General features: G+C 53.5%; 59 protein-coding genes and 2 pseudogenes (2 of these 61 running past the window's edge). 27 read left to right on the forward strand and 34 right to left on the reverse strand.

The window, feature by feature from the left end; translation table 11 throughout:
• The 4 genes from SGR01S_RS06915 to dusC form a co-directional block, all read left to right on the forward strand.
• On the forward strand, positions 1-469 hold the 3' portion of the coding sequence (locus SGR01S_RS06915) for an IclR family transcriptional regulator (protein ID WP_037421459.1). The gene continues 311 nt to the left of window position 1, outside the view; only the last 469 of its 780 coding nucleotides appear in the window; its start codon lies beyond the left edge, outside the window; the stop codon is at positions 467-469.
• A 12-nt stretch (positions 470-481) separates the two neighbouring features.
• Positions 482-931: a universal stress protein gene (locus SGR01S_RS06920; protein WP_061806928.1), complete on the forward strand. Its 450-nt coding sequence runs from the start codon at positions 482-484 to the stop codon at positions 929-931.
• Positions 932-956: 25 nt separating this feature from the next.
• Positions 957-1,916, forward strand: coding sequence for a D-2-hydroxyacid dehydrogenase family protein (locus SGR01S_RS06925; RefSeq protein ID WP_061806929.1), 960 nt, complete (start codon positions 957-959; stop codon positions 1,914-1,916).
• Between the two features lie 192 nt (positions 1,917-2,108).
• Complete coding sequence (dusC, locus tag SGR01S_RS06930; protein WP_061806930.1) at positions 2,109-3,038, forward strand: tRNA dihydrouridine(16) synthase DusC; 930 nt, start codon at positions 2,109-2,111, stop codon at positions 3,036-3,038.
• Between the two features lie 41 nt (positions 3,039-3,079).
• Here dusC and SGR01S_RS06935 read toward each other — a convergent pair whose 3' ends face one another.
• The 3 genes from SGR01S_RS06935 to SGR01S_RS06945 form a co-directional block, all read right to left on the reverse strand.
• Positions 3,080-3,766 (reverse strand): type 1 glutamine amidotransferase domain-containing protein, encoded by a 687-nt coding sequence (locus SGR01S_RS06935; RefSeq protein ID WP_037421465.1) that lies wholly within the window; start codon positions 3,764-3,766, stop codon positions 3,080-3,082.
• Positions 3,767-3,824: 58 nt separating this feature from the next.
• Complete coding sequence (locus SGR01S_RS06940) at positions 3,825-4,586, reverse strand: arylamine N-acetyltransferase family protein (protein ID WP_061806931.1); 762 nt, start codon at positions 4,584-4,586, stop codon at positions 3,825-3,827.
• 75 nt (positions 4,587-4,661) lie between these two features.
• A complete protein-coding gene (locus tag SGR01S_RS06945) occupies positions 4,662-5,600 on the reverse strand; it encodes a LysR substrate-binding domain-containing protein (protein WP_061806932.1) in 939 nt (312 codons plus the stop codon).
• Between the two features lie 81 nt (positions 5,601-5,681).
• On the opposite strand from SGR01S_RS06945, the gene SGR01S_RS06950 reads away from it, so the two are divergent.
• Positions 5,682-6,542 (forward strand): EamA family transporter, encoded by an 861-nt coding sequence (locus tag SGR01S_RS06950; RefSeq protein WP_235189171.1) that lies wholly within the window; start codon positions 5,682-5,684, stop codon positions 6,540-6,542.
• Between the two features lie 61 nt (positions 6,543-6,603).
• Here SGR01S_RS06950 and SGR01S_RS06955 read toward each other — a convergent pair.
• A pseudogene (locus SGR01S_RS06955) lies at positions 6,604-7,500 on the reverse strand (LysR substrate-binding domain-containing protein).
• A gap of 132 nt (positions 7,501-7,632) precedes the next feature.
• Here SGR01S_RS06955 and SGR01S_RS06960 point away from each other — a divergent pair.
• Entirely contained in the window at positions 7,633-8,217 is a 585-nt protein-coding gene (locus SGR01S_RS06960; RefSeq protein ID WP_061806933.1) for a hypothetical protein, read from the forward strand.
• Between the two features lie 180 nt (positions 8,218-8,397).
• On the opposite strand, the gene SGR01S_RS06965 is transcribed toward SGR01S_RS06960, so the two are convergent.
• Both SGR01S_RS06965 and SGR01S_RS06970 read right to left on the reverse strand, forming a co-directional pair.
• Entirely contained in the window at positions 8,398-10,218 is a 1,821-nt protein-coding gene (locus tag SGR01S_RS06965; protein WP_061806934.1) for a putative phage tail protein, read from the reverse strand.
• A 229-nt stretch (positions 10,219-10,447) separates the two neighbouring features.
• The gene (locus tag SGR01S_RS06970) at positions 10,448-11,740 is read right to left on the reverse strand and encodes an oligosaccharide flippase family protein (RefSeq protein WP_037421476.1); all 1,293 of its coding nucleotides are present in this window, start codon (positions 11,738-11,740) and stop codon (positions 10,448-10,450) included.
• Positions 11,741-11,895: 155 nt separating this feature from the next.
• On the opposite strand from SGR01S_RS06970, the gene SGR01S_RS06975 reads away from it, so the two are divergent.
• A complete protein-coding gene (locus SGR01S_RS06975; protein ID WP_037421479.1) occupies positions 11,896-12,750 on the forward strand; it encodes an ATP-grasp fold amidoligase family protein in 855 nt (284 codons plus the stop codon).
• Between the two features lie 15 nt (positions 12,751-12,765).
• On the opposite strand, the gene SGR01S_RS06980 is transcribed toward SGR01S_RS06975, so the two are convergent.
• On the reverse strand, positions 12,766-13,668 hold the full coding sequence (locus tag SGR01S_RS06980; protein ID WP_037421481.1) for a LysR substrate-binding domain-containing protein: 903 nt from the start codon (positions 13,666-13,668) through the stop codon (positions 12,766-12,768).
• 111 nt (positions 13,669-13,779) lie between these two features.
• On the opposite strand from SGR01S_RS06980, the gene SGR01S_RS06985 reads away from it, so the two are divergent.
• Positions 13,780-14,559: a HalD/BesD family halogenase gene (locus SGR01S_RS06985; protein WP_061806935.1), complete on the forward strand. Its 780-nt coding sequence runs from the start codon at positions 13,780-13,782 to the stop codon at positions 14,557-14,559.
• Positions 14,560-14,597: 38 nt separating this feature from the next.
• Here SGR01S_RS06985 and ansP read toward each other — a convergent pair whose 3' ends face one another.
• Positions 14,598-16,061, reverse strand: coding sequence for an L-asparagine permease (gene ansP, locus SGR01S_RS06990; protein WP_061806936.1), 1,464 nt, complete (start codon positions 16,059-16,061; stop codon positions 14,598-14,600).
• Between the two features lie 569 nt (positions 16,062-16,630).
• A complete protein-coding gene (locus SGR01S_RS06995) occupies positions 16,631-17,068 on the reverse strand; it encodes a PACE efflux transporter (protein ID WP_037421485.1) in 438 nt (145 codons plus the stop codon).
• A gap of 133 nt (positions 17,069-17,201) precedes the next feature.
• Between SGR01S_RS06995 and SGR01S_RS07000 the strand changes: the two genes are divergently transcribed.
• The gene (locus SGR01S_RS07000) at positions 17,202-18,095 is read left to right on the forward strand and encodes a LysR family transcriptional regulator (RefSeq protein WP_037421488.1); all 894 of its coding nucleotides are present in this window, start codon (positions 17,202-17,204) and stop codon (positions 18,093-18,095) included.
• A gap of 79 nt (positions 18,096-18,174) precedes the next feature.
• Complete coding sequence (locus SGR01S_RS07005) at positions 18,175-18,798, forward strand: LysE family translocator (protein WP_172479804.1); 624 nt, start codon at positions 18,175-18,177, stop codon at positions 18,796-18,798.
• A gap of 62 nt (positions 18,799-18,860) precedes the next feature.
• Here the strand turns inward: SGR01S_RS07005 and SGR01S_RS07010 are convergent, their stop codons facing one another.
• Both SGR01S_RS07010 and SGR01S_RS07015 read right to left on the reverse strand, forming a co-directional pair.
• Positions 18,861-19,424 (reverse strand): DedA family protein, encoded by a 564-nt coding sequence (locus tag SGR01S_RS07010; protein ID WP_037421494.1) that lies wholly within the window; start codon positions 19,422-19,424, stop codon positions 18,861-18,863.
• Positions 19,425-19,474: 50 nt separating this feature from the next.
• Positions 19,475-20,155 carry a DJ-1/PfpI family protein gene (locus SGR01S_RS07015; protein ID WP_061806937.1) on the reverse strand — a complete coding sequence of 227 codons (681 nt, stop codon included), beginning with the start codon at positions 20,153-20,155 and terminating at the stop codon, positions 19,475-19,477.
• 91 nt (positions 20,156-20,246) lie between these two features.
• Here SGR01S_RS07015 and SGR01S_RS07020 point away from each other — a divergent pair, with 91 nt between their 5' ends.
• The 3 genes from SGR01S_RS07020 (at position 20,247) to pbpG (ending at position 23,434) form a co-directional block, all read left to right on the forward strand.
• Positions 20,247-21,191: a GlxA family transcriptional regulator gene (locus tag SGR01S_RS07020; RefSeq protein ID WP_037421500.1), complete on the forward strand. Its 945-nt coding sequence runs from the start codon at positions 20,247-20,249 to the stop codon at positions 21,189-21,191.
• 47 nt (positions 21,192-21,238) lie between these two features.
• Positions 21,239-22,342: an adenosylhomocysteinase gene (locus SGR01S_RS07025; RefSeq protein WP_061806938.1), complete on the forward strand. Its 1,104-nt coding sequence runs from the start codon at positions 21,239-21,241 to the stop codon at positions 22,340-22,342.
• 162 nt (positions 22,343-22,504) lie between these two features.
• Positions 22,505-23,434 (forward strand): D-alanyl-D-alanine endopeptidase, encoded by a 930-nt coding sequence (gene pbpG / locus SGR01S_RS07030; protein WP_037421505.1) that lies wholly within the window; start codon positions 22,505-22,507, stop codon positions 23,432-23,434.
• Between the two features lie 36 nt (positions 23,435-23,470).
• Here pbpG and SGR01S_RS07035 read toward each other — a convergent pair whose 3' ends face one another.
• On the reverse strand, positions 23,471-23,926 hold the full coding sequence (locus tag SGR01S_RS07035; protein ID WP_061806939.1) for a GNAT family N-acetyltransferase: 456 nt from the start codon (positions 23,924-23,926) through the stop codon (positions 23,471-23,473).
• Between the two features lie 82 nt (positions 23,927-24,008).
• On the opposite strand from SGR01S_RS07035, the gene SGR01S_RS07040 reads away from it, so the two are divergent.
• Both SGR01S_RS07040 and SGR01S_RS07045 read left to right on the forward strand, forming a co-directional pair.
• Complete coding sequence (locus SGR01S_RS07040; protein WP_061806940.1) at positions 24,009-24,416, forward strand: VOC family protein; 408 nt, start codon at positions 24,009-24,011, stop codon at positions 24,414-24,416.
• Positions 24,417-24,552: 136 nt separating this feature from the next.
• Positions 24,553-25,473, forward strand: coding sequence for a DUF808 domain-containing protein (locus tag SGR01S_RS07045; RefSeq protein ID WP_037421515.1), 921 nt, complete (start codon positions 24,553-24,555; stop codon positions 25,471-25,473).
• A 31-nt stretch (positions 25,474-25,504) separates the two neighbouring features.
• Here SGR01S_RS07045 and SGR01S_RS24680 read toward each other — a convergent pair whose 3' ends face one another.
• From SGR01S_RS24680 to SGR01S_RS07055, 3 genes are all read right to left on the reverse strand, one after another.
• The gene (locus SGR01S_RS24680; protein WP_020825765.1) at positions 25,505-25,588 is read right to left on the reverse strand and encodes a small membrane protein YohP; all 84 of its coding nucleotides are present in this window, start codon (positions 25,586-25,588) and stop codon (positions 25,505-25,507) included.
• 102 nt (positions 25,589-25,690) lie between these two features.
• Entirely contained in the window at positions 25,691-26,230 is a 540-nt protein-coding gene (locus tag SGR01S_RS07050; protein WP_061806941.1) for a GNAT family N-acetyltransferase, read from the reverse strand.
• A gap of 108 nt (positions 26,231-26,338) precedes the next feature.
• Entirely contained in the window at positions 26,339-27,259 is a 921-nt protein-coding gene (locus tag SGR01S_RS07055; protein ID WP_061806942.1) for a DMT family transporter, read from the reverse strand.
• Between the two features lie 101 nt (positions 27,260-27,360).
• Between SGR01S_RS07055 and SGR01S_RS07060 the strand changes: the two genes are divergently transcribed.
• A complete protein-coding gene (locus SGR01S_RS07060) occupies positions 27,361-28,239 on the forward strand; it encodes a LysR family transcriptional regulator (RefSeq protein WP_061806943.1) in 879 nt (292 codons plus the stop codon).
• Between the two features lie 7 nt (positions 28,240-28,246).
• Here the strand turns inward: SGR01S_RS07060 and SGR01S_RS07065 are convergent, their stop codons facing one another.
• The 5 genes from SGR01S_RS07065 to SGR01S_RS07085 all read right to left on the reverse strand — a co-directional run bounded on the left by SGR01S_RS07065 (position 28,247) and on the right by SGR01S_RS07085 (position 32,308).
• Positions 28,247-29,272: a MerR family transcriptional regulator gene (locus SGR01S_RS07065; RefSeq protein ID WP_061806944.1), complete on the reverse strand. Its 1,026-nt coding sequence runs from the start codon at positions 29,270-29,272 to the stop codon at positions 28,247-28,249.
• 139 nt (positions 29,273-29,411) lie between these two features.
• Complete coding sequence (locus tag SGR01S_RS07070; RefSeq protein WP_037421527.1) at positions 29,412-30,224, reverse strand: MetQ/NlpA family lipoprotein; 813 nt, start codon at positions 30,222-30,224, stop codon at positions 29,412-29,414.
• Positions 30,225-30,357: 133 nt separating this feature from the next.
• The gene (locus tag SGR01S_RS07075) at positions 30,358-31,194 is read right to left on the reverse strand and encodes a DUF1460 domain-containing protein (RefSeq protein WP_061806945.1); all 837 of its coding nucleotides are present in this window, start codon (positions 31,192-31,194) and stop codon (positions 30,358-30,360) included.
• A gap of 104 nt (positions 31,195-31,298) precedes the next feature.
• A complete protein-coding gene (locus SGR01S_RS07080; protein WP_061806946.1) occupies positions 31,299-31,841 on the reverse strand; it encodes a GNAT family N-acetyltransferase in 543 nt (180 codons plus the stop codon).
• A complete protein-coding gene (locus SGR01S_RS07085) occupies positions 31,838-32,308 on the reverse strand; it encodes an acyltransferase (protein WP_061806947.1) in 471 nt (156 codons plus the stop codon). The genes SGR01S_RS07080 and SGR01S_RS07085 overlap by 4 nt, the downstream gene beginning before the upstream one ends.
• Positions 32,309-32,513: 205 nt before the next feature.
• Between SGR01S_RS07085 and SGR01S_RS07090 the strand changes: the two genes are divergently transcribed.
• Positions 32,514-33,104 carry a Yip1 family protein gene (locus SGR01S_RS07090; RefSeq protein ID WP_061806948.1) on the forward strand — a complete coding sequence of 197 codons (591 nt, stop codon included), beginning with the start codon at positions 32,514-32,516 and terminating at the stop codon, positions 33,102-33,104.
• A 54-nt stretch (positions 33,105-33,158) separates the two neighbouring features.
• Here SGR01S_RS07090 and SGR01S_RS07095 read toward each other — a convergent pair whose 3' ends face one another.
• From SGR01S_RS07095 to SGR01S_RS07110, 4 genes are all read right to left on the reverse strand, one after another.
• Positions 33,159-34,010, reverse strand: coding sequence for a DMT family transporter (locus SGR01S_RS07095; protein ID WP_061806949.1), 852 nt, complete (start codon positions 34,008-34,010; stop codon positions 33,159-33,161).
• Positions 34,011-34,396: 386 nt separating this feature from the next.
• The gene (gene dld / locus SGR01S_RS07100; RefSeq protein ID WP_061806950.1) at positions 34,397-36,115 is read right to left on the reverse strand and encodes a D-lactate dehydrogenase; all 1,719 of its coding nucleotides are present in this window, start codon (positions 36,113-36,115) and stop codon (positions 34,397-34,399) included.
• A gap of 134 nt (positions 36,116-36,249) precedes the next feature.
• Entirely contained in the window at positions 36,250-37,044 is a 795-nt protein-coding gene (map, locus tag SGR01S_RS07105) for a type I methionyl aminopeptidase (RefSeq protein ID WP_037421545.1), read from the reverse strand.
• The gene (locus SGR01S_RS07110) at positions 37,041-37,244 is read right to left on the reverse strand and encodes a ParD-like family protein (protein WP_037421548.1); all 204 of its coding nucleotides are present in this window, start codon (positions 37,242-37,244) and stop codon (positions 37,041-37,043) included. The genes map and SGR01S_RS07110 overlap by 4 nt, the downstream gene beginning before the upstream one ends.
• A 169-nt stretch (positions 37,245-37,413) precedes the next feature.
• On the opposite strand from SGR01S_RS07110, the gene ddlA reads away from it, so the two are divergent.
• The gene (gene ddlA, locus SGR01S_RS07115; RefSeq protein WP_037421552.1) at positions 37,414-38,517 is read left to right on the forward strand and encodes a D-alanine--D-alanine ligase; all 1,104 of its coding nucleotides are present in this window, start codon (positions 37,414-37,416) and stop codon (positions 38,515-38,517) included.
• A 167-nt stretch (positions 38,518-38,684) separates the two neighbouring features.
• Here ddlA and SGR01S_RS07120 read toward each other — a convergent pair whose 3' ends face one another.
• A complete protein-coding gene (locus SGR01S_RS07120) occupies positions 38,685-39,464 on the reverse strand; it encodes an ABC transporter substrate-binding protein (RefSeq protein WP_037421555.1) in 780 nt (259 codons plus the stop codon).
• 42 nt (positions 39,465-39,506) lie between these two features.
• Complete coding sequence (locus SGR01S_RS07125) at positions 39,507-40,661, reverse strand: pyridoxal phosphate-dependent aminotransferase (RefSeq protein WP_037421558.1); 1,155 nt, start codon at positions 40,659-40,661, stop codon at positions 39,507-39,509.
• Between the two features lie 222 nt (positions 40,662-40,883).
• Between SGR01S_RS07125 and SGR01S_RS07130 the strand changes: the two genes are divergently transcribed.
• From SGR01S_RS07130 to SGR01S_RS07155, 6 genes are all read left to right on the forward strand, one after another.
• Positions 40,884-41,813: a LysR substrate-binding domain-containing protein gene (locus SGR01S_RS07130; protein ID WP_061806951.1), complete on the forward strand. Its 930-nt coding sequence runs from the start codon at positions 40,884-40,886 to the stop codon at positions 41,811-41,813.
• Between the two features lie 114 nt (positions 41,814-41,927).
• On the forward strand, positions 41,928-44,225 hold the full coding sequence (gene bglX / locus SGR01S_RS07135) for a beta-glucosidase BglX (protein WP_061806952.1): 2,298 nt from the start codon (positions 41,928-41,930) through the stop codon (positions 44,223-44,225).
• A 209-nt stretch (positions 44,226-44,434) separates the two neighbouring features.
• On the forward strand, positions 44,435-45,484 hold the full coding sequence (locus SGR01S_RS07140) for an ABC transporter substrate-binding protein (RefSeq protein WP_061806953.1): 1,050 nt from the start codon (positions 44,435-44,437) through the stop codon (positions 45,482-45,484).
• Positions 45,481-46,479, forward strand: a complete 999-nt coding sequence (locus SGR01S_RS07145) for a FecCD family ABC transporter permease (protein WP_061806954.1) — start codon at positions 45,481-45,483, stop codon at positions 46,477-46,479. The genes SGR01S_RS07140 and SGR01S_RS07145 overlap by 4 nt, the downstream gene beginning before the upstream one ends.
• A complete protein-coding gene (locus SGR01S_RS07150; RefSeq protein ID WP_061806955.1) occupies positions 46,472-47,251 on the forward strand; it encodes an ABC transporter ATP-binding protein in 780 nt (259 codons plus the stop codon). Before SGR01S_RS07145 ends, SGR01S_RS07150 begins: the two co-directional genes overlap by 8 nt.
• Positions 47,244-47,975, forward strand: coding sequence for a substrate-binding domain-containing protein (locus SGR01S_RS07155; protein WP_061806956.1), 732 nt, complete (start codon positions 47,244-47,246; stop codon positions 47,973-47,975). Before SGR01S_RS07150 ends, SGR01S_RS07155 begins: the two co-directional genes overlap by 8 nt.
• Positions 47,976-48,005: 30 nt before the next feature.
• On the opposite strand, the gene SGR01S_RS07160 is transcribed toward SGR01S_RS07155, so the two are convergent.
• The 6 genes from SGR01S_RS07160 to lsrK all read right to left on the reverse strand — a co-directional run bounded on the left by SGR01S_RS07160 (position 48,006) and on the right by lsrK (position 53,654).
• Complete coding sequence (locus SGR01S_RS07160) at positions 48,006-48,302, reverse strand: hypothetical protein (RefSeq protein WP_037425109.1); 297 nt, start codon at positions 48,300-48,302, stop codon at positions 48,006-48,008.
• Positions 48,299-48,934 carry a division plane positioning ATPase MipZ gene (locus tag SGR01S_RS07165; RefSeq protein WP_037425112.1) on the reverse strand — a complete coding sequence of 212 codons (636 nt, stop codon included), beginning with the start codon at positions 48,932-48,934 and terminating at the stop codon, positions 48,299-48,301. The genes SGR01S_RS07160 and SGR01S_RS07165 overlap by 4 nt, the downstream gene beginning before the upstream one ends.
• 275 nt (positions 48,935-49,209) lie before the next feature.
• Positions 49,210-49,551, reverse strand: coding sequence for an HNH nuclease YajD (gene yajD, locus SGR01S_RS07170; RefSeq protein WP_037425115.1), 342 nt, complete (start codon positions 49,549-49,551; stop codon positions 49,210-49,212).
• 164 nt (positions 49,552-49,715) lie between these two features.
• Positions 49,716-50,609, reverse strand: coding sequence for a LysR family transcriptional regulator (locus SGR01S_RS07175; protein WP_061806957.1), 894 nt, complete (start codon positions 50,607-50,609; stop codon positions 49,716-49,718).
• Positions 50,610-50,668: 59 nt separating this feature from the next.
• Positions 50,669-51,853 (reverse strand): MFS transporter, encoded by a 1,185-nt coding sequence (locus tag SGR01S_RS07180; RefSeq protein WP_061806958.1) that lies wholly within the window; start codon positions 51,851-51,853, stop codon positions 50,669-50,671.
• A 235-nt stretch (positions 51,854-52,088) separates the two neighbouring features.
• Positions 52,089-53,654 carry an autoinducer-2 kinase gene (gene lsrK, locus SGR01S_RS07185; protein WP_061806959.1) on the reverse strand — a complete coding sequence of 522 codons (1,566 nt, stop codon included), beginning with the start codon at positions 53,652-53,654 and terminating at the stop codon, positions 52,089-52,091.
• A 187-nt stretch (positions 53,655-53,841) separates the two neighbouring features.
• Here lsrK and lsrG point away from each other — a divergent pair, with 187 nt between their 5' ends.
• Complete coding sequence (gene lsrG, locus SGR01S_RS07190) at positions 53,842-54,135, forward strand: (4S)-4-hydroxy-5-phosphonooxypentane-2,3-dione isomerase (RefSeq protein WP_061806960.1); 294 nt, start codon at positions 53,842-53,844, stop codon at positions 54,133-54,135.
• Between the two features lie 87 nt (positions 54,136-54,222).
• The gene (locus SGR01S_RS07195) at positions 54,223-54,816 is read left to right on the forward strand and encodes a LysE family translocator (RefSeq protein ID WP_061806961.1); all 594 of its coding nucleotides are present in this window, start codon (positions 54,223-54,225) and stop codon (positions 54,814-54,816) included.
• Here the strand turns inward: SGR01S_RS07195 and SGR01S_RS07200 are convergent.
• Entirely contained in the window at positions 54,813-55,625 is an 813-nt protein-coding gene (locus SGR01S_RS07200; protein ID WP_061806962.1) for an AraC family transcriptional regulator, read from the reverse strand. The genes SGR01S_RS07195 and SGR01S_RS07200 overlap by 4 nt on opposite strands.
• Positions 55,626-55,691: 66 nt before the next feature.
• On the opposite strand from SGR01S_RS07200, the pseudogene SGR01S_RS07205 reads away from it, so the two are divergent.
• A pseudogene (locus tag SGR01S_RS07205) lies at positions 55,692-55,909 on the forward strand (DUF7661 family protein).
• Between the two features lie 33 nt (positions 55,910-55,942).
• On the opposite strand, the gene SGR01S_RS07210 reads toward SGR01S_RS07205, so the two are convergent.
• Positions 55,943-56,087, reverse strand: partial view of a PA4780 family RIO1-like protein kinase gene (locus tag SGR01S_RS07210; RefSeq protein WP_037425137.1) — the final stretch only. Its footprint extends 704 nt past the window's final position; 145 of the gene's 849 nt are visible here — the last part of the coding sequence; its start codon lies beyond the right edge, outside the window; it ends in the stop codon at positions 55,943-55,945.

A 56,087-nucleotide genomic window follows, 5' to 3' on the forward strand; every position in this document is an offset into this window, starting at 1 on the left:
CGGCGAGACGGTTTCACTGGGACGCGCCAGTGGCCTACAGCTGGCGGTGGTGCACTATATTGTTGCGGATCGTGAGCTGCGGGTGGTGCCGCGTATCGGTATGAATCTACCGCTATACAGCACCTCCGGTGGACGTGCGCTGTTAGCGTTGAACAGTGATGATGCGGCTCGGGAATTGTTGGGAGAGGCCTATATGGCGGTGACCGACATGACGGTGCGTGATTTTCCGGCCCTGCTGGAACACCTAACCGAAATACGCCGCACCGGCCTGTCCTACGATCGGGAAGAAACTCTGGAAGGCGTCTCCACCATGGCGGTGGCTATTGACACCATTCTGGGGCGCTTCTCCATCAGTTTGTTAGTACCCAGCACGCGTTTGGCCAAGAATGAAGCTCGCTTCCGCGAGGAAATCCTTAAGTGTAAAGACGCGCTGATCGATGAGATTGGCAAGGTGGCGTCGCGAGATTAACCGGAGAAGGTAATGAAAACACTGTTGGTCGCGGTTGATAACTCCGCTAATGCGCGCAAAGTCATTTCGCTGGCTGCTGAACAGGCATTGGCTCAGCAGGCGGCAGTAGTGGTGCTGTGCTGCGTAGACCTTAGCTATTCCATTGCCGGACCGTATGAAGTTGAAGTGGGTGAAGATCCGGCGGATTTTGGTTGCGCGCTGGATGAACAACAGGCCGCTGCCGCTGTGGTACGCCAGGCGCTAACTGAACTGCAAGGCGTAGGCGTCAATGCGCGTGGGCGTGTGGTAGCCGGAGAGCCAGCAGAAACCATTGTTGCCCAGGCCAATGAGCTGAACGCGACGATGATTATTATGGGGCGCCGCCATCTTTCCCCCTTTAGACGACTGTTGAAAGGGTCGCATAGCGCCTTGGTGATTGAAAATGCCGATTGCCCGGTGTTGGTTGACGTGCGTGCCGACTGACTGCCTTTGAACCCCGGAGCCGAAGATGAAACTAAAATGTGCCATTCTTGATGATTATCAGCAGGTCGCGCTTAGCATGGCGGACTGGTCGACCATCGCTGATCGGGTTGAGGTGCTCGCAATCAGCCAACATTTTATCGACGAAGCGGAACTGGCGGTGCATCTACAGGACTGCGACATTCTGGTGATCATGCGCGAGCGCACGCCGATGACGGCAACGTTGTTGGCTCGCTTGCCCAAATTGAAACTATTGATCACCTCAGGTATGCGCAATGCCTCTATTGATCTGGCTGCTGCAACGCAGCGCGGGATTGTCGTCTGCGGTACCGACAGCGGTTCTGCTGCGCCGATGGAGCTGAGTTGGGCATTATTGCTTGGGTTGGCTAAACACCTGGTGCCGGAAAATTACGGTCTACAGCACAACGGGCCTTGGCAGCAGTCGCTCGGTGTGACGCTGCAAGGTAAAACGCTGGGTCTGCTGGGATTGGGTAAGATTGGTCGTCAAATGGCGGTGGTGGCGCAGGCTTTTGGCATGAAGGTACAGGCCTGGAGTCAAAACCTGACGGCAGAAAGGGCCGCTGAGGTTGGCGTTGCGTTGGCGGAATCAAAACAGGCGTTGTTTGCACAGAGCGATTTTATTTCCATTCACCTGGTGCTGAGTGACCGCAGTCGTGGGCTGGTTGGCCAACAAGAGCTGAAGGCAATGAAAAAAACCGCGTATCTGATTAATACCTCACGTGCAGCGATTGTCGATCGAACCGCGTTGATTGATGCGTTACAGCATGGGCAGATTGCTGGTGCCGGGCTGGACGTATTTGAGGTTGAACCTTTGCCGGCTGATGATATCTTCCGCCGATTGCCTAATGTGCTGGCGACGCCACATCTTGGCTATGTGGCTGACAGCAACTATCAAATCTATTTCCGCGAAGCGCTCGAAAACATCGAGGCCTTTATCGCCGGTGTGCCGCTGCGCCGATTGGGGTAGCGCGGTTTGAATCCCAAAATAATTGGAATTGCATCGCGTGGCAACTAAGCGCATCCCAGTGAGCGTACGGGGAGTACGTGATCGGGGTAAGTACAATGCAATTGCAAATATGCAGGGTATATTCCCCCGAGACGCTTGTCTGCCGCAGGCATTCACCCGTATCATTGCGCGTCTTTTTTAGCAGGGGTAATCATGCGCGTATTATTGGCTCCGATGGAGGGCGTTCTCGATTCTCTGGTGCGCGAGCTGCTCACCGAAGTAAACGACTACGATCTGTGCATCACCGAATTCCTGCGCGTGGTTGATCAACTGCTGCCTGCCAAGTCTTTTTACCGTTTGTGCCCTGAATTGCATCACGCCAGCCGCACACCGTCTGGCACTTTGGTGCGTATCCAATTGCTCGGCCAATACCCGCAGTGGCTAGCCGAAAATGCTGCGCGTGCGGTTGAACTGGGATCTTACGGTGTCGATCTTAACTGTGGTTGCCCGTCGAAATTAGTGAATGGCAGCGGTGGTGGGGCGACGCTGCTGAAAGATCCGGAGCTGATTTACCAGGGTGCTAAAGCCATGCGTGCAGCGGTGCCAGCCCATTTGCCGGTGACGGTAAAAATACGGTTGGGTTGGGATAGCGACAGCCGCAGCTTTGAAATTGCCGATGCGGTGCAGCAGGCCGGCGCCACTGAGCTGGCGGTACACGGCCGTACCAAAGAGGACGGTTACAAGGCGGAACGTATCAATTGGGCGGCGATTGGCGAGATCCGCCAGCGCCTGACTATTCCTGTGATCGCCAACGGCGAAATCTGGGACTACCAGAGTGCGCAAGACTGCCTGCAAACGACGGGCTGCGATGCGGTAATGCTTGGGCGTGGTGCGCTGAATGTGCCAAATTTGAGCCGGGTAGTGAAATACAATGAACCGCGCATGCCGTGGCCGCAGGTGGTGCTGTTACTGCAAAAATATGTTCATCTGGAAAAGCAGGGCGATACCGGTTTGTACCACGTGGCGCGCATCAAACAATGGCTGGGGTATTTGCGTAAAGAATATGGCGAAGCGACTGAGCTGTTCAGCGAGATCCGTGCGCTCACCAATTCGAAGGACATTGCGCGAGTTATCTGCCGTTAAAGACGAAACAGGGGAGCGGTGCTCCCCCATTGAGCTAACAGTTATTTTCCTGCCAGCAACCTAAGCACTTCATCCGCCACTGCAGCACCCGATGCCGGGTTTTGCCCCGTGGCGACCCGTTGGTCGCTCAAAGCAAATTCGGCCCAGGGTTCAGCCGCTTTTTGGTAAATCGCCCCGCGTTTTTTCAGCTCAGTTTCGGTCAAATAGGGTACTAGTTTGTCCAGCTCGGCCAGTTTTTCCTCTTCATTGCTGAAGCCGGTGACCTTTTTGCCGCTAATCAGATAGTCGCCGTTGGCCAGTTTGATATTTAACAAACCAATAGCCCCGTGGCACACGGAAGAAACCACACCACCGCTTTCATAAATCGACTGGCTAAGGGTTTGCAATGCGGGGTTATCCAGGAAGTCCCAGATAACGCCGTGACCACCGGCATAGTAGATCGCACCATAGTCGGCGGCGTTGACCTGAGACGGTTTCAATGTGGCCCCGAGCCGGTTCATAAACGATTTATTCTGATACCACTCCCAGTCCGTGGCATCGGCCATCGCGAGACTGTGAGGATCTATCGGGGTGTAACCGCCTAACGGGCTGACGTACTCAACCTCATAGCCCGCCGCTTCAACTTTCTTGACGAAGTGCACCGCCTCACCGAGCCATAGGCCGGTGGCGCGATCGATACTGGGGTATTTTGCAATACTGGTGAGTACTACCAGGATCTTCTTTTTCATCATGCTTCCTCTCGGTTGACTGCTTCCATCGGGCTAAAGTATAGCCAACCTCCGCGCATTAACCGTCCAGATCGATCGCAAAATAGTGCATTAGTGCTTCACGGCGTTCTTCTTCCGAATGCAGCGTCGATTCCCGACGGTGGTGATCCTCAGTGATAATCAATTTGTTCTCGCTGATGGTCACCCGGCCGTTTTCCGTGGCGTGGGAGCACACCAATTTCTGGGTAAAATGCGATAGCGGTGAAGTGCTGTGGTAATGGCACATGTCGGAAAATTCGTTGAGCTGGCGTTTTTTCAGACTGAAACGATAGAGTGTTTTGGCGTGAGAACGCTGATCGCCGTTGCGGCGCTCCAGAAAGTAAATCTCGCCTTCTTGTTCCAAATGAAAGGTACCGGTGCTTTGTGGCTGTTGCTCGGCAGTCGTGATCTTTAGCGGGGTCAGAAAAGAATCACCAAACCCCACGTCCACCAGATAGGGTTGATCCAGCTCTACCAGTAGCGCCATGTGGTCGAACGGTGGGCCAAAGCTGCCGTCACGGGCGCGGATCTCGCCGGAAATAAAATGCACGCTAAAGCCAATGTCCTGTAACAACAAAGCAAATAGTCGGTTTAGCTCATAGCAAAAGCCGCCACGATTGTGTTCGACAATTTTACTGAACAGCGCCGCTTCTTCCAGATGAATGCCCTGGTGATAAATAATGCTCAGGTTCTCAAAGGGAACGTTCAGCATATGACCACGGTGTAATTGTTGCAGCGTCAGAAGATCAGGTTTGGGGATGCCTGCGAATCCAATATGTTGCAGGTAGCGTTGTCTGTCCACAGCGTGTCTCACGGCAGAAAAATTGAACATAAAATAGTTGGGTTTGGCAAAGTTGTGAGGGCAATAAGTGCTATGTCAGAACGCTGGGGGTTTGCCCGCCGCCTGCAGCAACAGATTTACCCAGCGACGGGTGGTGGTGCTAACGAACGCGCTGTCTGCCCAGCAAAGGCGGTACTGGTAGGCTGCAGGCAATTGCCGGCCCTCATTAAACACCCGAACCAACTTGCCAGCGGCAAGGGCATCCTGCGCGACGGCCAGGCTACCGAGCACAATGCCATTGCCTTCAATTGCTTCTTGCAGCGCATGGCCGACGCTATTGAACGTGAGAATACCGCGTGGTGCCGCAGCACCGTCACCAAAGGCCGCGAACCAGTCTTGCCAACTGGCGACACCCAACCCTTGAGCATCTTTCCACGGCGAGTGTATCAACTGCGATTGTGCAACATCGGTAGGGGTTGCGAGTTCAGGGTGTGCAGTGAGAAATGCTGGGCTTGCCAGTGGCGCGAAGGCATCGGCGAGTAGCTCGCGGGAGTGCGGCGGTGGGGTGCGCGTTGGACTGTAGCGAATGGCGATATCCGCTTCGCCATTGGCCATATCGCGCAGACTTTCATTGGCATCCAACACCAGAGAAACATCAGGATCGGCGCGGCGCAATGCCGGTAGGCGCACTGCCAGCCAGTGGCTGGCAATACCCAGCGTGCAGGTCAGTTTCAGTGTTTGCTGTTGTTCTGGCCGGACGCGATCGCTGGCTTTTTGTAGCAGCGTCAGAGCGCGGGTAACGTCGATCGCTAGCCGTTTTCCCGTCTCATTGAGTGCTACTGCGTTGCCTTTACGGTGAAATAATTCAACACCCAGCTCGTTCTCCAGATGGCGTATCTGGCGACTGACCGCACCCAGTGTCACGTTCAACTCTTCTGCCGCCTCGGTAAAACTGGCGCAGCGCGCCGCAACCTCGAATGTATGCAAGGCTTTCAGCGATGGCAGACGTGGTTGAGCGTTCAGCTTGAGTTTCATTCAACCATATTGCCAATCTATCGATGTTCCACAAGTGATTTTTTGCATACTTTTGAGGCAAAGATTCGGGAGGAATAAGATGTGGACATACTGATGGGGCTGGCTGCCGCGCTGTGCTGGGGCGGCACGGATTTTTTGGTTGGAATTAACGCCAGATCGGTGGGGGTGCGCAGGGCTGTATTTTTTTCTCAAGCGATCGGGTTTGTGATCTTTACTGCGTTGTTGCTGGCCTCAACGTCATCTGTCTTTGCGGCTCCCGGTCTCGTTTGGGGCTTGGCATTACTGGCCGCTGGCTTGATGGTGAGTGGTTCGTTAGCCTTGTCACAGGCCTTTGCCATCGGCAAGGCCGCGATGGTTGCTCCGTTGGTCACCAGCTACGGTGCGGTTACCACGTTGTTGTCATGGCTCAGTGGAGAGCCGCTTAATGTGCTAACGCTGGCAGGGCTGGCGATATGCCTGCTGGGCGTGATGCTGACGGCGATAAGCCCAGGGCGTCAGTTGGGTCACACGTCATCATCTTTACCGGCAATCGTCTTCGCGTTGCTCGCCGCATGCTGTTACGGCACGGGGTTCTGGTTGCAAGGGAAATACACGCTGCCAGTATTGGGCCCCAGCGTTAGCCTGTGGCTCGGCTATAGCGTAGGGCTGACGGTTCTGTTGACGCTAACAACTCAACGGCGCGCGCTGGTGGCGTGCCCACGTTGGCGGCAGACTGGGTTACTGCTGGCCGCCAGTTTGCTCAACCTGGGCGGTTTTAGTGCGTTTTCCGTGGGGGCCAGCGGCGGGTCAGTGGCCGTGGTCACTGTGCTTAGTACCCTGTCAGGCGGAATTGCCGCGCTTCTAGGCACATTGCTGTTACGGGAACGGCTTTCTGCCCTACAGTGGTTGGGTGTATTGACGGTACTGGTTGGTGCTGTGGTTCTGCATCTGAAATCAGCGTAGCGGGTAAACTAATAGACGCCTTTTCCTGATGTGAAGCCTATAGAAATGTGCACCGCCACGTTTACTCCCCTTCGGGCTGCATATTTTTCAGCATCCATTCACGTAACGAAACGACATCGGGACGATCGGCCATATCTTCCCGAGTCACCAAATAATAATTCGCACCAGGCAAAGAGAAATCAAAAGGTGCAACCAGCATTCTTCGCTTTATCAAATCTTCTGCCAGTAACTTACTGGCAATAACGACACCCTGGCCTGCTACTGCCGCCTGCAGTGCATGGGTTTCGTCACTGAAATACAGTCCTCTGGACACATTTAAGCTTTCCGGCCCGTAACGTTGTTGCCAGTGTTTCCAGTCAGGACGTTCTGCAGGAACATGCCGATGTTCGACGTGAAACAACGTTGTGTCATGTAAGTCACTCAGCGTCTTCAAGGCCAGTGTGGGGCTGGCCACCACAATAAACTGATCTTCATAGAGCAACGTGCTGTGTAAGTCCGTTTCGGCGGTTTCACGATAACGTATTGCTACGTCGACGGTTCGCTGTGTTAAGTCGACCCTTTTCACACTGGTATGCAGGTGTAAATCAATCTCAGGAAATTGCGCCTTAAAGCTTTCGAGGCGCAGAACCAGCCAGTTGGTCAGGAAGTTTGATGTAGTGGTGATGGTTAACGCTGGCGGTTGTTTGGCCTGCTCAATTTTTTTTACCGACTTCTCGAGAGCCTCGAAGGCGCATTGGGTGCCGGTATACAGCAAGTCTCCAGCTTCGGTCAGTTTAACGCCCTGCGCATTACGTTCGAATACTCGGCATTCCAGCATTGTTTCAATTAAACGGATTTGATGGCTGACCGCAGTGGCACTGACATTCAGTTGCTCGGCCGCCTGCTTGAAGCTAAGGCAATCGGCAACCGCATGGAAAGCTCACAGTGCGCCCAGTGGCGGTAAATGGGAACGCTTCATGATGAGTTATTTTCATCCATGGGTGAAAACTCTGACTTTGATTGCCTGATTATAGATGCGATAGGCTTAATTCACCTCCTGACCAGGATGAAATAAATTTTCTGTCGCCGTCTTTATAGAGTGAGGATTGTTATGACTACGTCTCCTTTATCCGCCCCTTTTGCTGCGTCTGCGCAACAGCAGGCGCAAACCAATGCCGGTATTCTTTTATTCAGTGGGTTGGTAGCGCAAGTTGCATTGTTACTGAAGCTCTATGCGCTGGAGAGCCCGCTGCTGATGGTTGCTTTGCTGGCATGTTTCATTATTGCCTTTGTTTTGGCCGTGTTTTTAATGCAGCTGAAAGTGTTTAAAAGCAAAAGTCGCCTGAGCCTGGTACGCCAGGGGTTCGTCATCAGTGCCATGGGCACCTTGCTGCTGCTGCTGCTGGCATTACATGGTCTGCCAAACGGTCTGCCGCTGTTTTCGGCAATGGCTATTTCCGGGGTGGGGCAGGGAATGGTCTACAGCGCCGCGATACGTCCAGGTAATAATAAAGATGGCCATGTACTGCGTCGACGCGCGTTATTGCTGGCTGGCAGTCTCCTTGCGGTTGTGGCTGTCCTGCTGATCCAATCCAGTTTTACCGGGATAACGGGTTTTTCTTACGCTTTTGCATTGTTGATTGATCTCTCCCTGCTTGCTGCTTTGTATGTAAGAGTGGTTGAGTTGGAGAGCTAGCCGTTGCTATCGCTAACTGGACGCCGGATATAGGTCAACGGATTCAGCGAGCGTAAGTGCAGTTGCAATACTACGCCACGGAGGAAGAGGTAATGAAGTCGCATTATTCATATTTGGAGCCAATATGGCGAGTTGCACAAAGAGTTAAAGAGCCGCCTCGTTTGAGGCGACTCTTGTCCGTTACCAGGCTTTACGCGGGTTGCGTGAAACGATATCGATTTTCTGGCACAACAGTTTGGTGATATCTACCGACGCTGGGTTGGTGGCACTGCCAGCGAAGTTTTTCAGGATAATTAGGATACGGGCATAGTTGACATAGCCCTCAGGCAGCGGCAAATATTCGGTAGAGTTCAGTGCAGTAATGCGATCCGAAGTCATGGTTGCCGAAGATGTTGGGGTTACTGTCCCGGTCCTGCCCCACTGACAGGCTTTCTCAAGCAGGATATTGACCCCGGCGTTGCCGTTAAGCTCATACTTCCCTTGGTAGGTACCAACGGTGACATCCAACGAGCTCAAACCTTTAAGGTTTTCCAGCGTGGTGCGCCACAAGACAAGATCATTTTTTTCAATTGGGAAATAAATCTCAATTTTCTTGTCCGCCGTTGCCGCTGTTTTGGTGGTTGCGGTAATGACACCCTCTTTCAGGGTAATCGCCAAGTCTGAGGTTTCTGTTTGTGAAATACGGGTGCCGGTGGCGGCATAAACGTTGTTCAGCAAGAGTGCACCGTTTTCTTTCCAGGTAGGTTCTGGCAGATGATTAACACCATCACCGAGGTACAATTGACGCCACATATTAAGGTAGCCGGGCGCTCCGATGCGCTTCATTTCGATATGGTTATTGGACCAGCCTTTCTTGATATCCGAGTTAATCAGATCGAAACCATCAATGTAGCATTTGCCACTAAGATCGCTGGACTTATCAAAATAGAAATACTCAACATATTGATAGGGAACCGTACCACCGGGATCGGTCACATTGGTTTGCACACTATGCCATTGGCTATCTTTGATTTTTACTGTACCGCCGTTGTCACTGGTAAATACCGGCCGGGAGTTACGACGATGTTCATTGCCCCACTCGAAGTGGCAGTTTTTAAAGTCCAGCGTGCCGGATTTAAGATCGAATAAACCGTAGTCAGTATTCGCTTGTTGATCGGCCACGCTGTTAAAACCGCTGTAGTCAAATGAGCAATCACGGAATGCCAATGAATGAACACCCTGATAAAAGTTGGTACCGTCGCCAAACAAACATTTGTAGAACACAATTTTTTCACCGGCATTGGCGGTACTGGCTGACCAGATTGGCCAAACGCAGCCACGTACCATAATGCTGTGCCAGCTTTGGATATAGGCATTGTTGCCAAACACGATGCCTTTATACAGGTCGGTAAGCCATACGTTTTGTACCAGCAATTGGCTGGTCGGCATACCATGAATATTTGCCGCATCGCTATAAACGCACAAGCCTCGTAGGTTGGCTGCTGCATCTGAAGTTCCGACAATACGTAGGTTATAAATGGCCGGTGCTCCCGAACTGTAAAGCACCCGCACACATTCAATATCGGTTGCACCGCGGAAGTCCAGAATGGTGCCCTTAAAGTCGATGGAATTTTTCCACAGTTTTAAATTGGCAGTGGTTTTACATTGGCGCACACCCCCTGGCCCAACAAGATTAATACCTGCGGGTGTAGTCGGAATGGCTGATTTCCACCATTCGTCACCTGCAACCTGTAAAAAATTGCTGGCGCGGTTAATGGTTAGAGAATAGTCCTGTTCATCGCCAGCCTGATACCACCAGTCGATACTGTAATCCCCGTTATTGATAATACGTTTCCAACAACGGTTCTGTGTATCACGAACAATGGTAGCGCCATTATCCAGGCTGGTCGTATCTGCACCGTCACGGAGGAATACGCCGTGGTGATAGCTATTTTCAATCATTACGGTTGATTCGCTGCCGGTATATGCACGCAGAGTGGCATAGTCATTTAATGCGATCATGGGGTTATCCTCATGTTTTCGGTTATGCAGGCTTTTGCAAAGTAATAATTGCAGTAGCGCAGAGGTGTTTTGAAAATAAAAATATGCAGACCGAAAGTGATTCGCTTTTAAAGCTTTCGGCCTGTGGGAGCAACTTAGCAGGAGGGAGTGGGTAGCTTAAGCACTGAGCGTTGTGCCCGCTGTCAGCGGGCGAACGGGAACCACAATTAACGTTCCCGCGGTTATGGGGTCAACCGCCCAGAGGTGCACGTCTGATATAGGTCAACGGATTCAGCGAGCGTAAGTGCAGTTGCAATACTACGCCACGGCGGAAGAGGTAGTTGAGGACGGTCAACGACAATAGCTCAGTCAGCAAGGTGCTGTAAGCGGCGCCCATCATGCCGTACTGACGGATCAGGAAATACGACAGCGGGATATTGATGATAAATACCAAGAACATCTTCTTTGACAAGAAGCCATATCCAGAGAACATCACAATGTATTTGTAGGCCAAGGTACCCAGAGCGGAAAGCAGGGTTGCAACCGCCAATACCCCCATCGCAGGATAAGCGGCTAAGTATTGCTCCCCGTATAACAGGACAATCACGGGTTTGCCGAGCAAGACAATACCGGCCACGATTGTGGCGGAAATCGCCAACACCAACCCATTCAGTTTGGCTGCGGTGCGCATCGCATCATTGCGGTGATAAGCAAATATTTTGGCGAAAAATGAGGTGATGACCGCATCGGTGACAAACATCCAGGCAGTGGCCAGGGTAATGGCGACGGAATAAATACCCAGCGCTTCGGCCGAGACAAACCACATCAGGAACAATTGCGCCAGTCGGGTATAAATGGCGATGGAAACATTGGATATTGCCAGCGGCAGGCCACTTGCCAGCAAATAACGCACATATTTACGCCGAATACGCCCGGGTGCGATAAAGCGTGGATGGCGGCGATGGTACATGTGGTGACGGATCAGATAGGGGATCAAATAAACCATCACAATCGGGATCGCCAGGTAATACAGATGCAGATCAAAATACACAATCAGATAACGCACCAGCAGTGCACTGCCTAGGCCGGCCACGTTGGCTAATGTATTGAAGCGCGACTCCAGTCGGGCATCATGATAAATGGTGAAGACGTCTCTCAGTGAGAAAAAGCTGGCGACAAAAGTGGCGGCACAAAAGTAGAAGGTAATGAAATCTTCGCGGAGCCCGGTGTAAATCAATATTGCTGCAGAGAGCACGATGAAGCAGCCTTGGCGCAGTCGGTTGGTGGAGAACATCAGGGCAGTTCCAGAGCCCGGGTTACGGCTAATTCGCTTGAATAAAACGGTATCGGAACCCAGTAGCGCTAGCGTTTGGGTAATGGCGAAAATGGCAGTGGCAAAGGTGATCTTGCCGAAGCTTTCCGGGCCAATATATTTTGCCATATAAGCAGTGATGAAAATAACGCCCAAGATAGACACCATCTTTTCGGATATCATCCAAAACGCATTTCTCACGATACTGATATCTATAAACTTTAATTTCATTCGCGCTTTTCCCTGTCGCATCTTATAATAGGAATTATCCGATTATTTCCTTAGCCTCTGTAAGGGATGACTCACAGGGTTTTATAATTGCGATGCAATAACCGGAATGTCAGAAGCATTTCTACGTATGTTATGTTCATGGAAGAAAGAGAAGAATGAGAAAACTCGTAAAACGACTCTATCGGGCCGCACCCGATTTTATTTATTATCAAGTCAGCCATTACCTTGTCCATGGCTCTTTTGTTAATTTCAAATCCCCAAAGACATTCTCAGAAAAAATCTATCAGCGCATGCGCTATCCGCATAATGATTTCAGTATGTTAGCGGATAAGGTGGCGGTCAGAAAATATATTGCTCAGCGGGTATCAGAAAAATACCTAACGCCCATTATAATGACGACGCATAACTTCACCGAGCAAGATTACCTTTCGTTGCCACAATCATTTGTTATCAAAACAAATAATGCGTCGCAACAAGTCAAGATAGTGAAAGATAAAAGTAAGGTCTCCTATCAAGATATTGCGAAGATTCTTAAGGAATGGTCTGCAATAACCTATTGGAAAAGATACCGAGAAAAGCACTACGCAAATATTCCGCAGCAGATAATCGTCGAAGAGCTGTTGGATATTGAATGTGACGGTGAATTGATTGACTACAAGGTGCATGTATTTAACGGAAAGCAGTCTTATTTGTTTGTTGAATTACTGCGTGGTGGTCCTGAGCCGAGTTCGCTGGAGTTTTTAGAAGAGCACGCACATCATTGCTTTTTTACCCAGGCAGACATTCCTCAAGTCAATACGTTGTATGAAAAACCGGCTTTCTGGGATGAGATGATTCAGGTCGCAAAGGCGGTCTCCGCGGATTTAGACTATTGCCGCGTCGATTTTTATCTCACACGCGAACAAATATACATCGGCGAATTGACACTAACCCCAGGTGCCGGCAACGAAGTGTATTTGCCGCGTGCCACCAACCTTTTGCTGGGTGAGATGATGTCCAAAAACGGGTAATACGCGTAGAAGGGTTTAGGGTCTGGCATTCGCTGGCGTGATGTTCTGTAGCCACGCAAGAAACTCAGCTGCTTTAGGTTTTTCCAGCGTGCGTTGCGGATAAACCACGTAATAGGGCTTGCTAAGCGGTAGCGCCGGTTCTGCCAGCGGCACCAATGTCCCCTTGGCCAGTTCTCGCTGAATGAGTTGTTGCTGACCAAGTAAAATACCCTGGCCCTCAACTGCGGCATCTATCGCCAGTGAGGTCAGGTTATAGGTCAGTCCACGTCGCTGTGGCAGGGGCAGCCCGGCTGCGTTAAACCACTCATACCACCCCGGCAGGAACTGGCTTTCCTTACCCCAATCTACATGGATCAGCGGCTGCTGTGTCCAGTCGCCAGCAGCCTGCAACTGCGGGCTGCAAACCGGTTGAACAGAGTCCTGAAACAAGCGCACTTTTTCCAGTAGCGGGTAGCCTTGATCGCCAAAGCACAGGGCAAAGTCTGCCGTTGAGCTGGCGAAATCTACTTCGCCGTGGGTGGCGTGCAGGCGGATATCGACCTGCGGGTGTTGGGTCAGCCAGTCACCAATCATCGGGTTTAGCCATTTTGATGCCAGCGCCGGTAAGGCGAATAACGTCAGCATTTCCTTGCCTCGTTGGCGATCGACATGTTGTTGCGCGATACGCAGCGTCTCAAATGCCTGCTGCACGTAGGCCAGGTAATCTGTTCCTTGCTCGGTTAGCGTCACGCCGCTTTTGGCCCGGGTGAACAGCACAATGCCAAGGTGCTGCTCAAGCTGACGGATTTGCTGGCTGACGGCGGCGGCCGTCAACGCCAAGCTGTCTGCCGCTTTGGCCAGGCTACCGGTACGGGCGGCGGTTTCAAAAGCCAAAATAGCGCTCAGTTTGGGCAGGCGACTACGGGTGGGTGTGTTCATGGCGGTTATCGCTAAGAATTAGTTAACATATCCTTAACGCATTTTTGTTATTACAGCAATGCGACATTCGCTACAGTGGGGTTATCTGGCCTATGCCTACAGGAGCCTCCAATGCAACCACTCGCTCATATCATTGATTTGTCCGCTAACCCTATTGGCGACACCGCTTTTCAGGCTCGCTGTAAAGCGACACTGGATACGTCCGGGGTGCTGGTGTTGCCGGGTTTTCTGACGGCAGCAGCATTGGCAACGGTGCGTCTGGAAGGGGCGGAGCACAGTCATGCGGCGTTTTATGCCGCCAGTAAGCATAACGTCTATCTCAAGCCACAGGACGAAGCGTTTCCGGCCGATCATGCGCGTAACCGGCTGGTTATCTCATCCAAGGGTTGTATTACCGACGAGGAGATCCCGGCGCAGTCACCGTTGCGTACGCTGTATGACGCACAGCCGTTTCGTGACTTTCTTTGCGCGGTGCTGGAGGAGAAGCGCCTTTACCCTTACGCTGACCGACTGTCTTCTATCAACCTGCATTATGCCCACCGAGGGCAAGAGCTGGGGTGGCATTTTGACAATTCGTCGTTCGCCATCACGCTACTAATCCAAAAACCTCAGGCCGGTGGCCGCTTTGAATATGTGGAAAACTTGCGCGATGCCGATTGTGGTGAGATGAATTATGCCGGTGTTTCCGAGGTACTGGACGGTGAGCGGGCGGCGAAGCCGCTGACGATGGAAGAAGGGGATTTGGTGCTGTTCCGTGGGCGAAATGCCATGCATCGAGTCACGCAGACTGAAGGCGATACCACCCGTATGTTGGTGGTGCTGGCCTACAACGCTCAACCAGAAATCGCATTATCAGAAAGCGCCAGAATGACCTTCTACGGCAGGGTGTGAGGTAAAAAAAACTGCCCCGTGCGGGGCAGTTGAGAGGCTTAGTGGTGAGCGTCTTCGTGTGCTTGCTGTTCGAGTTTCACTTCCTGCGCGCGTTTGCGCAGGCCGAACCAGCCCAGCGTTAACAGCACCGCCAGCACCGGAATGGTGGCGATAGTCCAGGTGCCGTTCGGGTAGTCGAACGCCATCATGATCACGACCGCCAGCAGGAACGCCAACGTCAGCCAAGAGGTGACGGGCGCGCCGGGCATTCTGAAAGATACCGGTTGGGCGCGACCTTCGCGCACGGCTTTACGCAGGCGCATCTGGCATACGATGATAAACGCCCATGAGGCGATAATGCCCAGCGAGGCAATGTTCAGTACGATCTCAAACACCCGCGAAGGCACCAGGTAGTTCAGCAACACGCCAATCACATAGATGCCGCAGGTCACCAGGATGCCGGCATAGGGCACTTGCTGGTTGCTCATTTTGGCCATGAATTTCGGCGCTGAACCGCCCATCGACAACGAACGCAGGATGCGCCCGGTGGAGTACAGGCCGGAGTTGAGGCTCGAGAGTGCGGCGGTCAGTACCACGATGTTCATGATGGTGCCGATATAAGGTACGCCAAGCTTGCTGAAGAAGGTTACGAACGGGCTTTGGCCTGCCTGATAGGCATTCCATGGTAGCAGCAGCACCAACAGAACTACCGAGCCGACGTAGAACAGGCCAATACGCCAGATAACGCTGTTGATAGCCTTCGGCATCATTTTGGCTGGATCCTTACACTCACCGGCCGCGGTGCCGATCAGCTCAATCCCGGCAAAGGCGAAGATAACCCCCTGGACTAACACCAGCGCAGGTAGCAAGCCATGCGGGAACATGCCGCCGTTTTCGGTAATCAGGTGCAGGCCTGTGGTGTTGCCCGCGACCGGGGTGCCTGTACCGAGAAACACCACGCCGACCACCAGGAACAACGCGATGGCGACCACTTTGATCAGTGCAAACCAGAACTCCATTTCGGCGAACCATTTCACGCCGATCATGTTCATGGTGGCGACCACGCCGAGGGCGCATAGCGCGAACAACCATTGCGGTACGTCGGCAAAGGTACCCCAATAGTGCATGTACAGCGCTACCGCCGTAATGTCGACGATGCCGGTCATCGCCCAGTTGAGGAAATACATCCAACCGGCGACGTAAGAGGCTTTTTCACCAAGGAACTCACGGGCGTAAGACACAAAGCTGCCACTGGAGGGACGGTGCAACACCAGTTCGCCCAGAGCGCGCAGAATAAAGAACGAGAAAATTCCACAGACCAAATAGACCAGCGCTAACGCCGGACCCGCCATTTCCAACCGCCCGCCGGTACCGAGGAACAGGCCGGTACCGATCGAGCCACCGATGGCTATCATCTGTATTTGTCGGTTACCCATACTCTTGTGATAACCGGATTCATGGGAGTCTAACCATCGTCTTCTGGCGGCGTGTTTGTCATGCGCCGTTTTTTTTTGTGATTGCATCATCAGTCCTGTTTACCTGTCTATGGAATTACCCTGCTCTGTTTGCAGAGCAAACGATTGCTATTGCCAATCGTTATGAGAATGAAGTCATGGCATCATTCTGTTGTTCATACCCGTCACCTTTCTAACCGCAGCGTTGTTACCTGCACTAGCTCCCCCCAGTTGTTTACCTGAGTCAGCGCCTGGGGATGAGCGAGCTGGGCGCTTGGCTGCAATTTGAAATGTATAGGGTATATTATATGAGCAGCCGCCATTAAATAACGGCGAAGCATGCTACCTTTTCTCTGTAAAGGTGGCAAAAATTCCTGCGTATAAATCGTGAACAATTGTGTTTGTTTTTTGCGCTATATATAAAAGAATATATTATTCAATAAGATGGTTGATTTTATCAAGACGGAAATAACGAGGAATAAAAAGTGATTAAAATCACACAATAATAATTACCGCGCAAACTACAGGGAGTTTGGCTTATTTATTCGCGATGAGAAAAAAGAGGGATAATAAGCGCCTCCCTGCCTGCGGTGATATTGTAAGCAGACAGGGAGAAAAAAGGGATTAACGGTTATTTATTAGGCGGACTCACCGGCTGGCAGGGCCGACGTCGGCAACCCAAAGATTTTGTCGAAGGCCCAGTTAAATACAAAGGTATAACAAGGGATAATCACGATCAGTGCCATATCCAGCAGTAGTGCCTGCCAGAGCGTAATCCCCATCCACCAGGCGATCAGTGGGATCAGGTACACCACCAACGTTAATTGAAAACCTACGGCATGCAGAATACGGCGTTTAAGCGTACGGCCGCGCGATGCCTGACGGCTCTCCCACAGTTCAAACAGCGAGTTATAAATGAAGTTCCAGCTTACGGCGATAGTCGTGATGATCACGGCTAACGGCCCGGTGCTGCTTGGCGCATTGCCTGAAAGCAATGCTAACCCGAGTGCGGAGATCGTCATGCCAATAATTTCATAGGCGGTGACATACACCAGTTTGCGTTTAACGCCTTGCATTACTCATCTCCTGATCCTGACTGATTTTTTGGCTTTGCGGTCGAGTGACCTTTTGCCGTCTGGCGAGTAAGATACCGTCAATCACATTGATAGAAAAAGTCAGGAGCTGTCAGTTTTGCTGACAGGTAATGCAATGAACTTTTCCAGCGATAATATTGAGCTGTTTTTGGCAGTACTGGATCGCGGTTCGTTTTCCGCTGCTGCACGTGCGTTGCGGCGTGTACCTTCTGCGGTCAGCATGGGGATCGCTAACATGGAAGCGGAATTGGGGTTTCAATTGTTTGATCGTTCGCACCGTGAACCAGTGCCAACGCCGCTGGCATTGGCGTTGGCACCGCATGCGCGGCTGATTGCCGACCAGCTTAAACAGTTACAGAACCATGCCATCGAATTATCGCAAGGGTTAGAGAGCACGTTATCGGTCGGTGTCGCCTCGGATATCAATAGTGACGGCCTGCTGGCGGCGATCAAAACGCTGGCGGAACGTTATCCATTGTTGAATATCGAAGTGCTGACTGCCCCGCAGGACGATGTGGTGCATATGCTGCATCAGGGCAGAGTTGGCGTCTGCCTGGCGTTTGGTGGGCTGAATATCAACAGCCAGGAGCAGTTTCATTTCGTTGGTGCGGAATCGTTGGTCGCCACTCTTTCACCACTGCATCCATCGCTGAACGGCGTGGCGGATGAGCTGTTTCTCGAGGATTTGGTCAATGTGCGGCAAATTATGGTGGCCAGTCGTGACCTGCCTATTGCCGACCTGCGCCCACGGGTGGCGGAGTCTTACTGGCGCACCGACAGCCTGCCGATGGCGCTGAGTATGGTTGAGGCCGGTTTGGGTTGGGGAAATTTCCCGTTATCGCTGACCGCCCCCTTACTGGCACAGGGGCGACTCATCCGGTTGAAGTTCAAAAATACCAAAAATGAACTGCGTTTGCCGATGCATCTGATCTGGTTAAAAAGCCGACCGCTGGATAAGGCTGCCGGTGAACTGGTCGCGCTGATGCGTGATATGTCGCAAACAGAATAATTCCCGCTATCGCATTGCTTTTATTTTCATCGCTGCGCTACTTTGAGCAATGGGATTTCAGGGGGGCGCAGAGAATATGATGAGCGAAACGGCATTATCGGTCTTAAGCATTAGCGGGGCGATTACGCTCGGAGCGATGAGCCCAGGGCAAAGCTTTATACTGGTCGCACGTACCGCCGTGGCCTCTTCGCGCCGCGACGGTATGGCGGTTGCGTTAGGCATGGGCGTCGGCTGTTTTATCTTTGCCTTGATCGCTCTGCTGGGGCTGCAATCACTGTTGTTGGCACTGCCGTGGCTCTACACTACGCTAAAGGTGCTGGGTGGGGCTTACCTTATCTATCTGGCCTGTAAAATGCTACGTGGGGCTCGGCAGCCGCTGAATGTGGAAGCGGTCGGTGAGCAACATCTGGGGTTTCGCAAGGCGTTTACCACCGGCTTGCTGACTCAGTTGGGTAACCCCAACACCGCCATTGTATTTGGCAGCGTGTTTGCCGCGTTGCTCAGCCATAAAATCTCACCGGTAATGTACGTCGTGCTGCCAGTGATCGCGCTGACGATCGATGTATTGTGGTATGCCTTCGTGGCGTTTGTCTTGTCGTCGCCGCGCCCGCGCCGCACTTATCTGCGTTTTAAAGCCTGGTTCGACCGGCTGGGTGGCGGGGTACTGGCGCTGCTCGGCCTTAAGCTGATGCTGAACCGATAAGCCCCTTGATAATTGAAGCAGCAGGTGTACTGACTGCACCTCCAATTATTTTGGGGACAACCTTAGTCGGCATGGCGGCGGCGCCACCAAAACCGTAGCAACAGGATGACGGCGACCACCAATGCGCAAAACAGCACGCTGGTGAGCCGTTTGTCGAAGCCGGAAATAAAGCGGGCAATCGCCTCACCACCGAAATACCCCAGCAGTACAAAGATCGTTGCCCACAGGATGGCGCCCAGAATGTTCAGCGGCACAAAGCGTGACGGCGGCAACTTGCTGGCTCCAATCAATACGGGCCCGATAATGCGGAAACCATACATAAAACGGACGCCAATCACGAACAACATCGGGTGACGAGCAATTAGTTTCCTGGCACGTTCGATACGTTTTTCCTGGCTTTTCATGCGTGAAATCACTCGACCACCAAAGTGGCGGCCGAGGAAAAATAACACCTGATCCCCCAGCGTGCCGCCCAATGCCACGACTGCAATCACCCAGGGTAAATGCAACAGTCCCTGATGCGCGGCAATGCCACCCAGCAGCGTGATAGTCTCGCCTTCGGCCAGGCAGCCGATAAACAACGCCCAATAGCCGTAGTCCGTAATATAGTGGGCTAAATCCGCCATCCTGATTCCCTATGTCTATAACACATAAGGTTTAGTATACGCCCTGTGGATTAACCGCGGGCGGCAATCTGCGCCACCAGTGCCTGACGTTGTTGCAGACTGTGAGCCATTTGTGCCTGAACGCGTGCCAGAATATGCGCAGGTGCCAGTTCCGGTGTCCCCCCGAGGAACGGAGGCGCCGGTGCGTATTCCAGATACAGCTGAATCATCTGCGCGGTTTCCTCATCATGCAACTCGGCGATCAACGCCAGGGCAAAGTCGATGCCGGCAGTCACGCCACCGCCACTGATCACGTTGCCGTCGCGTTCTACCCGTGCGTGGCTGGGGATGGCACCAAACAGCGACAGACTGTCGCGCATTGTCCAGTGACAGGCTGCACGTTTGCCCTTCAGTAGACCGGCCGCTGCCAGGATCAGCGAGCCGGTGCAGACTGAGGTCAGATACCGGGCGCCCAGCCCCAGACGGCTGATCTGGCGCATAAAGTCGTCATTCTGTAGAGCCTGGGTGCAACCGGCGCCGCCGGGTACACACAGCACGTCGCAATGAGTCACGTCTTCCAGCGTTTGCAATTGGGTAAAGTGCAGTCCTTCAGCACTGATATCTGCGCCACCGACTGAGGCGACGACAATCTCTGCGCCCGGCATGTGCCGTAAAAACTGCAATGGGCCGGTAAAATCGAGTTGGGTGACGCCCTGATAGATCGGAAAAACAATCACTAACGGTTCAGACATGATATTCGCCTCAGTTTTGTTATTTAACTTGGCTCATAATAGTCGCCCTGTTTTTGTCTTGTATGACATTTAACCCTCAAAAAGCGCCATGATGAAAAATATCGGCTTTGTAGTTTTCCCCGGTTTTAACCTGCTGGACTTTGCCGGGCCATTGGCAGCGTTTGATAACGCTAATCAGTTTACGGCGGAGCCGGTTTATCGCTGCCTACCGTTATCAGAGTTGGGGGGCAGCGTGACAAGCTCATCGGGTGTGGAAGTGCTCACGCACCCATTCGATGAGGGGCACTTTGATACCTTGTTGATTGCGGGGGGCAGCGGTAATGTCGTCGCAACACAGTCTGCGACGTTGTTGGCGTTTTTGCATCGGCAAAGCCAACAGGTACGGCGGATGGCCAGTGTGTGCACGGGGGCATTTATTCTGGCCGCGGCAGGGTTGCTGGACGGTAAGCGAGCGACGACCCATTGGTACCATGCAGCACGTTTGCAGCAGAGTTATCCGCGCATTCGCGTTGACAGTAATCGCATTTATATCCGCGACGGGACGATATGGACTTCAGCAGGGATCACTGCTGGCATCGATCTGGCGTTGGCAATGGTTGAGGAAGATCTCGGCAGCGAACTGGCGGCCAACGTGGCGCGGCAACTGGTGGTATACCACCGCCGTCCGGGAGGTCAGTCGCAGTATTCGCTGTTGCTGGAGTTGAACCCGTCTTCAGACCGTATTCGCAGCGCGCTTTCTTATGCTCGCGAGCATCTGCATCAACCACTGACAGTGGCGGGATTGGCTGATGCTGCCTGTCTGAGTGAGCGTCAATTTGGACGCCTGTTCCGTGCAGAAACCGGGCAGACGCCGGCCAAAGTGATTGAGCAATTACGGGTTGAGGCGGCCAGAATGCGGATTGAAGCGGGCAGTGAAGCGCTGGAGTCTATTGCCCGCGCAGTTGGTTTTAGCGATCCCGAGCGTATGCGACGAGCCTTTATTCGCGTCTTTGGCCTATCGCCACAGGCGATTAAGCGCCTGAGCCGTTCCGGTTAAATCATCCTGCCACGCCCTGGTGGCGTGGCGCAGTAGAGGAGTGAAAGATGTATCAGAATTTTGAGAGCGAACTGGACTGGGCGATGCGCCATATGCCACGCACCCGGGCGGCGGTAGCTGCGCTGCCGGATTTAAGCGGCGTGCGGCTGGCGTGCAACATGCATCTGGATCTGAAAATGGCACCGCTGGTGGCGGGCCTGCTGGACAAAGGGGCGGCAATCTATTTGACCACCTGCAACCCGACCACGGTACAGGACGACGTGGTTGCCTGGCTGGAGCGTCGCGGTGCCGAGGCCCACGCCTGGCGAGACATGAGCGATGCCGACTGGTCCGAATCTTTCGACCGCGCATTGGCCTGGACGCCGACTCACCTGTGTGAAATGGGGGCGGATCTGACCACCCGCCTACACCAGTCAACCGACGGACCGCAGATTATCGCGGGGCTGGAAGCGACGGGCTCTGGTATTAGCCGGTTGAACGGCATGGCACCGCGTTATCCCATTTTCAACTGGGATGACCTGCCAGTGAAAGAAGGGCTGCATAATCGCCATATGGTCGGTTTGACCGCGTGGCACACGTTCTTCCAGACGACTCATCTGACGCTGCATGAAAAATGCGTATTGGTGATTGGTTATGGTCTGGTTGGGCAGGGCGTAGCAGCGTCGGCGAAAGCCTATGGCGGGCAGGTCATTGTGGCGGAAATCGACCCGGCACGCGCACTGCAAGCACGTTACGATGGTTGGGCCGTGGTCGATTTGGCTAGCGCAGTCAGTCAAGCTGATGTCATTGCCACTGCCACAGGGGCTAAAAACGTCTTGTCGGCGCAACATCTGCGGCAGGTGAAGGATGGCGTATTTATTCTTAACGTCGGCCATGTGACCGCGGAAATTGACGTCGACTTCTTGCAGAACCTGCCACACAGTGAGCCTATGCCGTTTGTGAATGCCTACCAACTAGATGATAAAACAGTTTATTTGCTGGCGAATGGTTCGATGTTCAATCTGACGGCGGGCTACGGTGACAGCCTGAATGCCTTTGATGTGACGTTGGCGGTGATGGCCGCGGGCATTGGTCATATCGTTGGCGAAGGTGCTCGTCAGGCGCCCGGTTTGTACCTGTTACCACAGTCGGCTTGGCAACCGGCACTGTAACTTTTTCATCGTGGGCGCTCATCCCAGAGCGCTCGCGGTTTGCGCAATTTTCTGTCCGACAGAATTTGTCACAAATCGGCTCGCATAATCCCAGTGCCAACTTAAGATCCCTCACATATAATTCGGCAAAATAAGACCTTCATCTTCTTCAGTGACAGAGTAATGCATGTGAAAATACGTGTTTTGGTACTAACCCTGCTCGCTTTGCAGGCAGGAGCAGGCATCGCGCCGCGCGCGCTGGCCAGCGAAAATAATGCCGTCACCCGTGCTGCCGAGCCTGAATTGGCTTCCGGTAGTGCGATGGTCGTGGATATGCAGACCCACAAGGTGATGTATGCGCGCAATCCTGATGAAGTGGTGCCGATCGCCTCCATCACGAAGCTGATGACTGCAATGGTGACCCTGGATGCTCATTTACCGATGGATGAAATGCTGTCGGTGGATATTCACCAGACACCGGAGATGAAAGGGGTTTATTCTCGCGTCCGCCTGAACAGTGAAATCAGCCGTAAAGATATGCTGTTGCTGGCGCTGATGTCGTCGGAGAACCGTGCGGCGGCCAGCCTGGCGCACCATTATCCTGGCGGTTATGGCGCTTTCATCAAAGCGATGAATGCCAAGGCTAAATCACTGGGCATGACCAATACACGCTATGTGGAGCCGACCGGGTTGTCGATTCATAACGTGTCGACGGCACGTGACTTGACCAAGCTGTTAATTGCGACCAAGCAATATCCGCTGATTGGCCAGCTCAGTACCACCACTGAACGTATGGCGACGTTCAAGGATCCAAACTATACGCTGCCATTCCGAAACACCAACCATCTGGTGTATAACCCGAAATGGAACATTCAGCTGACCAAAACAGGATTCACGAATGAAGCAGGGCATTGTCTGGCGATGCGCACTGTGATTGGCAGCCGTTCGGTGTCGCTGGTGGTGTTAGACGCTTTCGGCAAATATACCCACTTTGCTGATGCTAACCGTCTGCGCAGTTGGATTGAAACCGGTAAAGTAACGCCGATCCCGGCCGCTGCCCGTGACTATCGCCGTCAGAAAGACGCCCGTCTGGCGAAGAACGAAACCGAATAATCTGTTCTGCGGCCTGTGGAGCCCTTCTGCAGGCCATTATCGTCCCTCTGGGCGTCTGATCACAAAGCCACGCTCACGATCGCCATCAAACCCGGCACGCAGATACAGCTGATGAGCACCAGTACGTTGCTGACCAGAGAGCAACATCACTTTGTAGCATCTTTTCCGCCAGGCCAATTGCAGCGTGTATTCGAGCATCGCTAATGCAATACCTTGCCCGCGATGCGATTGGGCCGTGACCACGTGCTCAATGATGCCGAAGGGTTGCGCTTGATGTACCAACCCCGGCACCATGGCCAGCATACAGGTTGCTATGGGTTGTTCATCAACGGCACTCACGACCAGACGAATTGCCGGATTGTCCAGCAGACGTTGCAATGCACGTTGCGCATTGTCTGGGCGCAACGGTTGATCTTGTGGGCGCAATTCCTGATACAGTGCCAGCAGGCTGGCAAGATCGTTCAGCTGGGCCAGACGGTGGGTGATGGTCATTTTTCCTCCTTTCAACCGTCGCGGCGGCTTATCCATCCGCTATCATCAATTAATACCATATTGCACGCAAAGGGAGCATCTAATGAGCAACGTTTCCACCTTTGTTATGTTTCAGGGTGATGCCCAACAGGCTATTGATCTTTATAGCGAACTGTTCCCAGGTTTCCGGGTTCAGCAGGTGCAGCATTATGATGAACACGATTCGGGGCCACGACGGGTCAAGTACGCGGCTATCGATTTTGAACGGCATAATCTGGTTTTTACCGACAGCCCTGTCAGCCACGATTTCAGCTTTACCCCTGCAGTGTCGTTGCACGTTAATCTTGCTACCGACGCGGAACTGGAGCGGATTTTTGCCCGTTTGGCAGAGGGTGGTGAGGTCCTGATGCCGATCGATGATTATGGTTTTAGTGCCCGTTTTGGCTGGCTGAATGACCGCTTTGGCTTGTCCTGGCAGTTGAATGTGCCGGCAGGTGATTTGGGCCGATAACCTTCAAGGTTAACCTGCTTTTGAACAAGCCACGCGTTAACAGGGGGTTTTCAGCCATCACCCCATACCCATTGATGGGCGTTTAACACTATGCTAAACGGATAATGACCAATGACGTTGAAAAGGATGGATCACTTTGGCCGGAAGTAGCTTACTGACTTTAATTGATGATATCGCCTCATTGTTGGACGATGTCTCGTTGATGACCAAAATGGCGGCGAAAAAAACTGCCGGGGTGCTGGGGGACGATCTGGCGCTGAATGCTCAACAGGTGTCTGGGGTAAAAGCCGACCGCGAGCTGCCGGTAGTGTGGAGTGTTGCCAAGGGATCCTTTATCAATAAAGCGATCTTGGTGCCGCTGGCGTTATTGATCAGTGCATTCGCACCTTGGGCGATCACACCGCTGTTGATGGTGGGTGGTGCCTACTTATGCTACGAAGGTTTTGAGAAGGTGTTTCATAGCCTGACCCACAGCAAACAAGCGGGTGAAGAGAAAAAAGAAGCGCTGGACGCCAACGAGGACGTGGTGACCTACGAGAAACGGAAGGTAAAAGGCGCGATCCGCACCGATTTTGTGCTCTCTGCAGAGATTATCGCCATTACATTGGGCACCGTGGCTGGCGCGACCTTCAGCCAGCAGGTGATCGTACTCTGTGGTATTGCGATTGTAATGACGGTGGGGGTTTACGGCATCGTGGCCGGCATCGTTAAACTCGATGATCTGGGGCTATATCTGAGCCGAAAAAGCAGCGAACTGGTGCGTGCGATAGGCAATGGGATTGTCAGTGCTGCGCCTTATTTGATGAAGACCCTGTCCGTTGTCGGTACCATCGCCATGTTTATGGTCGGGGGCGGTATTTTGACCCACGGCTTGCCGCCTGTGCATCATTTGTTTGAAGACTGGGCATCTTACGCCACCGTGGTACCAACCTTCGGTCAGATCCTAAAGGGCGTTATTCCTGCCTTACTCAATGTGGTGTTTGGCCTGGTTGCTGGCGGTGTAGTGCTGTTGGTGGTTTCTGCGCTGGGTGCGATTCGGGGTCGTTTAAAGGCCTAAATAAATCCCGCGCCTCTGGGCGCGGGGGAATTTAAAAGATCAGTTTGAAAACGCCGGTGATGGTGAGTAGGCCAACGATAAAGATAATGGCGACAATCCACAGAATGATTTTCATTCGTCTCTCCCAATTGATTTGAATGATGGCGCAGGTTTCCGCTAACCTGATGAAATCATTATTTACTGTAGTTGATAATCCACAAATTGCCTGCCGCGTTGCCTATTTGGGGGGATTAGCGTCACCTGCACCCAACGTACGCTGCATGATATGGGTGTCGCGCCACTCGCCCAACTTAAAACCTACCGCCTTTAATGTGCCCACGCTGGTAAAGCCCAGTTTCTGATGCAAGGCCAGCGAGCCATGATTATCCTTGGCATTACCAACGGTCGCTAGCATTTGACGCCAGGGGCCAAGCTCGCAGCGGGCGATCAGTGCGGTTAACAATGCTTTGCCGATACCCTTCCCCTGCTGACCCTCGGCGATATAGACAGAGTTCTCCACAGTAAACCGGTAGGCTGGGCGTGGTCGATAAGGCGTGGCATAGCAATAACCGACCACGAGGTTTGCCTGCCTGGCGATCAGCCAGGGTAAGCCCGCTTCCTGCACCTTGCTGAGACGCAGCTTCATTTCTTCCAATGTCGGGGGGATTTCTTCAAATGACGCTGCGCCATACAACACATGATGCGTGTAAATCTGTAACACTGCAGCCATGTCGTCTGGCGTAGTGTCGACGAGCGTCAGTGGAGGAACTGGCGGCATAGAGATACCTGTTTACCTTGAAAAATAAGAAGATAAACGCATTATGCACCGTGCTTGCCGACAAGGTAAATTGGGCTTTCTTATATTGAGGATAAGAAAAACCTATGGCTAACCTATGGCCGAACGGCGTGGTATAAAACGCATGAATACGCCCGAAGCCAGTAGCACCCCGAGGATCACCCAGGCTGCACCGGTTAACTGCCAAACATTAGGGGCAGTACCTGTGATTGTTGCCACCAGCATGGTGAAAACAGGCGCCAGATTAAAGAAAATCGCGGTGCGTACCGAACCTATTTTTTCCAGCCCATTGAACCAGAGCAAGTAGGCCAGCAGTGACCCACACAGTGCCAGATAAACCACGGCGGCATGTACGCTAAGGCTGGCTGAGGCCAGGTTTTGCAGTGGATTCTCGAAGATAAGTCCCAATGGCAGCAGGGCCAACGTGCCTAACAGCATTGAATAACTGGTGGTTTCGATGGCAGTGGCATTACGTACCAGACGACGGGTACCAACCATATTCAGTGCCCAGGCCAGGCTACCGAGTAAAATAATGCCATCGCCGGGGCTAACCTCCAGCCGCAGCAGTGTTTGAATATGGCCTTTGGTGATAACCAACACTACACCGATAAAACCAGCCAGCAGACCGGCGATGCGTGATCCGTTCAGTCTTTCATTTTCCCAAATTACGCCAAAGACCAATGTCCACAACGGTGTTGTGGCGAGGATCAGTGCGCCATTGACCGGGGGGGTGGACTGCAGACCGAAAAAGGTGCACAGATTGAAGATCGTGAAGCCCAGTACGCCCAGTCCTAAATAAGCCAGCCAGTTGTTTATCAGCGTACTGAGGCGCAGTTGCCCGCGCAGGCCGAAGAATACGAACAACGCGAGCGTTGCCAAACTGAAACGCTCGATAGAGGCGGTAATCGGTGGCTGATGGGCGATGATATAGGCACCCGCATTAAAGTTGGTGCCCCAGAAAAAGGTGGCGACAATGACACCCAGATAGGCCAGCGGCAGTGAGGTTTTCATCATGGTTTCCTGTGGTGATAAAATAAACAGAAAACAGTTTGCGCTCTAACCCTTTGCGTTAAAATTCCCTATATGTTCACTTTTGATGTGAGAAAACGCCCATGTTCAATTGGGAAGATTTGCACTATTTCATGGTGTTCGCGCAGGAAAAATCGCTGTCGGGTGCTGCTCGCAGTTTGAAAGTAGATCACGCCACCGTCGCCCGACGTATTGCCAGCCTGGAAACCTCGTTGGCGTTAAAATTGGTGGATCGTCGCCCGCGCAGCTACTTGCTGACTGTCGACGGGCAACGCATCGCCGCGCAGGGTGACAGCATGACCCTCAACGCTTTTGCGGTCAGCCGTGCCGCACTCAGTGGGCGACAGGGTATTGCGGGGGTTGTGACGCTAAGCGTACCACCCGTAATGGGGCTGAAGCTGATCGCGCCGCGTATTGCTCAGTTACAGCAGCGTTATCCAGATTTACAGCTGATCTTGCTGGCGGACACGGCCAACGTCTCGCTGTTGCGTGGGGAAGCAGACATTGCCATTCGCCTCAGTCGCGCCAGTGAAAGCGATCTGGTCGCCAGAAAGATTGGCACCGTTGAGTTTGGTCTGTATGCCAATGTGGGATATTTGCAGGCAACGCCGGAGGTGCAATGGGGGTTTATCGGTTATCACGACTCGCGGGTGGCGTCGGTCCAACAAAAATGGTTGCTGGAACAGGCTGGCGGGCGATTGCTGGTAATACGCAGTAACGACTTAATGATTCAGGCCGCAGCTGCGCAGGCGGGGGCGGGTATTGCACTGTTACCGCATTTTGTCGGACAGGAACTGGGGCTGGAACGTCTGGCGGGAACGCGTTCGCTCCAGCGCGAGATTTGGCTAACGGTGCATGACGATATCCGCCACGCACCGGGCATTGCCGTCGTGACGGCATTTTTATTGGACTGCTATGCGGACGTTGCGGGTATTACCCGGCTGGTGGACACTGTCGGTTGAATGGTGACTAACCACGCATCAGTTGTGCTACTGCCTGCTGCAAATAACGCAACAGCGGTGGTGTCAGCCAGGTACCTTCAACCAAGGTAGGTTCCCGTTCCATTGCCTGGCGGATTTTCATTTGAGTGGCAGGGTTGGTCCCCGCATAGGATTGAAACAGTTCAAGCCATTGGGCTGCCAGGCTTTTCGCTTGTTCAGATTCCGGCGGTACACCCTCATTTAATGCTTGATGGAACTGGGCGATCAGCGCCGGCCATTCCTGCAGACGGGTGAAATAATGCTGACGGACATAGGCGTATTCTTCTTCAGACAGGTATTTTTGGTAAATGGATAGTTTGGTTTCGGCAAATGCGCGAGTGACATAATCAGTCATTGTCGGCGTGATGCCCGTTTGTTCGCGTATTGATGGCTCATCGGCATGCATGGTATTTAACCGAGTGAGAAATGCCGGGTTGTTTGCGGTATCGCGTTCAAGCATCTGCATCCAACGTCGGGACAGATCCTGCGCCTGCTGTGCTTGTGGTTCAATGCCGTTTTCGATCAGCGTGCGAATGCCGCTGACCAGTTCACCCCATTCCCTGTTGCGTGTTGGGCTGGCCTGGTAGAAGGGCAGTTGTGCCAGCTCGTCTGCGGTAAAATATTTATCGTACATGGTCATTAACTCCAACGTAGTCAGCCAGTCGTTCAACTCAGGTTCATCCCCGATGGAGAGCTGCGCATGCATCTGCTGTAAACGATCGCGCAGTGCGGCGGTCTGCACCAGTTGCCGATTCAGCATGGTGATTTGCTGCTCAATCACGGTGGTGAGGGCCATCCCTGAACGTGCCAGAATTGCCCCGATTTCATCCAGTGTCACCCCCATTCGGCGCAATGCCTGAATATGGTGCAGGCGAGTGATGTCGGCCCGGTTATATAAGCGATACCCGGCGTCGGAACGCGCAGAAGGAACCAGCAAACCAATGCTGTCGTAGTAATGTAGCGTTCTGACGGTGATCCCGGAACGGCGGGCCAGTTCGCCAACTTTCAGTAACATGAAGTGTGCTCCTCCCTTGTGCGTGCAGAAATACTAAAGCCTGACGTAGCGTGAGGGTCAAGGGGGAGGATGGGGATATTTTCGAGGGAAAGATTGCGGATTCTGCGCAGAGAACCCGCAATTGAAATTAACGGCTGGATTACCAGCCTTTTACCGCACCGCCGTTAAAGATTTTTTCGGCGGCCTTGGCCACTTCATCCGACTCGTAGGCTTTGATGAAGTTTTGCACGTTAGGCGCATCTTTATTGTCTTCACGCGTCACTATGATGTTGGTGTACGGTGAATTCTTGTCTTCGATAAAGATGCCATCCTTGGTGGGGGTCAGACCGGTCTGGTTGATGTAAGTGGTGCTGATGACAGCCACAGTGACTTTGGGATCGTCCAGCACCTGAGGCAATTGCGCCCCTTCCAGTTCCATAATCTTATAGTTGTGCGGGTTGGCGCTGATATCCAACGACGTTGGCAGTAGCCCTTTGCCTGGTTTCAGCGTAATTAAGCCGGTTTTCTCCAGCAGGAGCAGTGCTCGCCCGAGGTTGGTGGGATCCAGAGGGATGGCAATGATCGCCCCGTCCTGCAACTCTTTCAGTGATTTGATTTTCTTTGAATAACCGGCCATGGGAAACACGAAGGTATTTCCAACCGCGACCAGTTTATACCCGTGATCTTTATTCTGTTGTTCGAGGAACGGACGGTGTTGGAATACGTTAGCATCCAGCTCACCCTTATCGGTCGCGTCGTTGGGCAGCAGTGAACCGCTGAATCCGACCAGCTCAACGTCCAGGCCATATTTGTCTTTGGCTACCTGCTTGGCAACCTCTGCTACGTCCTGCTCTGCGCCGTTGATTACCCCGACCTTGATATGATTCTGATCGGTTTTTTGCTCACAGCCTTGAAGCGCCAGTACGGCGGCGAACGCTGCCAGCAGAGGGGTATAACGCCACGTCTTGGTCATCAAATTCTCCCTGAAAAAAACAATAAAATCAGTTGGTTTTGTATTGCTAGCTAAGCCTGAACCTGCGGGGAAGTCAAACGCTTGCTCAGCACAAAGATTTATAGCTAATAACAGGAAGTTTTATTGTGCGCCATTATTTGGCGCGCAAAACCACAATGCCTGGCGTGGCCAGCACGTAATCCATGAAGGGCGAATCCACCACCTGCATATTTTCTTTGCGTGAAGAAGCATTACGTAGCACGGGGCCATTTTCGGTCATGATATAGATGCCGGTATGGGTAACGTCGAGACCGGCCAGATTGGTGTAAATACCGATGTAATCACCGGTGTGTAACTGAGCCAACACCTGATCGTCAATAAAATCGCTGGGCAGGTAAGTGATGCTGCGCTGCACGTTAGCCAGCCCCGGTAGATAACTGCTGCCGTCTGACTTTTCGTTCAGATTTTTCACCAGTGTTACCGTGTGCGGGCTGAGTGTGGCGGTAATATCCGTCACGTTGGTTTTAGCTTGATGCGACCAGTCGGTGAAGAAGTGTTTACGTTGCAGAAAGTTAATATCGCCGTTGGCATAGCGGATGTGGATCAGCCGTTGGACAAAGTCTGCCTGGCTGTTTGCCTGGCTCAGCGCATCGACATAATCGATATAGGTGAAGCAATCCAGACCGCGGAAGTCGATCACCAGCTTTTCCGGCGTATCCTGCGAACCAATCAGCATATTGGCAACGTAGGGAGTACCGAGGAATGGCTGGGATAGCAGGCTGATCATACGCCCGTTATCCTTTTGCACCTCTGCTGGCACGGCAGCGCGAAGGGCGAGAAGCTGATTGAGTTTGTCTAACGTAAGATTGTCCATGCTGGCCTTGAAATCTGCAGGTGGGCTGGTGGTGGGTTCGGATGTTTGTCCAACAGGAATTTTATCTGCACAGCCGCTAAGCGCAATAGCCAATATCAATGTGACAACCTTGTACATTTTACCCTCCAATGGTTTCGGCCCGTTATCATAGAAATGATAACAGTTCTCACCACGGCCAGGATGGTTAATAGTTAAACATAGCCTCAACGTTTGGCTATCACTTAATAACCGATTTCACTGTTAAATGGCAGATACCAGAACAGGGCAATTTCGTGATCGGCGATATCTGGCTGAGCGCGATACAGCAGATGATCAATACCGCCGAGGATAAAACCAAAACGTTGATAGCAGCGGCAGGCGGGCAGGTTAGTATTTTGCGTTTCCAGCATCAGGCCGGAGGTTTCATGGCGTTGCGCCCAGAGTTTCGCCGTCTCAAGCAGTGCAGTAGCAATCCCCAGGCGGCGAACATGGGCGCTAACGACGATTTCCTCGATCAGCGCATACCCATTCCAGTTATTGCTTAGCGTGATGTGTCCGACCGCCTCGCCACGATGACGGGCCAGAAAGGTTTCGCTTTCATCATTGACGAACGGGGCCAGCGGGTAGTTTTTGCGAAATGGCATGACCGGCAGCAGTGGCCAACTGTCGATCGGCGTGTCGAAAACCGGCTGGGCGTAGAGTGCAATCTGAAAGCTAAAGTCGCAGCTGGTCAGATACCCGTCGGGTAAGCGGGTAACGGGAGTAATTTGGATCGCGGGGCTCATGGGGCAAGATCCCTCAGCAAACGCGCCGGATTGCCGGCATAGATCCCTTTACGGGTGATGTTTTTCGTGACAACTGACCCGGCACCGATCACCGCACCGTTGCAAATTTCCACTGCCAGCACCGTGGCGCCGGAGCCAATAGAAACATGATCACCAATCATTGTGCGGCCCCAACTGCTGGCATCGGCATTGGGCGCGCCATCTTTAAACAGATCATTGGCGAAGGTGACGTTGTGGCCGATAAAGCAGTCCGCGCCAATAGTGACATATTCACAGATAAAGCTGTGTGACTGGATTTTGCTGCGTGCGCCGATGCTGACGTTTTTTTGGATTTCGACAAAGGGCCCGACGAATACTCCATCGCCGAGCCGGCAACCATACAGGTTGCACGGCTGAACGACGGTGACATTTTGTCCGGCGTCGACATCGACAATGCCGGCTTGACGAACGGTAAGGGCAGATGACATGACGTTTCTCACGGCAGTGGTGCAGTGGGCGAATTATAAAACAAACTGCGGTCACGTCTGTGCTTTCTGAACGTTTTTTCAGCGAAAGACTATAATTAGTACAGGGGAGAGAGCCCCGTGGCCGCAATCCTCGTACGGTTAGCAATCCGTCAGAGGGGTAAATTCGTTCGCCGATCGCGACCTACGGCGATGGAGGAGGTGTCTCATGGTTAATCATGTTTGGGGACTTCTGGCGCATCCAAGCACCGAGTTCGAACACATTAAAAGCGAGAACGAAAGCGTCTCGCACCTTTACACCCATCATGTACTGTTATTGGCGCTTATCCCGGTGATTTGCGCGTTTATCGGTACGACCCAACTGGGCTGGCTCTCCGGCGAAGGACATGCGATCCGGCTCAATACGTTCACCGCATCTTATACCGCAGTCGCTTTTTATCTGCTGATGTTGGCGGGCGTGGCAATTATGGGGAAAGTGATCCATTGGATGGCACGGCGTTATGAAGTACGTCCGAGCTTGCACCGTTGTATGGTGTTCGCCGGTTATGTCGCCACCCCGATGTTCCTTAGCGGCATTGTGGCATTGTATCCCGTCGTGTGGCTGTGCCTGTTTGTCGGCGTGATTGGCCTGTGTTACTCGGGTTATCTGCTTAATCTGGGCATACCGCACTTCCTGAATATTGATAGTAAAGAAGGGTTTATCTTCTCCAGCTCGACCTTTGCCATCGGCATCTTGTTGCTTGAGTTGCTGCTTGGGGTAACGGTACTGCTGTGGGGGTATGGTTCCTGGTTATTCTAAAATCTGTTTTGATATTGCCCCACATGCCGGTCTGGCATGTGGGGCTTTTGCTATTTAGGGTTGCCGAAATACCAGCATGACGCCGGCCAGAATCGCCGCCATGCCCAACATACTGATGGCGGCCAACGCGTGCCCAAGCAGCAGATAGTCCAGTAGCGCGGTCACCGCCGGGATCAGGTAAAACAAGCTGGTAACCTGCACCAGATTGCCGCGTTGGATCAGCCGATACAGCAAAAAGGTGGCCAACACCGAAATCACCACGGCCATCCACAGCAGAGGCACGACAAATGCCATGCTCCAGTCGACGCGTAGTGGTTCAAACGGCAGCACCAATGTGCACATCAATAATCCGACGGCGTACTGTAATGGCAAGACTGCCAGGGGCGGTTGCGTCAGACCTTTTTGCAGCAGTGTGCCGACGGTCATGCAACCCAGCGCGATAAAGGCGCACAGCATGCCAGGCAGCGAAAAGTGGGCAATCATCAGGCTTTGATACACCACCAGTGTTAACCCGGTCATGGCCAACAATAGGCCAAGGCCACGCAGCCCCGAACATCGACGTTCAGTAATGAACTGAGTGAGTATCGGCTGCACGCCAAGCAGCGTCGCCAGCACACCAGGGGTAATGCCTTGTTCCAGTGCCAGCAGATAGCAAATCTGATAGCTGCCAATCATTAACAGTCCGATCAGTGCGACACGGCGACGAGTGCCAGGGGTGGGCAGGCATTGGCGTTGCCACAGGCCGATCGCCAGCAGCAACGCCAGTGCGATCGCACAACGGAAGAACAAAAAGGCAAAGGCGGAAGCATGTTCCAGCCCCCAGCGTGAGAAAATTGCGCCGCTGCTCCAGAGCAGGACGAATAAGGTGGCCAGGCCCGCGTTGGCCCATTGAGAAATAAATCGCATTGAGTTTTCACCTGTCGTGAAAATAATAAGCTCCAGCAGACACGGCGTTCTACGCCGGGACGCAAATCAAGCAACGCTGGAGAAGAGAATTCGGTTTGGCTTAGCGCACAACCACTGAGCGTGGTGGATAAGCGGCAACCGCAGATACGACAGAGAAAACGGCAGGTGGGGCGGAGGATGCGCACAGCAGAACAACGGCCGGAGGGGTCGTGTTCGCAGGGTCTTTCATGTGCACAAACTGAGTCATGGACATTCCTGAATGCAGGGCGTGATTAACAAAACCAAGATAGTGAACTTTGGTTGACTGTGCAACATAAAATTAACATGCGTTTTTGCCACCCGATTCGGCCCCCGAATGTCGGGGGCGCAGTCTGAGAGATGGTTTATTACACTTTGTTATCGGCCCAGTTTTTCCGCTTGCTGGTTTTGCCAAGGCCCGGGTTAAAGCTGTTGGTTGGGTCGGCGGATTGATAGAACGCTTGCAGGTCGGGTTTGGCAGGGTATAGGTGGCCGACGTTATGTTCCGCAGGGTATTCCGCACCGCGCTGATCAAGGATCTCGAGCATTTTTTCTTTCAGTGCGTGGCTGTCGACGCCTTTTTTCACCACATAATCCTGATGGAATACGTGGCACATAAAGTGGCCGTAATACAGCTTGTGCACCAACTGGCTGTCGATTTCCGGCGGTAGGGTTTCGAACCAGTCAGTGTCGTTGCGGCGCAACGCGATATCCAGCGCCAGAATATCTTCTACTTTGTCGGCATGCACCGCATGATAACGCACGGCGGCACCGGCGGCGGCAAAGCGGTGCAGGAAGGCTTTCTTGCCTTCTTCTGGGGTACAGACGAAGAATGCTCCATTGGCCTGGGCAAAATATTGGCTCAGGTACTGTTGCGCCTCTTCAACACCCGGACCAGCCATTTTCAGTAGCAGGTGATGTTCAAAACGCTCACGGTACTCTTTCATCCGTTTTGGTAGATGGCTGGGGGCCAGGTGACTCAGGCCCTGCATCAACCGATCGGTCAGGTTATGCGGCAGCAATGGTAGCTTATTGAGGCTGGCGTCCATGCGGCCTTTTAAGGTAAAGAAACTCGGCATTTGGTCGGTCCCGAGCTTGTCGATCATCATGAACGTGTCTTTGCCATACACTTCGGCGATATCAAAAATATCTCGGTGCATGTATTCGCCAGCTACCGGCAGATTGTCAAAAGTGCTGAGCATGTGGCGGCGTAGCTCAGTCAATACGGCGGTGTCGTTGGTGCCGATGTAAAACACCTGCTCTTTGCCTTCTTTTTCAAAAGTATCCAGTCGTACTGCAAATACGGCTAACTTGCCGGCGCAGCCGGAGGCCTCGTACAAGCGACGCTTGTCGGCATTAAAGCGGGAAGGGGTGTCGGCATCAACGTCTCGTACCCGGCTGGCGTATTCGTTGTCGGAAGCTCGCAGTTCACCATGTTCAACATCTTCTGGCCGGTAATCGCCTTTTTCCAGCCGCGTGAGGATCTCCTCCGGCGTATCGCCGAGCTTAATCCCCAAATGATTGACTAACCGCAGTTGCCCGTCCTCACCCAATTGAGCGTATAAGGCCATCTCGGTATAGGCCGGGCCGCGCTTGACCAGTGAACCACCAGAATTGTTGCACACGCCGCCGATTACCGAAGCTCCGATGCAGGAGGAACCGATCACCGAATGGGGTTCGCGGCCATAAGGCTTGAGTAATTTTTCCAATTGATTAAGCGTGCTGCCAGGGAAACCTACCACCTGTTTGCCGTTGTCCAACACTTGTACGTGATTGAGTCGCAGGGTGCTGATAATGACGACATCGCGATCATAGTCATTGCCGCTGGGCGTCGAACCTTCGGTCAGGCCGGTATTCGCCGCCTGCATGATGACAATTTTGTCGGCTGCGACGCAGGCTTCTAACAGCTGCCATAGCTGCAACAAGCGCGTCGGGAACACCACCGCCAGTGCCTGGCCAACGCCGGAGCGGAAGCCTTTGCGATAACGTTCGGTGCTGCGTTCGCCGGTCAGCAACTGCGGGCCGCCAACGATGCTTTTAAGCTGATTGAGAAACGCCTGGTTGGTCGCGCTGGTAAACTGCGTCATGCCGATCTCCCTGTCGTACCCCATGTCTTTCTCCTACCGTGTTGACAGCGGTATCTGAAAGCCACAGGGTAATTAATTTAATGGCTTATTAGCTTATTAGCTTATTAGCTTATTAAGTTGATAGCTTGTATAGCTTAGTAACGTTCTACGTAGCCAGCCCGGCGCTCTTCGTCTCGCAGCGTCAGGATCTCCACGCCGTCAGCGGTCACTGCGACGGTATGCTCCCATTGGGCAGAGAGCTTCTTGTCGCGGGTTACTACCGTCCAACCGTCTTTTTTCTGCTTAATCCGATGATCGCCTTGGTTGATCATTGGCTCGATGGTAAACACCATGCCTTCCTGCAATACCATACCGGTGCCTGGCATGCCAAAGTGCAACACCGCCGGTTCTTCGTGCATATCGCGACCAATGCCGTGGCCGCAGTATTCGCGCACGATGCTGTAGCCGGCTTTTTCGGCGTGCTGCTGAATAGCATGGCCGATATCACCCAGTGTGGCTCCTGGTTTCACCACACGGATGCCTTGCCACAGCGATTCATACACTGTGTTTACCAGCCGTTTGGCCAAGGGTGTGGTCTGCCCGATGCAATACATTTTACTGGAATCAGCGATGTAGCCATCATTTTCCAGCGTAATGTCTACATTAACGATCATGCCGGAACGCAAAATTTTACTGGCAGAAGGAATACCGTGGCAGATCACGTCGTCGATCGATGTGTTAAGCACATAAGGAAAATCGTACTGGCCTTTGCTGGCTGGGCGCGATTTCAACTCATTGACGATAAAGGCTTCGGCACGGTCGTTGATCTCCATAGTGGAGATGCCTTCGACAATCACCTCATCGAGCATAGCAAACACCTGTGCAAGCAGGGCGCCAGAGTGACGCATTTTGGCAATTTCTTCCGGCGTTTTGATCACAATCTCTTTCACCCGACAATCTCCTTCAACGTCAGCGCGTTATCTTTCATCATTTTTTTTACCAGTTGGGGGTAGGTCAGTTCCGGATGGAACTCCGCCAGCATCCCGATCTTGATCCAGTATTCCGCCTGGGCGTTGATTGAACGCGTCATCGACATGCTGGCGAGGCGAAGATCGTCATGCAGTGCGTCGGAAATTTTCACAATGCCCATAATCTGCTCCATAAGCGATTTATATACGGAGTGTATATGTTTTGGGTGGTGAAAATTTTGCTTTCTGTGGCATGGGAATTTTCTTGTTCACAGTGATTGTCGCCATCCGACAATGCGTTTATTGTGATAAACAACTTTTTTGCACTGATTTTTCAGAAGGATTTAGGGCGTGAGCAAATTACGTGTTGGTGTGATCTTTGGCGGTAAATCGGCGGAGCATGAGGTTTCGCTACAGTCGGCAAAGAACATTGTGGATGCAATCGACAAAGACAAGTTTGACGTCACGCTGCTGGGGATCGACAAGCAGGGGCAGTGGCACATTAACGATGCGTCCAATTATCTGCTAAATGCAGAAAACCCGGCGCTAATAGCTCTGAACCGTTCAAATAAAAATGTGGCTTTGATTCCCGGTAAGGAAAAACAGCAACTGATCGAATCAGGCAGCGCCGGTACCTTGGGCCAGCTCGATGTCGTTTTCCCAATCGTACATGGCACTTTGGGGGAGGACGGATCGCTACAGGGGCTGTTGCGGATGGCCAATCTGCCATTCGTCGGCGCGGGCGTGCTGGGGTCGGCGGTCAGCATGGATAAAGACGTCACTAAACGTTTGTTGCGTGATGCCGGGCTGGCTGTGGCGCCATTTGTGACGCTGACGCGCAGCAATCGCGCTAAATTCAGCTTTGAACAACTCAGCGAACGCCTGGGTTTGCCGTTGTTCGTTAAGCCGGCTAACCAAGGGTCTTCGGTGGGGGTCAGCAAGGTTCAGGATCGTGCCGGTTTTGATGCTGCTGTGACACTGGCGTTTAGCTTCGATCATAAAGTGTTGGTGGAATCGGCGATTGTTGGCCGTGAGATTGAGTGCGCCGTATTGGGCAATGATGAACCGCAGGCCAGTCTGTGTGGCGAAATTGTGTTGAGCGATGCCTTCTACTCCTACGACACAAAATACATCAACGAGCAGGGTGCTCAAGTGATCGTGCCTGCGGTGATTGCGCCGGAGGTGAGCGACAAAATACGTGACGTAGCGCTGAAAGCGTTTCGTGCGTTGGAGTGTTTCGGTCTGGCTCGTGTGGACGTGTTCCTTACGCCGGACAACAACGTGGTGATCAACGAAATCAACACGCTGCCGGGCTTCACCAACATCAGTATGTATCCCAAATTATGGGCTGCCAGCGGCGTCAGCTACAGCGAACTGATTACCCGTCTGATTGAACTGGCGCTAGAGCGCCATCAACAGGATCGCGCGTTGAACAGTTCGGTGTTTGATCGGTAAGCGGGCATAAAAAAGAACCAGGTTGGTGGCCTGGTTCTTCTGACAAACTCGCGTAAAGGCTAGACCGGTAGGGGGCGAACATGTTCTAACCCATTGATGATGTTATTGGGTGCAGCATGCAGCGCCCCTGCCATGAAACAATTGAGTTCTTTTTTGAAGCGGGTTTCTTACTTCACCGTCACATCAATATCGCCAAAATATTTCTTCGCCAACTTGCCCACCGTGCCTTGTTGCTTCACTTTGACAATGGCTTCATTGAGTTTTTTCTTCAGCGCGTCATCCCCTTTACGCAGACCGAAGGCAATGCCCTCACCGAGGATCTTGTCATCACTGACCGCATCGCCAACAAAGGCGAAGCCCTTGCCGTCAGGGTGGGACAGGAAACCGCTTTGTCCTGAAGGTGCCATGACCAGCGTAGCATCGAGGCGTCCGGCGGTCAGATCAAGATAAGCCTGGTTCTGATCCTGATAGGACACAACGTCCACGCCTTGTGGTGCCCAGTGTACCTTGGCGTAGGTTTCCTGGATTGAACCTTGCAGCACGCCGACATGCTTGCCTGCCAACGAGGTGGCATTCGGCAACAGACCGCTGTCTGCTTTGGCAATCAGTCGGTTAGGCACCTGATAGATAGAGTCAGTGAAATCTATCGCCTGGCGACGTTGGTCAGTGACGTTCATTGCCGAGTTAATGGCATCAAATTTGCGTGCTTTTAACGCTGGGATCAGGCTGTCGAACGAGGTTTCGACCCAACTGCATTTCAACTGCGCGGCGGCGCAAACGGCGTTACCCAGATCGATATCAAAACCTTCAAGCTGACCGCTGGCGGATTTGGATTCGAACGGTGGGTACAGTGCTTCCAGGCCAAAGCGCAGGGTATTTTCTGCCGCCAGCGTGGAGCCGGCGGCCAACAGGCAACCTGCGGCGATCAACGTTTTCAGTGATTTCATATTCAGAGCCCTTTTCCCATGGTCAAAGCAAAAATGAATGCATTACACCTGACACAGACGGCGTGCGCCTTCCAGCAGGGTCTCGTTATCTTTTGAAAAACTCAGCCTGATAATGCCAGTGTCGGTACCGTCGCTGTAAAATGCCGACAGCGGGATAGTCGCCACTTTGGCTTCGCGGATCAGGCGTACTGCAAAATCGTTGTCGCTTTCCTGACTGAAACCGCTAAAGCGGGCCAGCATAAAGAAACTGCCGCGGCTGGGCAGTAATTCAAAGCGTGAATCTTGCAGGGCATTGGCCAGTAAATCACGTTTCTGCTGATAGAAGGCCGCCAGTCCCAGATAGCTTTGCGGGTTTCCCAACGCTTCAGCAAAGGCATATTGCATCGGCGTATCGGCGGAGAACACCATAAACTGATGAACTTTACGGATTTCATCCATCAACGCTGCGGGTGCCATACAGTAACCGACGCGCCAGCCCGTCACGTGATAGGTTTTGCCAAATGACGAGACAATCACACTGCGTTCGGCTAACTGTGGATGGCGCGCCATGCTGTGATGAAGACCACCGTCGAAGACGACATGCTCATAGACTTCATCGGACAAAATGACGATGTCGGTGTTGCGCGTGAGGGCAGTCAGCCGCTCAATGTCATGTTCGCCAAACACACTGCCGGTTGGGTTATGCGGGCTGTTAACGATGATCATCCGCGTTTTACTATTGATGGCGGCGGCGACTTCGTCCCAGTCAATATGCAGATCTTGTAGCGACAGTTTAATGGCGACCGGTGTTGCGCCCTGCAAGCGGACGATCGGCGCATAGCTGTCGAACGCCGGTTCGAAATAAATAACTTCATCGCCTGGGTGCACCAGTGCGCTGATGGCGGAATACAAACCTTCGCTGGCGCTGGCAATGACCGTAATTTCTTCATTGGCGTCGTAGCGCGCGCCATACAATTGTTCGACTTTATCAGCCAGAGCGGATCGTAACGCCGCTACGCCGCTCATTGGGGCGTATTGGTTATGACCTGCACGCATGGCTTGCGCTACCGCGTCAACCAACTGCGGCTCACAGGCGAAGTTGGGGGCGCCCTGTGAGAGGTTCAAAGCCTGATGTTCAGCACTGAGCTGGCCAATAACGGTAAAAATAGTGGTGCCGACGTCCGGCAACTTCGAGCGGTGTGAGCAGGCGCTCTGCATGAGTGGCTCCAGGGTGAAAGAGGGGAAGTATCGTTTGATTAAGCATCAATGACAGTAGGCCAACAAGGGAAAGTTTGTCATACTTGCCATGCATTCAGATCATGGCTTATATCTTCCACTCGCCATCATGGGCGCAGCATGCAGTACCTCTACCACAGGGGTTAACCGTAAGGGACGTATCTATTCGTCCCGACAATTTTCTGGGATATAAAGGAGCTCGCTGTGTCGTCATCCTTACCTTCGCTCGATGTCTTGAAAACCTTTGTGGTGGTGGCCCAACGACTTAATTTTACTCATGCCGCCCAAAGTTTGCATTTGACGCAGGGCGCGGTCAGCCGGCAGATCCTCGGGCTGGAGCAGCATTTAGGCTACCCATTATTTAGCCGTCGGGCACGTGGCCTGGCACTGACCCCACAGGGGGCGATGTTGTTGGCACCGGTGCAGCAGGCTCTGGGGCAGTTGGATGAGGCACTATCGCGGGCTGGGGCACAGACGGGGACTCTGCGGATAAAGTGCCCGACCTGTGCCATGCGCTGGGTGTTACCGCGTATCATCCGGCTACAAAATGAACGACCGGAAATGCATATTGAATTGACCGCGTCGGTATCGCACGGGCTGGATTTCGGTGCAGAACACTTTGATGCTGCCGTGGTGTTCGGCCGGCCGCAGGGCAAGAAGCTGACGGCGCATCATCTGTTTGATGAAATTCTTACGCCAGTCTGCACACCATCTTATCTGCCCGATTTACCTCATCCACCAACCCTGACCGATCTGTCTGAGAAAACCCTGTTGCACCCTACACGCGATCGCCGCGACTGGTTGTTGTGGTTGAAGGCGGCGGGAAAAGAGGCACTACCTTCACGCAAGGCGCAGCATTTCGATACGCTCGATCTGGCGATGAGTGCCGCGCTACAAGGGTTTGGTATCGCCATCGGCGATTTGTGCTTGTTAGAAGAGGATATCCAGGCGCAGCGCGTCGTCACACCTTTCCCACTCAGTGTTGTCAGCGGTGCGGCGTACTATTTGGTTTATCCGGAACGGGCTGTGGTGCCCACAGCATTAACAGAACTGGTCAATTTTCTCGACGATGAGGCGGCACTAAGCCGCGCGCGGCTGAAAAATTACCGACTGGCGTCTGCTAACAGCTTGTAACTTTTAACATTACAAATTATTTCTGCGGTGAAAAGGAGTATGGCACACTGCTTTTCACATTGATTGATCATCCCCGCCGCGGCCTGCGATGGGAACATGCCTGAGATAAAAAATATGAAATGGCTTTGTGTGGTGAGTATGTTGTCCGGTCTGGCCATCAGCCCGGTTTTTGCGCAGGAAAGTACTGTCATGCAAGGTGTGAACGCGCAGCAGCGTGACGCCTTTGTCTCCAATCTGATGAAACAGATGACGCTGGAAGAAAAAATCGGCCAGTTGCGGTTAATCAGCGTTGGGCCGGATAACCCGAAAGAGGCGATCCGTGACGGCATCAGTAAGGGCCAGATTGGCGCCATCTTCAATACGGTTACCCGACCGGATATCCGCGCCATGCAGGATCAGGCCATGCAACTCAGTCGCCTGAAAATCCCGTTGTTCTTTGCCTACGACGTAGTGCACGGCCAACGCACCGTGTTCCCGATCAGCCTCGGGCTGGCGGCCAGTTTTGATCTCGAAGCCATCGCCCTCAGTGGCCGCGTATCGGCTCAGGAAGCCAGCGATGACGGTTTGAACATGACATTCTCGCCGATGGTCGATATCACCCGCGATCCGCGCTGGGGTCGGGTATCGGAAGGTTTCGGTGAAGATACCTGGTTGGTGTCTAAAATAGCCAAAGTGATGGTGGATGCGTACCAAAACGGCGATCCTTCCCAACCCGGTGCCATCATGGCCAGCGTGAAGCACTTCGCGCTGTACGGCGCTACCGAAGGTGGTCGTGATTATAACACCGTCGATATGAGCCCGCTGCGAATGTACCAGGACTATCTGCCGCCTTATAAGGCCGCGGTTGACGCCGGCAGCGGTGGCGTTATGGTGTCGCTCAACTCGGTGAACGGTATTCCGGCCACCGCCAACCCGTGGCTGTTGAAAGATTTGCTGCGCGATCAGTGGGGTTTTAAGGGCATCACCATCAGTGACCACGGCGCGATTAAAGAGCTGATTAAACACGGTGTGGCGGAAGATGCCCGCGATGCCGTACGGTTGGCGATCACCTCCGGTGTCGACATGAGCATGAGCGACGAATATTACGACCAATACCTGCCGGGGCTGGTGAAGGACGGGCTGGTATCGGAAAGCGATATTGACCGGGCCTGTCGCGACGTGCTGAATACCAAATATGACATGGGCCTGTTCAAAGACCCGTATACCCATCTTGGCCCGGTGGGGTCTGATCCTCAGGACACTAATGCCGAAAGCCGGTTGCACCGTGCTGAGGCACGCGTGATCGCACGTAAGACCATGGTCCTGTTGAAGAATGACAAGCAAACGCTGCCATTAAGCAAGCAGGCAACCATTGCGCTGGTCGGGCCGATGGCCGACAGCCAACGTGACGTGATGGGCAGCTGGTCAGCCGCTGGGGTGATTAAACAATCGGTCACCCTGCGTGAAGGACTGGAGCGTGCCGTGGGCGACAAGGCGAAAATCCTCTACGCCAAGGGTGCCAACGTCACTCAGGACAAGAGCATTATCGACTACCTGAACGAGTATGAACCGGCGGTGGTGTTTGATACTCGTCCGCCACAGCAGATGATTGACGAAGCGGTGCAGGCAGCGAAGAAAGCCGATGTGGTGGTCGCGGTGGTGGGGGAATCGCAAGGCATGGCGCACGAAGCTTCAAGCCGTGCCGACATCACCATTCCACAAAGCCAGCGTGACCTGATCGCCGCGCTGAAGGCCACTGGCAAGCCGCTGGTGCTGGTGTTGATGAATGGCCGACCACTGGCATTGAGCTGGGAAAGCCAACAGGCGGATGCGATGCTGGAAACCTGGTACAGCGGCACCGAAGGTGGCAATGCGGTGGCTGATGTCCTGTTTGGCGACTACAACCCGTCGGGCAAGCTGCCGATGACCTTCCCGCGTTCGGTCGGGCAGATCCCAATGTACTACAACCATCTCAATACCGGCCGTCCGTTCGGCAAGGAAAATCCGGGCAAGTACACCTCACGTTACTTTGACTCACCAAATGGTCCGCTGTACCCGTTTGGCTACGGCTTGAGTTACACCAGCTTTAGCCTGTCGGACCTGAAGCTCTCCAGCCCGACGATGGCGCGAAACGGCAAAATCACGGCCAGCGTCACACTCAAGAACACCGGTAAATATGATGGTGCCACAGTAGTGCAGCTGTATCTGCAAGACGTGACCGCTTCGGTCAGCCGCCCAGTGAAAGAACTGCGTAATTTTAAAAAGGTGATGTTGAAAGCGGGGCAGTCGCAGAAGGTGGAGTTGCCTATCACCGAAGAGGATCTCAAGTTCTATAACGCCAGCCTGAAATGGGGCGCGGAACCGGGCAAGTTTAATGTCTTTGTCGGCCTGGATTCTGACAACGTGCAAGCACAGAGTTTTACACTGAAGTAAGTGTACCGGCACATCTGTTGTCACCCCAGTCACTTTCCCGAGTGGCTGGGGACTTCAAAACGGCCCGCGTTGTTTTAATTCTTTAGCCTGTCACAGGCAACAAACTCGTTCGTTTGCGTATAAATCCATCTGTTTTGATCCCGCTGATTGTTTCGCCATGGGCATCGCTATATCATTTTGTACATAACGATAACCAACCGGAATTTCCCATGTTCAAACGCTTCCCACGAATACTGCTGTTTTTCATCCTTTTTTCATCCGCCGCGCAGGCAGATCGCCAGGTAACCGATCAACTCAACAGACAGGTCACGTTGCCCGATACCATCACCCGCGCTGTGGTGTTGCAACACCAGACGCTGAACCTATTGGTGCAACTTGATGCTCTGCCTCAAGTGGTTGGCGTACTCAGCAGTTGGAAGAAGCAATTGGGGCCAAATTATCTGCGTCTGGCACCTGAACTGGCGAACATGCCGATGCCGGGTGACCTCACGTCAGTGAACATTGAAAGCCTGCTCAAATTGCATCCGCAGGTGGTGTTTGTTGCCAACTACGCACCGCCGGAAATGATTGCTCAGATAGAGCGTGTAGGTATCCCGGTGGTCGCGATTTCGCTGCGCCGTGAGGCAGCGGATCAAGCCGGGAAAATGAACCCGGTGCTGAGCGATGAAGACCAGGCTTACAATCTTGGCCTGCAAGACGGCATTCGCCTGATTGGTGCGGTTATGGGCCATCAACCTCAGGCCGAGGCATTGATTCAAGACGTATTCCAACAGCGGACGCTGGTGGCCGATCGGCTGCGCGACTTGCCGGAAGACCAACGCGTACGGGTCTATATGGCTAACCCGGATTTAACCACTTACGGCTCTGGCAAATACACAGGGTTGATGATGCAGCATGCGGGTGCGTTGAACGTCGCGGCAAAAGATATTCAGGGTTTTAAGCAGGTGTCGATTGAAGACGTACTGAAGTGGAACCCGGCGGTGATTTTTGTGCAAGAACGCTATCCTGAGGTGGTGAAGCAAATCCTCAGCGCACCGCAGTGGCAAGGGATTGATGCGGTGAAAAATAAACGTGTGTACCTGATGCCGGAATACGCCAAGGCCTGGGGATACCCGATGCCGGAGGCGCTGGCATTGGGTGAGCTCTGGATGGCGAAAAAGCTTTATCCTCAGCGTTTTGACGACGTTAATGTGCAACAGCGGGTGGATGCCTACTATCGACAGTATTACCGCAGCAGTTGCTGCCAGAGCGGGCAATGAGGCTTGGCTGGCTGATCCTACTGACATTGCTGTGTGCGTTGGTGTCATTGGGCATTGGCCGCTATCCGGTATCGCCAACTCACAGTCTGATGATCCTGCTCGAGCCGCTTACCGGCCCACAGGGCGGGATTGATGCGGTTCAGCGTCAGGTGATCCTCGGGGTACGTGTACCCCGGGTATTGCTGGCGATGGGTGCGGGTGCGGCGCTGGCCTTATGCGGTGCAGCGTTGCAAGGGGTGTTTCGTAACCCGTTGGTTGATCCGCATATTATCGGTGTCTCTTCCGGTGCCGCGTTTGGCGGTACGTTGGCTATTTTGCTCAGTTTGCCGATGATGGCGCTGTTGCTGTCAGCGTTTGTGTTCGGCATGGCGGCGTTGCTGCTGATTTTCGCCATTACCAGTGCCATCGCCCGACGCAATATCTTGTCGCTGGTACTGGCCGGGGTGATCCTCAGTGGGTTTTTCTCTGCCTGTGTCAGCTTGCTGCAATATCTTGCCGATACCGAAGAGAAACTGCCGAGCATCGTATTTTGGCTATTAGGCAGTTTCGCCACCGCCGACGATAACAAACTGTTGATGTTGTTCCTGCCGCTGCTCTTGGCTGGCGGGCTGCTGCTGGCATTGCGTTGGCGTATCAATTTGTTGTCGATGGGGGACGAAGATGCTGCTGCGCTAGGGATTAACGTTGAACGCACTCGCTGGCTAATTTTGACGTTGTGCGCGGCGATCGTTGCTGCGCAGGTGGCGGTCAGCGGCAGTATTGGTTGGGTAGGGCTGGTGATCCCGCACATCGCCCGGTTGTTGGTCGGCCCCGATCATCGCCGCCTGCTGCCGGCTTCTATGTGCCTGGGGGCATTGTATATGGTACTGATCGACGATCTGGCACGTACGTTGAGCAGCAGTGAAATTCCTTTAGGCATCTTGACGGCATTGATCGGTGCGCCGCTGTTTGCATTGCTGTTGCGCCGTGCGCAGCTGAGAGGTTGGCATGGGTGAGACGTTATTGGCGGTCAACGATTTAAGTTTTGGCTGGCCAGGCCAGGCAGCTTTATTTAACCAACTGAATATGCAGTTGCGGCGCGGTGAGGTACTGGCGGTGTTAGGCCCTAATGGACGCGGTAAAAGCACTCTGATGCAACTGCTGCTGGGTACTTTGCCGCTGCAAAAGGGCGCTGTTGAATGTGGTAACGGTATTGGTTTTGTGCCGCAGCATTTCGCGGCTCCTTTTGCCTACCGCGTGTTAGATATTGTGTTAATGGGGCGTGCACGCTATGTGGGCCTGTTCCGTTCGCCTTCGGCGCAGGACCACCGATTGGCGAAAGAGGCCTTGCAGTCGCTGAATATGTTGGACTTTGCTGACCGCGAATTCGGCAGCCTGTCTGGCGGGCAACGGCAATTGGTACTGATTGCACGTGCACTGGCAATGCACTGTGAGGTGTTGATGCTGGATGAACCGACCTCTGCACTGGACTTGCACCATCAGGATCGGGTGCTGAGCCTGATGTCACATTTGGCGCGGGAAAGACGGATGGCAGTGATGTTCTCCACCCATCAACCTAATCATGCGCATGCGGTGGCTGATAGGGCTCTGCTGTTGGGTGCAGCAGGGCAACATCAAATCGGGCCGTGCGCTGGGGTACTGACGGCCGAGAACTTGTCACCGTTGTTTGATTTAGCCATTGAGCGGGTAGCTTTAGAGATTGATGGACGGCAGTTTGAAACGCTGGTGCCATTGTATCGTAGCCAACGGGAGCGTGAACGTGAGTAATATTTTGTTGTTCGCTGCCGGTAGCCTGCGTGGGGCATTTGGCCCCTTGCTGACGGCGTTTCAGGCACAAACCGGTGAAAGGGTAGAAACCGTGTTTGGTCCAGCAGGCCTGTTGCGCCAGCGAATCGAAGCAGGAGAGCATCCGCATATTTTTGCTTCGGCCAATCTGGCGCATCCACAGCGCTTGGTTGATTTGCAGTTATCATCACAGGTGCACCGTTTTGCTCAGAATCGGCTGTGTGCCACCGTGCGTAATATTACCGAGTTAACAGAACCGCCATTGCTGGAGGCGTTACTGGATTCACGCTGGAGAGTAGCGACGTCCACACCTGGCGCAGATCCTTCAGGTGACTATGCACAGCAATTGTTTGATCGAATAGAACAGATCATGCCGGGGCAGGGGACTGCTTTGCGACAACGAGCATTAGCATTGGTGGGTGGGCCTGACTCATTGCCGGTGCCTGTGGGTCGGCCAGCAGCAGAGTATCTGCTTAACAGTGGGCAGGCAGACATTTTCCTCGGTTATGCCAGCTATGGTGCTGTGTTAGCTGAGTTTCCCGAACTGGCTGTGAGGCATTTACCGCTGTCACTGGCGATTAAAGCCGATTACGGCCTGTGCTTACTGGCTGCACGAGCGCAGCATTTAGCTGAGTTTATTCTGGGAGGGCAAGGACAGGATATGTTGCGGGAGCAAGGTTTTTTACCTGCCAACGTGATGAGCTAATAGCTTACTAAGTTGGCAGGCTATGGGCAATTATAGTTTTTTCAGCAGTTGCAGCAGGTGTTCTTCACTTTTCTCTGCCAGCCTGTCAATCGCCAGCTTAATAATGTCAGAGCGGGTAATGCGCACGACACCGTTACGCGCGGCCTGCATAATAATTTCATCGATAGCATCGACATGGTTATCGGTCAGGCTAACAGAAATGGCTTTATAAGTGCGTTTGCGGCCCTGCGGTTTGGCTTCGGGGGCAGGCACTAACAAGGTATGTGAGGTGGCGCTGTTAATAAATTCGTCTTCTGACATGCGGTGGGTTGGGGTGCGCTTTTTCACAGAATCACCTCTTTTACCAGGCTTTCGATTTCTGCCTGCGCTTTTGCGTTATGTGCCTCGTGCACGGTAATCGCTTCACCCCAGGCATCACGGTAGATCTTGCGATCACACAGACGGTTGCTAACTAACGTCAATTCTGGGTATTCACTCAATACCTGCGCCGCTTCGTTAGCTTCATTAATAAAGATATTGGTTGGGCACATGTTCAGCACAATGTAGCCTTTCACCTTCTCGTTATATTCCTGTGCGGTGGCAAACATTTCCGACAGATACCCGACGGTGTCGAGATCCATCTGTGATGGGCGCAATGGAGAGAGGAACAGATCGGCCGCCAGCAAACCAGAACGCAGTTCTGCGCTATCGCGGCCTGCGGTATCGACAATGACATAGTCGTAATGGCGATCCAGTTCCAGCAGGGTCTCTTTGATTTTGCCCGAGGCCGCGACCACAGGGATATGTGGCAGGCCTTCCACGTTCTGGCGGTCGTTATACCAGGTCATGATTGATTTCTGATCGTCAGCATCAACGATGATGGCCGTTTTTCCCTGCTTAAGGATCAGATATCCGGCGATATTGACCGCCTTGGTCGATTTTCCTACGCCACCTTTTTGCGAGCCAATCAAAACAATCATGCTGCCATCTCTTAATTTATTAAGCTGGTAACTTATTAAGTTAATAAGCTTATTAGGTTGATAATTAAATAGGTTAACAACAATAACGCCTGAACAATATGCACCAACTACGGCGGCTTGCCAAGCCGTATGCGGTTAACTTTACAGCCTATTTTGCTGGTAATTGAGCCAGTGGGTAAGTAGGAATGTTCTGGGAAGGAGAGAATAGAGGGGAATTTTTTAATTTGGTAGCTTAATAAGTTATTAAGCTACCAATGATAGCCACGCCGTGAGCGCTACTTTTTCAACATTGACTTCAGGTTGGCAAACGGATTGTGAGTCGCGAGTCCAATGTCTTTTTGCGCATCTTCACCGGCAATCACCGTGGAGCCGTATTGGTCGGCTTCGGTATATTTGGAGTGCTCATGATCGTGGCAATACAGGCACAGCATTTCCCAATTACTGCCATCTTCCGGGTTGTTGCTATGGTCGTGATCGATATGGTGGACCGTCAGTTCACGCAGGTTGGAGTAAACAAACTCGCGCGAGCACCGCCCGCAGACCCAGGGGAAGATTTTCAGCGCTTTTTCGCGGTAGCCGGTCTCCAGCCTCGCGTAGTTTTTTGGGATATATGCCATGGTATGTGCCTGCCGGGTGATAACAATAATGCGTCTAATAATATCACAAAGCGCCGGGTTACAGCGTGCGGCACATCACCGTCACTTCTTCGCCACAAACCTCCCGCAACTCAACTGGTTGCCAGCCCAGTTTTTGATACGGCAACTGTAGTGGGAGTTTTCGTTTATGTGAAGGTCTCGACGGCCCAATCGATAAACACGCGCATTTTGGCACTCAGATGGCGATTGGAGGGATAGACCACGTACATCTGTTCCGAGGGCGGTTGCCAGTCTTGCAGCAGGCTGACCAGTTCGCCGTTGTCCAGATGCGGCTGGGCCATAAAGCGGAAGGTCTGGATAATGCCCAGCCCGGCCAATGCCGCGGCAAGTAGGGCATTGCCCTCGTTGACGCTGACGTGATAGCGGTGCTGGATATCAATCTCCTTGCCCCGATCGACAAAGTGCAGCGGCTGGATGCGATCGTTCAGCGCATGGCGGTAGTGCGCCAGCGGAAAACCCAGCTCCAGATCGCACGGGTGTTGCGGCGTGCCGTGGCGCGCCAGATAGGCTGGGGTGGCGCAGGTGACCCATTCAAGTTCGAACAGCCGGCGGGCAATCAGAGTGGAATCGGCCAGCGGCCCACTACGGATCACACAGTCGGCGCTGTCGTTAATCAGATCTATCAGCCGGTCGCCTACTCCGAGGTCGATCTGAATGTGCGGATAACGCGCGATAAAATCCGGCAGCGCTGGGAGCAACAGTTGGCGAGCGGTTGAGCCGCCGGCATCGATGCGCAATACCCCCTGTGGCGCACTTTGCGACTCGGTCATGCTGCCTTCCATTTGCTCCAACTCGGCCAGCCATTTTACCGTTCTCTGGTAGTAGCATTCGCCCTCAGCAGTGACTGAGACGCTGCGAGTGGTACGCTGAAACAACTTCGTCTGCAGGTGATCTTCCAGGTTCTGGATTAGCTTAGTGACGGTGGCCTTGGGCATCCGCAGCGAATCTGCCGCACGGGTGAAACCGCCAGTTTCGACTACACGGTTAAACACCCGGATAGCGAGTAAATGATGATCCATAGGCTCTCACTGCAACACCCCGACCAATGCCGGGGTGTATTTCTGTGGATGAACAATGATTATGACTGTTTAGCGCCAATCATGCCGGAACGCAAGGTCAGGCCGAAAACCAGCGCGGCGGACAGGGTGAGTGCGCCACCGAACAGCATTGCGCTGCTGACGCCTTGCCAGTCGACGACCTCCCCACCCAGCAGAGCGCCGGAGGCCAGTGCAATCTGGATTACACAGACCAACAATGCCTGGCCTGCCTCTGGTGCTTGCGGTACGGCGGCGAACATCCAGTTGGTTGCGCAGACCGGCACCGCGCCAAATGCCAGCCCCCATACCATCACCATCAATGTGGCGCCTGCGATACCGCTGAGGAACGGTGAGACGATCAGGATGGCTGCCAGCATCGCGGCGATCAGGATAAAGGTGGCTCGCAGGCTGCGTTCAGCCAACCGCTCGCCGAGGAAAGTGCCGAGCAGACCAATAGCGCCATAGGCCAGCAGTTGCAGAGAAATCGCCGATGGACTGAGAACAAACACTTGTTGCAGCAGCGGCTTCAGGTAGGTATAGGCGGCAAAGTGGCCGATAAACAACAGCACGATGGCAATCAGCCCGGTACGGGCCATCGGCAGGCGCAACGGTAACAGCAGATCGCTTACGGTGACCGGGCGAGTGGGGGGGACGGAAGTCAAAAGGCGCAGCTGCGCCAGCAGCACCCCAATCGCCAGCACCGCACTGCCAAAGAAGGCGGCGCGCCAGCCGAACAGGTCACCAATCAAGGCCCCGGCGGGGACGCCGCACACGGCTCCGACCGAAATACCGCTGAGGATCAGCGCGGTGGCGCGCCCCTGGCTGGCTTCCGGCACCAGATGGCGGCCATAGTTGGCGGCGAAGGCCCAAAAGCCGCCGACGCAGATGCCCAGTAACACGCGGCCCAGCAGCATCATGGGGAAGTTAACCGCCAGTGCGGAGACCAGATTGGAGATGGCCAGCAGTACGCTCAGCGCCAGCATCAGCAGGCGACGATCGAGCCGACCGGCTGCCAGGCTCAGTGCCGGTGCGGCGATCGCCGCGATAATGCCGGGCACGGTCACCATAAGGCCTGCTTTGCCGGTGCTGACATCCAGAGAGGGGGCGATGTTGGTCAGCAGGCCGATCGGCAGAAACTCGGTGGTGACCATCACAAAACAGGCGACGGTGAGCGAAAAAATCGCCAGCCAGGGTGATGGTGCAGGTTTATCATTATTATTCAGCATAGTACCGCTCGTCCCAGGTGAATGTGTATACCGCGCGGCGAGCGCGGAGTGACAGAAGTCACAATTTACGCAGACCTCTGCGGCGGATAAATCCGTTTGCGGTAGTTACACTGTTTCCGTGGGGGAACAATCTCGGGAGGCAAGCAGGGCGGTGATTGGCGCTAAAGTGTCAGGCTAAAGACGTAATCGGCATAAGATTATGCAAAGGGCGCAGCAAGCTGCGCCCGAGTAAAGATCACAACCCCGGGGCTTTCCACATCGAGGTGGTCAGGCCGTGGTCCACCAGCGTGAGCTGATCGGCATAGACCTGTTGCCAGGTCTCTTTTTGCCGCTGATACAGTGCATGATTGGCCATATCCGGCTGGTATTCTCGCTCCCAGCGCACCAGTTGCTCGCCGGTTTGCGCCAGAGATTCATACAGCCCGGCACCCACCCCGGCAGCAATGGCGCAGCCTAACGCAGTTGCTTCTTTCACGACGGGGACGCGTACTGTCAGGCCAGTGACGTCGCTGAGGATTTGGCTCCATAACTTGCCCTTTGAACCGCCGCCGGCAAACACCAGTGAATGCGCCTGCATGCCGGAAAAACGGGCGATCTGCTCCAGGTTGCAAGCCGATACAATAGCGGCGTTTTCTTCCAGTGCCCGGAACAGGGTCTGCTTATTACAGCGTTCCGGGTCGAGTGACAGGTTGATAAACGATGGTGCGGCGTGATACCAGGTTTTGAAATGCATGGCATCGGAAAATATCGGCATGACGCCGTAGGCTCCAGGCGGCACTCGCGCCGCCATCTCTTCCAACAAACTGTATGCGTCTACGCCTAATCGTTCCGCCATCAGCTTTTCTTCGGCACAGAAGGCGTCGCGGAACCAGCGCATGGTCAACCCGGTGAAGAAGCTGATCGATTCTGCCTGCGCCATACCGGGAATAACGTGTGGGTTGATGCGGATATTCATTTCTGGGTCAGTTGCCGGTTCCGGCAGATTGACGATCTGTTGCCAGAAAGTGCCGCCCAGTACCGCAGTCTGTCCGGCGTGTACGACTCCCAACCCCAGACTGCCCAGTTGCACATCTCCACCCCCCATAACGACCGGAGTGCCGCGCAGCAGGCCGCTTTGTTGTGCTGCCAGCTCAGTAATATGTCCCAGCACACTGCCCGTCTCTTTCACTGGGGACAGCATGTCGGCACGCAGGCCGGCCATATCAAGCAGCGCAGGGCGCCAGTCGCGACTGACTAAATCCAGCATGCCGGTGGTCCCGGCATTAGAGGGATCTACCGCCAGTTCACCGCTCAGCATATTCGCCAGCCAGTCGCTGATCATGGTCAGCGTCGCCGCTTGTCGGTAAATATCCGGTCGGTGATGCGCCAGCCACAACAGGCGCGGCATGGCACTCAATGCCAACGTTTGGCCTGAATACTGGTAAACCTCACGTTCGAAATTATGGTTATGCAGCTCTTTCAGTTCGCTGACTTCCTGACTGGCACGTGCGTCAACGTTGGCACAGGCCCAGATAGGCGTACCGTTACGATCATAGAGCACGATGCCTTCGCGCATGGAACAGCAAGCTACGGAACGAATTGCCTGGCCAGTCAGGCCGGCATTTTGCAGTGCCTGACGGATGCACTGGCAGGTCAATTGCCAGTTGTGGGTGAGATCAAACTCCATTGAGCCGGGTACGTCAGGTACCGCCAAATGCCGCCATTCGGCCTGACCTTGGGCGATCTGGTTGCCCGCCAAGTCGAATATTACCGCGCGAATGCTACCGGTACCGGCGTCCAGCGCCATCAAATAGTTATCCATAGCTCACACTCTCTGGGGTTTGGATCTTAACTATAGATGTCGCGCACTTCACTCTTGTGGAGGAAGCGGAGAGGGGCGCGGGATTTGTGAACTGCGCTGCAAAATTGCCGTTGCAGGGGGTAAATCGGCGGGAATAAATCTATGGTTGGAAAGCACATTGGCCTTCAAGGTGAAACAAGGAGCAGTCATGCACGTCACTCTGGTAGAAATTAACGTTAAACAGGACAAAATCGACGAGTTTATTGAAGTCTTCCGCGCCAATCACTTGGGGGCGATTGAGGAGCCGGGTAACCTGCGTTTTGACGTGCTGCAGGATGAAACTGTCCCGACGCGTTTTTATATCTATGAGGCTTACCGGGACGAGCAGGCCGTCGCCGCCCACAAAAAAACGCCACACTATCTGCAATGCGTGGAAAAGCTGGAAGCGCTCATGAGCGGCCCACGTAAGAAAACGACCTTTATCGGCTTAATGCCGGGTTAGGACGTAACGGTAGGGTAATTCTGTTCAATACAGTGAGTGCCTAAATCGTCAGTCTGGCATCTGTGAACTCTTTCTCAGGTGCCTGTAATGAATATCTATATTTCGATGGCCGCTTTTGCGCTGGCCTCCTCCATTACCCCCGGTCCGGTCAATATTGTTGCGCTGAGCGCCGGGGCGCAATTCGGTTTTAAAGCCACCTTGCGTCATGTCTTTGGCGCCACACTGGGATTCACACTGTTGTTAATCCTGATAGGTCTCGGGCTGCACACGTTGTTGCTGTTGTGGCCGGTGCTGACGCAGGTGATCCAGTGGGCTGGCATCGCATTCTTGCTGTTTATGGCCTATCAATTGGGGTTTGATGACGGGCGGCTGGGTAACGGCAGTCAAGTGCACGCGCCGTCTTTTTGGTATGGGGCCCTTTTGCAGTGGCTAAATCCCAAGGCGTGGCTGGCTTCGGTAGCCAGTTTGGGGGCCTTTGTCGCCGACGGCGATCGGCTGTTGTTGTGGCAGTTCGCTGTGATTTACTTTGTGATTTGTTATGCGTCGGTGGCTTGCTGGGCCTATGTGGGTGCAATGCTCACAGGTCTGCTGCAACAGGCTCGTAATGTGCGGCGTTTTAATCGCTTGATGGCTTTGTTGTTGGCGGCCAGCGCCTGCTATTTGCTGGCCGACGGTGTTTAGCGTGGGTTTTGGTACTGACCGGGGGTTGCGGCCAACAGCAGCTTGAAGGTGCGTTGAAAGTGAGCCTGATCGGCAAAACCGCTTTCGCTGGCGGCTGCGGCAATCGGATATCCACGTTTCAGTAGCCGGTGGCCGAACTGAATGCGTTGATTAACCAGATAGGCGTGCGGTGTCATGCCATAACGTTGCTTAAAGGCGCGGATCAGGTAAGACGGTGAAAGTGACGCGGCCTGGCAGATGGCATCCAACGTCAGCGGTTGGGTGCAGTGCGTGCTGATAAACGCCGCTGCTGTTTCCAGCCTGGGGTGCCCGGTTGTTGGCGGGCGAGCGTTACCCTGATGGATCTGCAGTTCAGAGAAATACTCTATCAGGGCAATGTGTTTTTCCAGATGGCAGCGTTGTGGGTCAATCAATAGCGCATAAAGCAGGTTCAGACCGTTGAACAGAGTAGGGACACGACTGATCACTGGGTTGAACGGGATAAAACCCCCTTCGCCACCGGTGATTTCTTGCTGTAATTTACCCAGCCATGCGGCATCAATATAAAACATGATGTATGACCAGCGCTGGTCACCGATTGGGTTACAGGCGTGGGCTTGCTGCGGGTTAATCATCACCACATCCCCGGTACTGACCTGCAACCGTTGGCTGCCGTTAATATAAATGCTGGTGCCATCAGTGATGGCGCCGATGGAAAAGATCTCATGGCTGTGCAGGGCGTAGCAGACCTTACGACCATCTTCAATGGCTCGGGCTTCCACAAAGGGGAGCTGTGGGTCACGCCAGAACTGCGGTATATGTGCGGTCATTGGCTTTCCTTTCTGGCGCGAGGGACTCGCTTGTTATAGCGTAAAATATGCGTTGGAGGGAATGTGATGATAATTTTTAATGTGTTCGGCCGCCTGCTGGGCGTTAAACGCGTGGGGACGCAATGGCAGTTATTTCGTGTGACACTGCCGGAACACAAGTATGCGCGCAGCTACGACATTGTGCTGCCAGATGAATTGACCGAGGATGAAATTGCCGGTTATCTGGGGGACATTTACCATGAGGCGGCACTGAACGCCATCCTGACGTCTTCAGGATTGAATAGCCCCCGGTCACGGGTACATGACCGGGGCGGTGTTCAATCTTCTTCGTTACGGGCCATCAGCTGGCGTTGGTGCTCTTCACTTGCCGCCTGAATTTCTTCCAGAACTGAACCGACATCAGCGCGTTTATTGCTTTCGATAAACTTGCCTGTCAGCACGCTTGCCGGCGTCAGATTACCT

The organism is Serratia grimesii NBRC 13537, from assembly GCF_001590905.1.
Taxonomy (GTDB): Bacteria; Pseudomonadota; Gammaproteobacteria; order Enterobacterales; family Enterobacteriaceae; genus Serratia; species Serratia grimesii.

Coding starts and splice junctions, on each gene's coding strand:
- SGR01S_RS07200 (WP_061806962.1), bottom strand. CDS start 55,625: ATGACCGCACATATACCGCAGTTCTGGCGTGACCCACAGCTCCCCTTT.
- SGR01S_RS06935 (WP_037421465.1), bottom strand. CDS start 3,766: ATGAAAAAGAAGATCCTGGTAGTACTCACCAGTATTGCAAAATACCCC.
- SGR01S_RS06985 (WP_061806935.1), top strand. CDS start 13,780: ATGCAACCACTCGCTCATATCATTGATTTGTCCGCTAACCCTATTGGC.
- SGR01S_RS07150 (WP_061806955.1), top strand. CDS start 46,472: ATGGGTGAGACGTTATTGGCGGTCAACGATTTAAGTTTTGGCTGGCCA.
- SGR01S_RS07165 (WP_037425112.1), bottom strand. CDS start 48,934: ATGATTGTTTTGATTGGCTCGCAAAAAGGTGGCGTAGGAAAATCGACC.
- SGR01S_RS07040 (WP_061806940.1), top strand. CDS start 24,009: ATGAGCAACGTTTCCACCTTTGTTATGTTTCAGGGTGATGCCCAACAG.
- SGR01S_RS07180 (WP_061806958.1), bottom strand. CDS start 51,853: ATGCTGAATAATAATGATAAACCTGCACCATCACCCTGGCTGGCGATT.
- SGR01S_RS06920 (WP_061806928.1), top strand. CDS start 482: ATGAAAACACTGTTGGTCGCGGTTGATAACTCCGCTAATGCGCGCAAA.
- SGR01S_RS07060 (WP_061806943.1), top strand. CDS start 27,361: ATGTTCAATTGGGAAGATTTGCACTATTTCATGGTGTTCGCGCAGGAA.
- SGR01S_RS06980 (WP_037421481.1), bottom strand. CDS start 13,668: ATGAACACACCCACCCGTAGTCGCCTGCCCAAACTGAGCGCTATTTTG.
- SGR01S_RS07020 (WP_037421500.1), top strand. CDS start 20,247: ATGAAAAATATCGGCTTTGTAGTTTTCCCCGGTTTTAACCTGCTGGAC.
- SGR01S_RS07080 (WP_061806946.1), bottom strand. CDS start 31,841: ATGAGCCCCGCGATCCAAATTACTCCCGTTACCCGCTTACCCGACGGG.
- SGR01S_RS06945 (WP_061806932.1), bottom strand. CDS start 5,600: ATGAAACTCAAGCTGAACGCTCAACCACGTCTGCCATCGCTGAAAGCC.
- SGR01S_RS07010 (WP_037421494.1), bottom strand. CDS start 19,424: ATGGCGGATTTAGCCCACTATATTACGGACTACGGCTATTGGGCGTTG.
- SGR01S_RS07085 (WP_061806947.1), bottom strand. CDS start 32,308: ATGTCATCTGCCCTTACCGTTCGTCAAGCCGGCATTGTCGATGTCGAC.
- SGR01S_RS07195 (WP_061806961.1), top strand. CDS start 54,223: ATGAATATCTATATTTCGATGGCCGCTTTTGCGCTGGCCTCCTCCATT.
- SGR01S_RS07050 (WP_061806941.1), bottom strand. CDS start 26,230: ATGCCGCCAGTTCCTCCACTGACGCTCGTCGACACTACGCCAGACGAC.
- SGR01S_RS24680 (WP_020825765.1), bottom strand. CDS start 25,588: ATGAAAATCATTCTGTGGATTGTCGCCATTATCTTTATCGTTGGCCTA.
- SGR01S_RS07110 (WP_037421548.1), bottom strand. CDS start 37,244: ATGGGCATTGTGAAAATTTCCGACGCACTGCATGACGATCTTCGCCTC.
- SGR01S_RS07035 (WP_061806939.1), bottom strand. CDS start 23,926: ATGACCATCACCCACCGTCTGGCCCAGCTGAACGATCTTGCCAGCCTG.
- SGR01S_RS06970 (WP_037421476.1), bottom strand. CDS start 11,740: ATGAAATTAAAGTTTATAGATATCAGTATCGTGAGAAATGCGTTTTGG.
- SGR01S_RS07090 (WP_061806948.1), top strand. CDS start 32,514: ATGGTTAATCATGTTTGGGGACTTCTGGCGCATCCAAGCACCGAGTTC.
- lsrG (WP_061806960.1), top strand. CDS start 53,842: ATGCACGTCACTCTGGTAGAAATTAACGTTAAACAGGACAAAATCGAC.
- SGR01S_RS07140 (WP_061806953.1), top strand. CDS start 44,435: ATGTTCAAACGCTTCCCACGAATACTGCTGTTTTTCATCCTTTTTTCA.
- SGR01S_RS07125 (WP_037421558.1), bottom strand. CDS start 40,661: ATGCAGAGCGCCTGCTCACACCGCTCGAAGTTGCCGGACGTCGGCACC.
- SGR01S_RS06960 (WP_061806933.1), top strand. CDS start 7,633: ATGACTACGTCTCCTTTATCCGCCCCTTTTGCTGCGTCTGCGCAACAG.
- dld (WP_061806950.1), bottom strand. CDS start 36,115: ATGACGCAGTTTACCAGCGCGACCAACCAGGCGTTTCTCAATCAGCTT.
- SGR01S_RS07025 (WP_061806938.1), top strand. CDS start 21,239: ATGTATCAGAATTTTGAGAGCGAACTGGACTGGGCGATGCGCCATATG.
- dusC (WP_061806930.1), top strand. CDS start 2,109: ATGCGCGTATTATTGGCTCCGATGGAGGGCGTTCTCGATTCTCTGGTG.
- SGR01S_RS07055 (WP_061806942.1), bottom strand. CDS start 27,259: ATGAAAACCTCACTGCCGCTGGCCTATCTGGGTGTCATTGTCGCCACC.
- pbpG (WP_037421505.1), top strand. CDS start 22,505: ATGCATGTGAAAATACGTGTTTTGGTACTAACCCTGCTCGCTTTGCAG.
- SGR01S_RS07000 (WP_037421488.1), top strand. CDS start 17,202: ATGAACTTTTCCAGCGATAATATTGAGCTGTTTTTGGCAGTACTGGAT.
- SGR01S_RS07065 (WP_061806944.1), bottom strand. CDS start 29,272: ATGTTACTGAAAGTTGGCGAACTGGCCCGCCGTTCCGGGATCACCGTC.
- bglX (WP_061806952.1), top strand. CDS start 41,928: ATGAAATGGCTTTGTGTGGTGAGTATGTTGTCCGGTCTGGCCATCAGC.
- SGR01S_RS07070 (WP_037421527.1), bottom strand. CDS start 30,224: ATGACCAAGACGTGGCGTTATACCCCTCTGCTGGCAGCGTTCGCCGCC.
- SGR01S_RS07175 (WP_061806957.1), bottom strand. CDS start 50,609: ATGGATCATCATTTACTCGCTATCCGGGTGTTTAACCGTGTAGTCGAA.
- SGR01S_RS06925 (WP_061806929.1), top strand. CDS start 957: ATGAAACTAAAATGTGCCATTCTTGATGATTATCAGCAGGTCGCGCTT.
- SGR01S_RS07145 (WP_061806954.1), top strand. CDS start 45,481: ATGAGGCTTGGCTGGCTGATCCTACTGACATTGCTGTGTGCGTTGGTG.
- SGR01S_RS07015 (WP_061806937.1), bottom strand. CDS start 20,155: ATGTCTGAACCGTTAGTGATTGTTTTTCCGATCTATCAGGGCGTCACC.
- SGR01S_RS07120 (WP_037421555.1), bottom strand. CDS start 39,464: ATGAAATCACTGAAAACGTTGATCGCCGCAGGTTGCCTGTTGGCCGCC.
- yajD (WP_037425115.1), bottom strand. CDS start 49,551: ATGGCATATATCCCAAAAAACTACGCGAGGCTGGAGACCGGCTACCGC.
- SGR01S_RS06995 (WP_037421485.1), bottom strand. CDS start 17,068: ATGCAAGGCGTTAAACGCAAACTGGTGTATGTCACCGCCTATGAAATT.
- SGR01S_RS07005 (WP_172479804.1), top strand. CDS start 18,175: ATGAGCGAAACGGCATTATCGGTCTTAAGCATTAGCGGGGCGATTACG.
- SGR01S_RS06975 (WP_037421479.1), top strand. CDS start 11,896: ATGAGAAAACTCGTAAAACGACTCTATCGGGCCGCACCCGATTTTATT.
- lsrK (WP_061806959.1), bottom strand. CDS start 53,654: ATGGATAACTATTTGATGGCGCTGGACGCCGGTACCGGTAGCATTCGC.
- SGR01S_RS06965 (WP_061806934.1), bottom strand. CDS start 10,218: ATGATCGCATTAAATGACTATGCCACTCTGCGTGCATATACCGGCAGC.
- ansP (WP_061806936.1), bottom strand. CDS start 16,061: ATGCAATCACAAAAAAAAACGGCGCATGACAAACACGCCGCCAGAAGA.
- SGR01S_RS07095 (WP_061806949.1), bottom strand. CDS start 34,010: ATGCGATTTATTTCTCAATGGGCCAACGCGGGCCTGGCCACCTTATTC.
- SGR01S_RS07075 (WP_061806945.1), bottom strand. CDS start 31,194: ATGTACAAGGTTGTCACATTGATATTGGCTATTGCGCTTAGCGGCTGT.